This window comes from Caballeronia sp. EK, assembly GCF_014384845.1.
Taxonomy (GTDB): domain Bacteria; phylum Pseudomonadota; class Gammaproteobacteria; order Burkholderiales; family Burkholderiaceae; genus Caballeronia; species Caballeronia jiangsuensis.
This window is the reverse complement of sequence record NZ_JACSUE010000005.1, coordinates 57,018-109,898: the sequence shown is the minus strand read 5'-3', so window position 1 is coordinate 109,898 and position 52,881 is coordinate 57,018. Positions and strand designations below refer to the sequence as shown.

Below are 52,881 nucleotides of genomic sequence, written 5' to 3'. Positions count from 1 at the left end.
TCAATCTCATCAATCTTCCTCGTAACGTCCGCCGGGCCTTCAGCGCGGCGGTAGATAGCGCGCGGGGTCCGTCGAGCGGCCCATGTAGCGCACTTCGAAATGCAGCATCGTGCGATCGCTGTCGGTATCGCCCATTTCGGCGATTTGCTGGCCCTGCTGCACTGTCTGGCCTTCCTTCACCAGCAGCACCCGATTGTGGGCGTAGGCGGTCAGATATTCATCGTCGTGCTTGATGATCAGCATGTTGCCGTAGCCGCGCAGCCCATTGCCCGCGTAGACGACATTGCCGGTCGCGGCGGCGATGACGGGCGTGCCCGCCGCATTGGCGATATCGATGCCCTTCGAGTTCTTGCCGTCGAAGCCGCGAATGATGTTGCCCTGCGCCGGCCACACGAGCGTCACGCCCGGTCCCGCCTTTGCCTGCGACGACGCTTGCGCGCTGCCGGCGGTTGCCGCAGCCGATGGCTCCGGCGCCGATGCGCTGCCCGCCGGCGGCGCGATGCGCAGCACCTGTCCGACCTCGATGGCGTCGGGATTCGTGAGCCCGTTCCAGCGCTTGAGGTTCGCCACCGACGTGCGATTCTCACGCGCGATCTTGGACACCGTGTCGCCGCGCTCGACGCGATAAAAGCCCGGCGCCACCGGTCCCGTTCCGCAAGCGGCCAACACTGCGATGAGCGATGCGCAGACGAGCCGTCGAATTCTTTTTTGCAAACCTGACCTCGTAAAGCACCGCCGCGAGAAGTGCGTGGCACTGTCGCGCGGCGAACCGAAAGGCAGGATTTTACCGTCTCGGGTTTCCCCGGACAGAAAGACGCCTCATGCCGGCGTTTTTCGTCTCACTCGTCGCGCGTGACGACGAGCCTGAGCGATGCCGTTTCGGTCTTGCCCGGCGCGAGCCAGCGCAAGCCGCGGCCGTTGTGAATGGCGTCCGGCAAGCCGATCCACGGCTCGACGCAATAGAAGTCCGACGTGTCCGATTCGGTCCAGGTCGTCACCGCGTACCACGGCACCGAGTCCGGCTGCTGCAGTTCGAAGCCGATCGTGCGCTTCAATCCCGGCAGCTTGACCAGCATCGGTTCGTCGGATTGGCGCGTGAGGCAGTGAAACGTATCGACGATGCCCGGATCGGCGAGCGAATAGCGCGGCAGGCCCGGCTCGGCCTCGCTGATCGAGCCGTCCGCGAGTTGCCGGCGCCGCTCGGTGTGCGGCAGCTCGACGCTGCTTTCGGCGCGCTGGCCGTGCGGCAGATGAAAGTAGAAGTGATGCCCGGCGTAGTAAGGCAGCGCGACCTCGCCCGGATTCGACGTCGTGAGCTCGACCTCGAGCGTATTGCCGTCGACGATGCGATACGCCGCCTCGAAGCGAAACGCGAACGGATAGCCGTCGCGGGTCGCGTCGCTGTCGACGAGCGTCATGCGCAGACCGTGGCCGTCGGCGTCGCGCGTGCAGGAGAAGGGCAGGTTGCGCGCGAAGCCGTGAGTCGGCAGCGCATGCACGACGCCTTCCGGATCGCGCCATTTGCCGATTTCGCCATCGACGAAATGACGCCCGAGAAACGGAAAGAGCAGCGGATTGCCGCCGCGGATCTTGGCCGGATTCGACCAGTCGGGTGCGTCGGGCCAGTGTACGACCGGCTCGCCGCCGACGCGCCAGGTCATGAGCCGTCCGCCCGCGTGCGGCGCGAGCAGGATGGCGGCGCCGTCGCGCTCGATTTCGATGACGTCAGTTTCCGGTGACATGATGGCAGGCGCTCCGTTGGATGGCGAGGCGCCGCGCACGGCGATCGGCGCGGCTCGACCCCAAAGATTCTGCCTCGGAATTCCGTCCGGAAAAACCCTTTGCGGGAAATTGCGACTGACCAAGCCTCATTCGATATGTTGTTATATGCTCCGTGTGTTGGGAATCAGACGGACAAGGAGCAGTCATGGATCTGGCGATGGCAATGGGCGTCGCGATGTTCGCCCTCTTCGGCGCGAGCACGGCAATCTTCCTCTACAAGCTGACGATCTGACGGCGGAATCGCGGCTTCGCCACGCCGCGCGCTTTCTTTCGTATTGCCTGTATTCTGTTTGCGATTGTTCTTCGTTTCCCCAACGATTGACTGTCGACGCATTTTGTGTGCGGTTTGCGCTTGGCGCGGGTTTTCACCAGCGGCATAATCGGTCCCGTTTGCGCGCCGTATCGACTTTTCCTTCCTGTTCCAATTTCCCTTTCGCCTCGTTCGGCTTCGCGTGATGCGAGGGATGGAACTGCACGGCGCGTCCTTCTTCCTCCTCAAAAAAGGACCGACGCGTGACTCTGTGGTTTCTCGTATTCCTGAGCGTGCTCCAGGGCGTGACCGAACTCTTTCCGGTCAGCAGTCTGGGCCACACCTTGCTCGTTCCCGGCCTGATCGGCATGCATATCGACAAGCATGCGCCGCAATTGCTGCCGTTTCTCGTCGCGTTGCACCTGGGCACGGCCGTCGCGCTGCTCTGGTATTTCCGCGTGCGCTGGATCGCGCTGATTCGCGGCTTCTTCGCGTCGCTCGGCGGCCGCAAGAACGACGACGGCCACATGATGTGGGCGCTCATCATCGGCACGATTCCGACGGGTATCGTCGGGCTGGTGCTCGAAAAACGGCTCGAAGTCATTTTTCACGACTTGCGGATCGTCGCGGCGGCGCTGATCGTCAATGGCGTGCTCCTGTGGCTGGGCGACCGTCTGCAGAAAAGCCGCGCGATGCGGGCGCCCGAGAAGCTCACATTCAGGCAGGCGTTTCTGGTCGGCCTGGCGCAGATCGGCGCGCTGATTCCGGGTTTTTCGCGCAGCGGTCTGACGATGATCGCGGGCGTGGGCGCGGGACTCACGGCCGAGGCGGCGGCGGAATTCTCGTTCCTGCTCGGCACGCCGATCATCTTCGCGGCGGGCGTGCTCGAATTGCCGAAGCTCTTCCACGCGCCGGGGCAACTTGCCGACTCGCTGCTGGGCGGCGTGCTGACGGGCATTGCGGCGTATCTCAGCGTGCGCTTCCTGATGCGCTACTTCGAAGGCCACGGCAAGCTCGCGTCGTTCGGCGTGTATTGCGTGATCGCGGGGATCTTCTTCTTCGGCTGGTTCATGATGCATCCGCAGCCGGTGTGATGAACTCGGGCCAAGCGGGGCGGCGAATGAGGTAAAATCGCAATCTCTTCTGATTCGCGCGGCGGCTTTCTGCCCTTGCCGCGCGCTCCGGTTCTCCGCCCTTAGCTCAGCTGGATAGAGCAACGGCCTTCTAAGCCGTAGGTCACACGTTCGAGTCGTGTAGGGCGGGCCAAATGGCCTGCGTCGAGCCCAGTCTTTGCGACTGGGCTTTTTGCTTTTATGGCGCCCGTGCAGGCCCCCACAACGTCAGCATGCCTAATCGAATCGACGCATACCGCATTCCTGGCCCGCTTCCTGCCCATTCCTGAGTTGCGTGCGCGCGTCCGATCCCCGCGATCCCGCGCCCCGCAACGCATCGGAAAAATTAACCATCTCGTACAAGCGAGTGTTCCGCCCATCCACGGTGCGCCGATGCGTCATCGTGGCGCGCGATGCGCCATAACGGTGACAGCGACAGGCCTGATCGACGCCAGAGGAATGACTTGAACAAACGAGCATACGAATCCAGCCTCGCGCAATGCTCGCTATGGAACCGCAAGCAGTCGCGCCTGCAACCGGAGTCGCGGCGCGTGCTGCTCGCGCTGCCGGAGCGCGTGCTCGGCGCATCGCTCGCGTCCTTGTTCGAACTGAAGGGCTTTCCCGCGCAACTCGCGGTGGACGCGTCCTCGCTCAGGCAGATCGCCGGGGAATGGCGTCCGCATGTGCTTTTTCTCGATACGCGCGTCGGTGGCTGCGGCAATTACGCGCTGGTCCGCGCGCTACGCGAACTCGACGACGACGCGAATCGCCTCATCATCGCGATGAGCGGCTTTCTGCCGGAAGAGCCGATCGCGCATCTCAGGGAAGCGGGCTACGACGGGCATTGCCGCCGCCCGTGTCCCGTGTGGCAGATGACCGATCTGCTCGACGAGTTCTTCGCATGTCACGCGGTGCGTTGAGCGCGCCGTCCTGCTGGCGCATCGCGCGAGCATAGCTGCGCGGGCCGAACACGACATTCAGCGCGATCATCGCGACGAGGCTCGCGGCCAGCATCATCCACGACATCGAGAAGCCGCCGCTCACATCGCGCACGACACCCGCGACGACCGGCGCGATCGCCGCGATGACGAAGCCCACGCCCTGCACGAACGTGACGAGCCGCGCGGCCAGTGCGGGGTCGTCGGCGTGATCGAGCGTCAGCACCAGCGACAGCGCGAACACGCCGCCGAGCCCGCCGCCGAGCAACGCCACGACCGCGAGCGGCGCTGAAAGCGGGGCAACGAGCAGCAGAGCGAAGCCCGCCAGTTGCGCGACGAGACCGAGCGCGATCCACGGACGACGATCCCGGCCGCGCCCGAAGCGAGCGGCCGCCATCGGCAGCAGCAACGCCGACGATGCCTGGAATACCGTGAGCATCGCGAGCAGCGCGCCGCTCTCGGTCACGCCGCGGCCGAGTTGCTGATAGTACGCGGGCATCCACGCGACGAGGCTCGTATAGCCGCCATTGACGAGCCCGAAGAAGATCCCGAGCGTCCACGCCCGGCGATTGAGAAAGAGCGACGGCGCGGGCTTCGCGGAACCTGCCGATGAAGCGCGAGGCAACGCGTCCGCGCGCATGAGGAGCATCCACACCGCCAGCGCGATCAGCGCGGGCAGCGCCCAGAACGCGAGCCCCGCCTGCCACGACACGCGCGATGCGACCGCCGGCGTGATGCTCGCGCCGAGTCCGCCGCCCGCCATGATCGATGCGGAGTAGAGGCCCATCGCGAACGGCAGGCGCGCGGCGAAGCGTGTCTTCATGACGCCGGGCAGGAGCGCCTGAATGACCGCGACGCCCGTGCCCGCGATCGCCGCGCTCGCGATGAGCGCAGCCGCGTTCCCGGCGAAGAAACGTCCCGCGCAGGCGGCGACGATCGCGATAAGCCCGATCGCCACGCCGCGCGCCTGGCCGACGGAACGCGCAAGCGCGCTCGCGCCGAACGCGCACACGCCCATCGCGACGACAGGCAGGCCGGTCAGCATCGACGCGCCGCGAAACGACAATCCCGTCGCGTGCAGAATCACGCCCATCAGCGGGCTGATCGAAGTGAGCAGCGGCCGAAGGTTCAGGCCGATCGCGACGATCACCGCGAGCCACGCGAGGTTCGATGCGCGCGGGTTCATCGCGCGAGCCCGAACGATCGTGCGCCGACGATCCAGGTCGATGGTTTCATGTGATGGAATCCTCCGGTGATTCATGCGATTTGGTTGACCATTTTACCAGTCTTTGGTCAACCAAAAATACGCTGAACCTGATAGACCGAATTCACGCCAGAGCGTGTGCACTCGATACAATGCGATTCAACGCAAGCACGACCAGGCATCATGGCATCACGCAAGGACACATCATCCAACGAAGCCGCGGCCGCGACGCCGCCCGACGCACGCGTGTACGCGGCGATCACCTCCGCGCTTTTGCACGGCAAGCTCGCGCCCGGCGCGCAGCTCGTCGAGCGCGAGCTCGCCGCCGCGTTCGACTGCACGCGCGGCACGATCCGAAAGGTGCTGGCGCGGCTCGGCGCCGAAGGCAAGCTCACGCTGGAAGCGAATCGCGGCGCGTTCGTGCCGTCGCCGACGCCCGCCGATATCCGCGAGGTGTATCGCGCTCGGCAGGTCGTGGAGGCGGGCATCGTCGCGGTACTGTGCGGCACGCTGGGCACGCCGGCGAAACGCGCGCTGCGCGCCCACGTCAAGGCCGAGCAGCGCGCGGTGAAGGGGGGAAGCGTGGAGGAATGCGTGCGGCTCGCGGGCCACTTCCATCTGCTGCTCGCGGAGCTGGCGGGCGCGCCGGACGTGCAGGCGTTTCTCGCGAAGCTGGTCGCGAAGACCGAACTCTACAAGGCGCTGTTTGATCCGTCGAAATTGTCGAACTGTTCGTCGGACGAACACGGAAGGCTCGTCGATGCCCTGGAGGACGGCGATCTCGCTGCCGCGCTCACCGCGATGCGCACGCATATCGACGAACTGGAAGCGCGCGTGCTGGCGCAGGCGAGCGGCGCGCGCACCAACGATCTGGCGTCGCTCTTCGCGGGCGCGTGAGCATCGGCGCAAAAAAACGGGCCGCGGCGTAAAAGCCGCGGCCCGTCTCGTTACAGCGTCGACAGATATCGCTTATTGCGAGAAGTCGAGCGCGTTGGTCAGATCGCCCATCGCCTTGCCGCCGTTCGCGACGAGTGCGTCGTCGCGCGATTTCAGGCCCGGCAGTTCCGGCAGGCTGTAGCGCTTGGTGATGAAGCGCAGGATCGACGTCGTGTCGTATTGCGTGTGATCGACGAAGCCCTTCTTCGCGTACGGCGAGATGATGAGCGCCGGAATACGCGTGCCCGGACCCCAGCGGTCGCCCTTCGGCGGCGCGACGTGATCCCAGAAGCCGCCGTTTTCGTCGTAGGTCACGACGACGACCATGTTCTTCCACTGCGGACTCTTCTGCAGATGGGAGATCAGATCGGCGATGTGCTGGTCGCCCTGCGCGACGTCCGTATAACCGGCGTGCTCGTTCAGGTTGCCCTGCGGCTTGTAGAACGCGACTTGCGGCAGCGTGCCCGCGTCGATCGCCTTGATGAACTCCGAACCGTTCGTGCCGCCGTCGAGCAGATGCTGCGCGCGCGCCGCCGTGCCCGGTGCGAGATCGGCGAAGTAGTTGAACGGCTGATGGTGCGTCTGGAAATCAGGCACCACGTTGACCGCGCCGTTGATGACCGAACGGTCCGCCAGCGCCGCCGCCCACGAGCCGCCGTACCATGCCCAGCTCACGCCGGCCGTGTTCAGCAGATCGCCGATGTGCTGCTGCGTTTGCGGCGGCAGCGTCGTCGGCTGGGTCGGGTCCGCGAGGTTCGCATCGCCGCCGGTGACCGGCTTGTTGCCGCTCGGCTGATACGGCGGCTGCATCGTGTTGACGGCGTAGAAGTCGGGCGTGAGCGTGCCCGAGTTCACGAACTGCGCGTCGGCCGAGCCGGTCATCGCGGAGGGCGGAGGATTCGTCTTCGTCTTGAGCGACACGCCATCCGGATTCACCGCGGAAATCGATCCCTTCGCGACGCTCGTGTCCGCGTTCGGATAGACCGGCGTACATGCGCAGATGAGCCACTGGTGGTTCAGGAACGAACCGCCGAACGCGCTCATGAAGAAGTTGTCCGCGAGCGTGTATTGCTGCGCGATCTTGTAGAGCGGCAGCTTGTCCGGCGGCGTGTCGTAGTGACCCATTACGAGGCCGCCCGAGTCGCCCCAGGCGGCGAACTTGTCGTTCTTGCCGCCGTCGATCTGCATCTGGTTCTCGTAGAAGCGGTGATACAGATCGCGCGTCGTGACGTTGAGCTGCGTGTTGAAGCCGTTGGGATCGTCGATCGCGAACGGCGTGTTCGGCAGGTTCGCCGTCATCGCTTCGGAAATCGCGGGCGTCACGCCCTTCGCCGTCAGGCCGGTCCAGATCTTCGGCAACGTCGCGAGCACGGTGCCGTCGCGATCGAGCTGCTGCGAGTTCGCCGCAGTCACGTTCTGCAGACCGTTCGCGCCGGGGAAGTGCCCGTACAGATTGTCGAAGCTGCGGTTTTCCGCGTAAATCACGACGACGTTCTTCACCGAAGAAATATCGCTGGTCTGATGATCGTCGCCGCCGCATGCGTAGAGGCCGAATGCGAGCGCCGCCGCGAGCGGCACCGCGCAAACGAGTTTCTTGTTCATTGAGATTCTCTCTTGTGTTGGGGACCGGCGCGTGGCGCGGGCGTCGTCGTCGGAAAGCCTTTACCCGCCGGCGAGCGCAGTGTCGCAATGCAAATTGACGCCGCCATGTAATAAGGCTTTCGTTTGCGTAATGTTCGCTTAATAAATTTCGCCCGGCGGCCCTGGAATGACAGCGTCGCGGCTTGTCACATGAAAGACACGCGCACGACATACGCTTCGGCATCTTTCAATTCCGATCCTCACGTCCATGTCTTCGATGCGTTTGCCGTCCGTCTTTGTTGGTCTCGCGTTCGTCGCGTTATCGGTGGCGATGAGCGGCTGCGATTCCCATGCGGCGGACCAGGGCGCGAGCGGGCAGAAGCATGCTTCGACGAGCATCGCGGCCAACCCGGCGCCGCATGGCCAGTCGCGCGCGGAAGTGTTCGCGCATGTGAAGCAGATGACGTCGCTCGGCGAAAAGCTGTTCTTCGATCCGTCGCTGTCCGGGTCGGGCAAGCTCGCATGCGCGTCGTGCCATAGCCCGAGCCATGCGTTCGGGCCGCCGAACGCGCTATCCGTGCAACTGGGCGGCAACGACATGCATCGGCCGGGATTCCGCGCGGTGCCGTCGCTCAAGTATCTGCAGTCGGTGCCGGCGTTCACGCGCCATTTCCACGATTCCGACGACGAAGGCGACGAGAGCGTCGATGCCGGCCCGACCGGCGGCCTCACATGGGACGGCCGCGTCGATCATGGCTCGGACCAGGCGCGTATTCCGCTCTTGTCGTCGTTCGAAATGGGCAGCACGCCCGCCAGGGTGACGGCCGCGGTGAAGGCATCGCCCTATGCCGACGACTTCCGCAAGGCGTTCGGCGCCGATGTGTTCGACAGCGACGACAAGGTGTTCGCCGCGGTGCTGCAATCGCTCGAAGCGTTCGAGCAGACGCCCGAGAAGTTCTATCCGTACACAAGCAAGTACGATGCGTTCCTCGCGGGCCGCGCGAAGCTCAACGACGCCGAGATGCACGGCCTCCAGCTCTTCAACGACGAGAACAAGGGCAACTGCGCGTCGTGCCACATCAGCCAGCGCGCGAAGGACGGTTCGCCGCCGCAGTTCAGCGACTTCGGGCTGATCGCGATCGGCGTGCCGCGCAATCGTGCGCTGCCGGTCAACAAGAACCCGAATTTCCACGATCTCGGCGCGTGCGGTCCCGAGCGCCGCGATCTGACGGGTCAGGACGAGTATTGCGGCATCTTCCGCACGCCCACGCTGCGCAATGTCGCGCTGCGCAAGACGTTCTTCCACAACGGCATCTATCACAACCTCGAAGACGTGGTGCGCTTCTACGTCGAGCGCGATACGAACCCGGAGAAGTTCTATCCGGTGTCGAAGAAGGGCGTCGTCCAGAAGTTCGACGATCTGCCGAAGCGCTATTGGGAGAACGTCAACACCGAGGCGCCGTTCGATCGCAAGAAGGGCGACAAGCCCGCGCTCGACGAAGCCGAGATCAGGGACGTCGTCGCGTTCCTCGACACGCTCACCGACGGCTACGATCCGGCGAAGGACAAGAACTCGCAGAAGGGCATTGGCATCAACGAAATGAAGTCCGCTTCCAACTAGCGCACGCCCATGCGGCGCGGGCGCCGAGCGCGCCGCGTCATGCTATTCTCCTTGCGACTGCCCACACGGGCCGAGTTGATGAATCGCCGTTGCCGCTCTGGTCGCATTTGCAGACGGCATGCTCATCCGCAACGAGGACACTTCAATGCCGATCACACATCGAACGCTCGCTCGCGCTTCTTTCCTGACACTTGCGGCAGGCGCGCTCGTTGCCGCGAGCACGGCCGCGTCGGCCGCGAATCTCGGATTCCTGAACAACACGCCGATCACCTACATGAAGCAGCGCGACCTGCAGGCGCTCAACGACGCCGCGCAGATCGCGCTCAATACCAAGAAGGACGGTGAATCGCTCGACTGGGACAACAAGGGCACGGGCAATACGGTTCCGATCAACGGCACCGTGACGCCGCAGGAAACCTTCGATTCCGGCGGGCTCAAGTGCCGCAAGGTCACGCTCGTCGCGCAAGCGAAAGGGCAGACGCAGACGTGGATGCCGGTCGCCTGCAAGGGAAGCGACGGCAAGTGGAAACTCAAGAAGCAGTGATGAACGGGGAACGGTGTCGATGAGCGCCCGCACCGTATCGTGCGGCGTCGTCATCCTGAACGGGCAGGGCGACGTGCTGCTGTGCCACGCGACCGAAACCACGCATTGGGACGTGCCCAAGGGCGCCGCCGATCCCGGCGAGAGCCCGCGCGAGGCGGCGTTGCGCGAGCTCGTCGAGGAGACGGGCATTGTGTTGCCCGCCGGGCGGTTGAAGGATCTCGGGCGCTTTGTTTATCGTCGTGACAAGGATCTGCATCTTTTCGCCGTGCGCGTGGGCGAGGATGAAGTGCAGATCGAGAATTGCGTGTGTGAATCGTACTTTCCGCGCTATAGCGATGGGACGATGATTCCTGAGATGGATGCCTACCGATGGGTCAGTCCGGCCGACGTCGATACGTTTGCGAGCCGCAGCCTCGCGAGGTTGTTTCAGACGACGTTATCGCTTGTTGAGTTGCATGAGATGCTTTAGGGTTTTTTGTGGAATCCTGATTTCGTGTTGGTCTATTGGCTCTGCCCCTGTGCGGGGCGGCAGTCACTTTCTTTGCAGCAGCAAAGCTAGTTTTCAACCTGTCTAGTTTAGAGTAGATTCGTTTAGGTCGGCTCACTCCCATTAGAGCCTTACTGGATAAGGGTTTGGTAGAATTTAGGAAGCTGAACAAGACAGTTCAGCCCCAAACAAACCTAAACTGATCTAAACCGAAGTGTTGGATGGAGTGTTGGGTTGAAATCCACGCTAGGCAGGCCTCTATCATGCGCGAAATCAACAAACTGACCCCGGCTGAGGTCAAGGCCCGCACTCAAAGCGGCAACCTGAGCGACGGCGGCGGGCTGCTGCTGCAAGTCACCAAGACCGGCGGCAAAAGCTGGACCTATCGCTACCAACTGAACAAGGTTCGCCGCGACAAGGGCATCGGCCCTTATCCGACCTTCAGCCTCGCGCAGGCCCGTGAGCGCCGTGACGAACTGGCCCGCCTCGTGAAGCGCGGCATCGACCCAATTGAATACCACCGCGACGCGCTCGTGCAGGCAGCAGCGGCGACGGCGAAGCGTGTCACCTTCGCGACAGCCTGTGAAGCCTTCATGGCCGTGCGCAGCAAGACGCTGAAAACCGAAAAGCAGGTCAAAAGCTGGGACCGCACATTCGCACTAGCAGGCAAGGTGCTGAAGGGCTTCTATATGCATGAGGTCAGCCGCCAGCATATCGTCGCCTGCCTTGAGCCGGACTGGATCGAAAAGAACCCGACCGCGGTCGAGAACATGCTGCGCCTGCATGCGCTGTTCAAGTGGTCGATCGTGCGCTTTGAACTCGGCGGCGCAAACCCGGCCTCCATCCCCGAACTCGAACAACTGCTGCCGAAGGTCACGAAAGACACCGACGAGGACGAGGGCGACACTGACGATGGTCGTGCTTCCCTGCCGTGGCTCGAACTGCCTGCCTGTGTGACGAAGGTGCGGGCCGACAGGACGATGGAAGCGCAGGCGATGGAGTTCATCATCCTGACGGGCGCGCGGCTCGAAGAGGCCCTGCAACTGACTTGGCAGGAACTCGACCTGACGGCCAAAAAGTGGACTGTCCATAAAAGCCGCATGAAGGCAGGCAAGACGCAGACTATACCGCTGGCGGCTCAGGCCGTTGACCTGCTCAAGGCCCTGCCGAGCTATAACGGCGGCGAGCCGAACCCCGAAGGTCTTGTGTTCACGGCCCTGCGCGGTGGCAAGGTGTACGGCGCCGCACTGCTCAAACTGCTGCGCCGCATCGGTTACACCGTCGAGCAGGTCACGACGCACGGCATGCGCAAGTCGCTACGCACCTATCTCGGCGAGGTCCTGAAGGTCAGAGAGGAAGTCGCCGAGGCCGTGATTGCGCATGACACGCGCAGCCGCATCCGCAAGACCTACGAGCGGACCCGTTTTTATGACGAGCGCATCGAACTCATGACGAAGTGGGCGAACTACACCGACGAGCGCATCGCGAAGGTTGCGAAGTTGCCAAAGCACGCGGCATAGCGACAGAGCGACCCGCATATCGATCGCGACGGTAGGCTCGCGCAGTCAAGCTTGCCGAAATTCGATCCGATGGATCTTCAGGCAAACATCGCCCGAACGTATGCGAAATTCCCACACTCCTAATTCCGCTACCTTGAACGACACCGCGCATCGAGCAGCCCGTCTAGGCGTGAGGTCCTGATTCGAATTGCCTTGAATGTCGATCGTCTGAATTCCTACGATCTCACCCATAGGTGTCACAACGTCAAGGTTAAGGCGGATCAATGCATCCTCTTCTATCCCGAGCGTCTCGACGACAATCACAAAATTGACTGTTAGATCAGCAGGCAAGCCTGCGACTCGACAATGGCCCCATCCGGCACCGAGAACATTGAACAATCCCTCGCCTGACGTCGCCTCCGCTGCGAAGACGCTCGAGACTTCGAATCCGGCGTGGATTTCTCGGGCATCTACTGCTCGGCCAACGAAGACAATCGCGCCTGCACCACCGCCGCCGCCGCCGGGCAGCACTCCGTCGCGACCGTTCGCATTTACTTCTGCTCCAGCAGGCAAACGATGGCTTCCAACTATCGTTAGCACGCCTCCCGCGCCGCCGCCTCCGCCCCATTGACCGCCTTCTCCACCTACGCGAAAAACGGCTTGGCGGAAGTCCATATGAACTGCGTTCTCTTCATAAACTGCGCTCTGTTGGATCAACACCGTCGCCTGCTCATCGGAGAGTCCGGTTTCGGTTGCGCTACCACTCTGCTCGGCCGCTACCTTAAGACTCTTGAGATACACGGCGGAGTAGGTCGCCTCATTCCCTTTCTCGTCGACCAACTTGTGATGCGTGCCGCACATGAGAATGAGATTTTCGAAGTCGTGTATCTGCTCCGGTGACAGCCCTTCGTTGAACCGAGGGCCTCCCTCGCTCTGCGCGTGGATATGGCAAATCTCACCAAGGACGGTTTGCGTAGCTGGGTCGATCACAGGTGTCGAACAACCTGGGAAAGCGCAACGGTTCATGGATACGGCGAACAGACGCTTGACCGTTGAAAGGCGCGGTGCAGAAAGCGGGCGCGGAGAGTCACTGTGGGAATTCGATGTCATGTCGGAGAACGGGCAAGACGGTCCGACATAGTAGCAATCTCGGTAACCGGATAGTAGGACAGTGCGTCATCGTACAGGCTGCCGCATGACCTAACACGGTAATAGAAAGACCGTGCGCCCGTCCGGAGTTAATCGGGAGGCTCCTTGAACTCCCCTGTCGGTCTCCGGATTGAACTAGCGGAAATTCGGCTTTCATATGCGTCGTTTCAACAATTCTTGAAATGTTGCGGCGAATGGGCTATCGTTCGGGGCATGAACTCAGACATCGTTGTTCGCGCCCTAAGCGCCTTAGCTCACGAATCCCGCCTTGCAATTTTTCGCTTGCTCGTCGTAGCTGGGCCAGACGGCATGGCTGCGGGCGAAATCGCGCAGCAGCTTGAGCTATCGCCTTCCAAACTGTCGTTTCACCTCAAAGATTTGTCACACGCGGAATTGGTGAAGTCACGACAGGAAGGGCGTTTCGTCATCTACACGGCGAACTTTGATGCCATGACAGGCCTGATCGGTTTTCTCACGGAGAACTGCTGCGCTGGTGCGCCCTGTGCCGCGAGCAGTTTGCCTAACTGTTGCGGAGATGAATGATGAAGCGCATGCACATTCACGTCGCAGTCGATGATCTTCCGGCGAGCATCGCGTTTTACAGCGCCATGTTCGGAAACGCCAAGCCAACAGTGCTCAAGGACGACTACTGCAAGTGGGAACTTGACGATCCGCTCGTGAACTTTGCGATCTCGAAGCGCCGTGCGAAACCTGGGGTTGATCACATTGGCATTCAGGTTGAAACCGACGACGAACTGGCCGAAATGAACGCGCGTTTCGCAGCAGCTCGTCTGCCCGTAGAGAAGCAGACGGCTACGACCTGCTGTTACGCGAAGTCCGACAAGGCGTGGACGGTCGATCCGCAGGGGGTTGCATGGGAAACGTTCCGCACGCTGGACTCGGCACCCGTCTACGGCGAATCGCGCACCAACCTTACCCCGGCTAGAGAACCAGCGGACGCATGCTGCGTCCCGACGCCATCCACCATCTCATTCAGGAGCCGCGCGTGAGCGAGCAACCGTATTCTGTCCTCATCCTCTGCACCGGCAACAGCGCACGCAGCATCATGGCCGAAGCACTCTTCAATGTGCTCGGCAAGGCAAAGTTCCACGCATACAGTGCAGGCAGTCATCCGTCCGGAACCGTCAATCCGTTTGCCGTCGAGCAGTGCAAGTCGCTCGGCTATGACACTTCGCAGATGCGCAGCAAAAGCTGGGATGAGTTCGCGACCCCTGACGCGCCGCAGATGGACTTTGTCATCACGGTGTGCGATCAGGCAGCGGGCGAAGCCTGTCCGCTCTGGCCGGGCAAGCCGATGACCGCTCATTGGGGTTTCCAAGACCCCGCCGCGTTCGATGGGTCGGATGAACAAAAACGCGCGTTCTTCAACAAGATTTATCGGCAGATCATGAATCGCGTCGGCCAGTTCGTGAACCTGCCGCTACACGTACTGGACCGAAACGCAATCCAGCACGAGATGCGCGCAATTGGTGACCGGCCAGCAGAGGCGACCGATGAGCAGCACTAGCCCGCAAGCTGGCGCGACCCGTCCTGCCATTGGTTTCTTCGAGCGCTATCTGACTGTTTGGGTTGCGCTATGCATCGTGGCAGGCGTGCTGCTCGGCCAGCTTTTACCAGCCGTCTTTCAGGCCATCGGCAGCATGGAAGTCGCTCACGTGAATCTGCCAGTCGGGATTCTGATATGGGTCATGATTATTCCCATGCTCGTCAAGATCGACTTTGCCGCGATGACTCAGGTAAAGAGCCAGTGGCGAGGTATCGGTGTGACGCTGTTCGTCAACTGGTTCGTCAAGCCGTTTTCGATGGCACTGCTTGGCTGGATTTTCGTTCGGCATGTGTTTGCCGCATGGTTGCCTTCCGACCAACTGGACAGCTATATCGCCGGTCTGATTCTGCTTGCTGCCGCGCCGTGTACCGCGATGGTGTTCGTGTGGTCACAGCTTTGCAAGGGCGACCCTTACTTCACTCTTTCGCAGGTTGCGCTTAACGACTCCATTATGATCGTTGCGTTCGCGCCGCTGGTGGCGTTGCTGCTTGGCCTGTCCGCGATCACCGTGCCGTGGGACACGCTGATAACGTCGGTCTGCCTGTACATAATCATCCCGGTCGTACTCGCACAACTGCTGCGCCGACATCTTCTCTCACGCGGCGAGGAACATTTCCGTAAGGTCGCCGCAGCGCTCGGGCCGTACTCCGTCTGTGCGCTGCTGGCGACGCTCGTTCTTCTGTTCGCGTTTCAGGGCGAGGCAATCGTTCAGCAGCCGCTGGTCATAGCAATGCTGGCGGTGCCTATCCTCATTCAGGTATTTCTCAATTCGGGGCTGGCCTATGTCCTGAACCGGCGACTCGGCGTCGCGCATTGTGTTGCGGGGCCATCTAGTCTGATCGGCGCGAGCAATTTCTTCGAACTGGCTGTCGCAACGGCAATCAGCCTGTTCGGCTTTCATTCAGGCGCTGCACTGGCAACGGTAGTCGGCGTACTGATTGAGGTGCCCGTGATGCTGCTGGTCGTCGGCGTGGTGAACCGTTCGCAGCACTGGTATGAAGCCCGCAGGTCTTGAGGAAAAGCGATGAGCGTCACCATTTACCACAACCCCGATTGTGGAACGTCACGCAATGCACTTGCATTGCTGAGAGACGCCGGGGAAAGTCCGCGAGTTATCGAATATCTGAAAACGCCGCCAGATCGCGAAACGCTCGAACGATTGATTGCCGCCAGCGGCCTGACGTTCCGCGAGGCAATACGGGTCAAGGGGACGCCATATCATGAACTGCGACTCGACAATCCCGAACTGAATGACGACCAGTTGATTGAGGCAATGTTGCTGCACCCGATACTGATTAATCGGCCGTTCGTGACAACCGCACGCGGCACGGCTCTCTGCCGGCCGTCCGATATCGTGCTGGACCTGCTGGACAAGGTTCCTGATCGTGAAATCCTGAAGGAAGAAGCAGTACCTTTCATCGTCTGTGAGCCGGTCTCCGGTAGTCAACAGGCGCTGGCGGACGCACTGCGCGAGGCATCGCTACCCACCGATGACCTGGGCGATCACGGCTGTGCGTTTTACGCGTTCCGCTCGCTCTCGGGACTTCATCTTGGTTTCGGCGGACTCGAAATGTACGGCAAGGATGTACTTATCCGTTCGCTGGTCGTGCCCGAAGCGCATCGCGGCGATGGGATCGGACGCAACGTGCTCGCTGTGCTACTTCGCGAAGCATTCGATGCTGGCGCACGTACCGCGTGGCTATTCACTACGACCGCCGCGGCATTTTTCGAACAGGCAGGCTTCAAACTTGCCAGCCGCGAAGCCGCGCCGCCTGCCATTCTCGCGACCAGACAGGCATCGAGCCTATGCCCGTCTAGCGCTGCGCTGCTGTCGCGCGCCATCTCTCTCTAGTAGTCGGTGCTTTCCATGTCCCATGATCTTCCAAACGTCAGCATTCCACACTTGCAGATACCGGATCTGACGAAGCTTGAGCCACTTTCGACCTCGCAACACGGGCCGCGCATCCTGCTGCTGTATGGCTCACTCAGGCAGACGTCCTACAGCCGACTACTGACGCTGGAGGCAGAACGCATCCTGCGGCACTTCGGAGCCGAAACTCGGGTATTTGATCCTCACGACCTGCCAATAGTCGATAGCGTCGGCCCGGACCATCCGAAGGTCTTAGAGCTTCGCAAGCTGTCGGAATGGTCCGAGGGTCAGGTCTGGTGTAGTCCCGAGAGGCACGGAACGCTCACAGCCGTGTTCAAGAACCAGATCGACTGGTTGCCGCTCGAAAGCGGCGGCGTTCGCCCGACTCAGGGACGTACGCTCGCCGTCATGCAGGTTAGTGGTGGTTCGCAGTCTTTTAACGCAGTGAATGCACTGCGCGTACTTGGCCGCTGGATGCGCATGGTGACCATTCCCAATCAGTCGTCAGTCGCGAAGGCATGGCAGGAATTCAATCCGGATGGCCGGATGAAGCCATCCCCTTACTACGATCGCGTAGTCGATGTGATGGAAGAACTCTACAAGTTCACGTTGATGGTGCGAGACCGCTCGGACTACCTGACAGATCGCTACAGCGAACGAAAAGAAGCGCACCCGGAACTTGCGGAGCAGTTGGCCGCGACAGCTATGGACCATGAAACTGACGCCGCAAATGCAGACACCGACGACGCTGAAGCCGAGTAGCGGTATCGTCGCGACCGGCGCACTTGCTGCGGCACAACTCGTTTCGTGGGGCGCGATCTACTATGCGTTCTCGCTCTTCGTCATGCCGATGGAGAGTGCGATGGATTGGAGCCGAACGGCGATTAATGCGGCGCTATCGGCCGGTCTGCTTGTCTCCGGGCTGGTAGCTTACCCGGTGGGCACGTGGATCGATCACGGTCATGGTCGACGGATTATGGTCGGCGGCTCGCTGCTCGCTACGGCTATGCTGGTGCTCTGGTCGCAGGCCGAAAGCATCGTCACCCTGTTCGTCGTCTGGATAGGACTTGGGGTTGCGATGGCTGCGACGCTTTACGATCCCGTCTTCGCGATAGTGACACGTGACTATCCTGACAGCTACCGGTCAAAGATCACGCTCATAACCTTGGTGGCGGGATTCGCCAGCACTGTCTTTATCCCACTGACGCAAGGCCTCATTGGCTGGTTTGGTTGGCGAGAGGCGTTGCAGGTGTTAGCCGCATTGAATCTCGCAATCTGTCTACCGCTTCACTTTTTTGCTATTGGACAGGATGCGCCCCGTCGAGACGATACTCTCTACAGGGTCGAATTGAAGGCGATCAATCAGGCGGCAACAAGGCGCGCACTTCAGACGCCAACATTCTGGGCGCTTGCCGTGTGCTTCACGGCCTACTACGCAACATTCGCGGCATTAACGTTTCATCTGGTCCCGCTCATGATGGAGAGACAGGTATCGCCAGCGGCGATCCTTGTAACGATGGCTGTCATTGGCCCAGCGCAGGTGTTTGCGCGTGTAGTGTGGTTCGCGTTTGGTCGCAATGTTCATCCGTCAATTGTCGGCATCGTCATCACGACCGCGTTTCCTGCCTCGGTCGTTGTTCTTATGTGCGCCGGTACGTCGCTGGAAATGCTGATCCTGTTCGCGATCGTGTACGGCGGTGCGAACGGCATGATGACCATATTGCGCGGAACAATTGTTCAGAACGTCATGTGGACGGAGGGTTACGGCGCCGTAAGTGGGTTACTTTCGATGCCTTCAAACATTGCCAAGGGCGTCGCGCCAATCTCTGCTGCTGCTGTTTGGGCGGCTGGAGGAAGCTATGTACCCGTGGAATGGACAGTGCTGCTAGTGTCTCTGGTTTCTGCGGGGGCGTTCATTCTCGCGATGCGTTTCTCATCGGGAAATCGCGCCTCGGAGCGTCAGGTCAATCTAGAGTGAACGGACGACTTGCAAAAGACCGGCGCGAATCGAGGCGTGTAATTGGTAACACGATCGCAAAGCCGTACATGAACTGCAAGGTGGAGCAATCGGATGGGTAACAAGGGTAGCGTCACGCTCGGGAAAGTAGCAGCACGCGTGACTCATATCGAGGTTGTGTGTACCCGTTGCGAGCGGCGCGGACGCTATCGCCTGTCGCGGCTAGTCGCGACGCACGGCGATGATTTCAGCATGACCGACCTCGGGGCGGTGCTTGCCGACTGTCCGAAACGCAACGAGTCGGTCGGCAAGCGATGCGACGTGTATTTTCCCGACCTTATAAAGGTCATGGGCGGCGACGATCCGCACGCAGAAACATCCACGCCGCGCAGCGGCACGGATGATGACGATTGACAGTCATGTCTTCGACCCGGCCTGCATTTTCTGCTGCTTCAATGCCTTCGCCTGAGCCGCTTTCTTGAGCACGTAAGCTCGCAGGTCGTTTGTCAAAAAATAGAAATTGTTCTTGCCGAGCGTGAAAGGCGCGGGGAAGTCCGGGTCATTAGACTCAAGCCATGCAATCGTCATCAGTGACTTGCCGAGCAACTTCGCCGCGCCCTTGCGATCGACCATTTCGATATCGGTGTCGGTCAGCGGCGCAGGAGCGTGTACGTCCTCCGGCGGCGGCGCAACGACCGGCGGGCTCGCTGCCGCAGGCTCCTGCACGGAGACCGGCCCGTCGGGCACGATCGAATTTTTGCGGGGCCGACCCGGCCCACGCTTCGGTGCTGCGTTGATCGTTAAATCATTCATCGTCGTGCCTCACTCAGGGCGCGGTGTGAATCAGGTACAAGATCGCCCAGGATGCCGCCACGATCGCGAGCACTATCAGCACGATGACCAGTAGCGTCAGTATCGCGCTGACGAACTGCGCTACCAGCGGGAGCTTGCGCCGAGCCGGATGAATGACAGGCGGCGGCAGGTCATTCATCATCGGCGACCTCGTCCTCGTCGCTGGCCCCGCTCGTGTCAAGCGTACCTTTCACCGCATGCTTTAACACGGTCATAATCTTGGCCGCTTCGTCCTCGTTCGGGTGGACCTGCAAGCGGCACACGACGCCGCAGGTTCCGCCCTCGCGCGGGCTAAGCCGCAGCTTGTTCAACTTGCCATCGGTCAGCAGCAGTTCGTTTTTCTTCGTACCGAGGTGCAGCACGAGCGAGACCGGGCTGACGCTGCCGTTCCACGACAGCGGGCCGAGCGACGGGAACTTCAGGTGCGGCAAGTGCCCGCCATCCTTGCCGAGCAGGTCAGGGTCTTCATCGCCTTGAAACAGTGCAAGCCGCAGGCTGCCGTCGAGCTTGTCGAGGCTCGTGTTCGGCAGATCGGTTTCGATCTTTAGATCCATCGCCAGTATTTCATCGTCGCCGTGCAGTTCGCTCCTGACGTTGACGTGCGTAATGCGTAGCTCGTGCTGCTGGAAGTCAATCATGGCTGCTCGGCTCCTGTGACATTCGGCTGATGACGACCTGCGCCTTGGCGAACGATATCGCCTCGCGATGCAGGCATTCGAGAGCGACGCAGGCAAGTTCTTCGGGCAGGTCGGCGATCGCCTGCTCGATGTTGAGCATGACGAGCATGCCGCCGAAGAACGCCCGCTGCATGTCAGCAAGCTGTCCGTCATCGGCATCAGGCGGAACGTTCGCGCGGGCGAAGCGGCGGAACTCAGTCACGAGCACGTCCGACGAGTAATAGATGCTCATGACGCCGCCCCGGCTTCGCCCTTGTCATCGACCCGATGCATCGCCGCATCGAACAGGCCGCTGAGTTCTTTGCGCTGGGCTTCGTCCGCGACCTGTCCGATCAGGTCCGCAGCCGCGGCGAGTGCATCACGATCGCCGCGACGCTCTGCAGCATCCATTGCGCTGGCGACTTCGGCATAGCTCACGCTCGGCGGCTCGCCCATCGTGCCTTCCTTCTCCTCTTTGCCCTTGCTTTTGGCCGCGCTGAGCTTCGCCTGATAGTGCGAACGCGCACGGCCTTTCTCGTCCTCGTCCGTGAGCTTCGATGCAAGCTCGCCGGCCGCTTTCAGGGCCTCGGCGTTCGTGGCATCGTCGATCGCCTTGATGACCTGAGCGAGCGTGACGCGGCGCAGCTTGCCCTTGATCGACTCGCCGCGTGAGGTCGTCGGCGCGCTCGTGCCGTTCGCACTGTGCGACTTGCTGCCGATCACTTCGCCGGTCACCGGATCAACCTGCTCGACCTGTCCCATGTCGATCGCCTCGCGCACGAGTTCAGCGATCGGCAGGCCGCGCAGCACGTCCGGGAATTGATCGCGCAGCGCGAAGCCGCGCGCCCGCATCTGCAACATGCGCGGCGGGTACTTCTGCCAAACATCCTTGCCGATCAGTCCGGCTGTCTGTGCATCGCTCAGGCTGAAGCGCTGGGTTTTGTCGGCCTTGCCGTGACGCTGTGCAATGCAGACTGCCGTCAGGTCCGCTGTCCCTTCATGCTCGAAGTACTCGATGACGTCTTTGCATGCGGGGCTCGCTGTCACGAGCGCGAGCACTGCATCACCCCACAACGAAGGCCGGTTGCCGATCACGGCAATGTTCTGCAGCGACTGCATCGGCTTCAGGCCGAGTTCGTTGCCCCATTGCATCGCGACCGCGCACGCTTCGGGCTTGCCGTTGTAATCCTTCGGGGCGAGGCCGCTTGACGCGACCATGCGTGCAAACTCCATCAGTTCGTCGTAGGTGCGCGGCGCGAGGTTGCCGCCTTCCTCGACGCTGCTCGGAATTACGTCATTCGTCATTGCTGGCCCCCTTCGCTTTGGAGAATCTGAAATCGACGTACTGTGTCGCCTCGACCGAGTACGCCTTGCGCTCGATGGCCTTGCGGCGGTACTCGCCGCCGATGTTCAGCTTGCCGATTGCGGCATCAGCCATCAGTTCGAGCAGATGCGCCTTGCAGCCGTCAACGATCGCCTCGTAGCTGTCCTGCTTTTTCTTCGCAGCCTGCATCGTGTAGTGCCAATGCACGGCTTCTTCGGGCAGGGCAACGATGCCGCCGCCTGTGCCGGGATAAAGCTTTTTGAGCAGCGGCAGCGTGCTCGCGTTGTCGTAGTCGAACTCGGGCGGGTTCTCCTGCTCGACGTGCTGCCAGAAGTCGTGTTCGTGCTCGACGATCAGTTCGATAATTTCCGGGTCGCGCTCGATGTGATAGCGGCGTAGCTCGTTGCCGCCGATACAGGCGATCAGGTCCCACTCGGGGTAACCGATGACGGCCATGTAGTGATGGCATTGCAGAAAGAATCGTTCGGGCACGAGGTCCGAACCGTCCTCGCCCCACTCACCGGACATGCGCACGATCAGGCGATCAACGTTCTTAATCTCGACGCCGCGCTTGATGCCGCGCACGAGCCGATCGACGTTGGCCCGCATGAACGGGTACTTCGGATGCACGAGCGACTGATGCCGCTGGTAAAGCTGCAAGCCGTATTTCTCGCTCGCCCAGGTGGCGATCGCCGGTTCAATGTGACGACCTGCGGCCATGCGCTCGTTGTCCGCTATCTCGGGCAGGTTGCCGAGCTTGCGTTCCCATAGCTCGCGGCTGGTCAGGTGCGGATCGACACCGAGCGCGGCGGCGCACTCCGACCCGCCGATGCCGAGGTTGCGCTCAGCAAGCCACGCTGTTCTGTCGATGTGGTTCATCGCGTGATACCTCTGGAAGAGCAAGCCCATAAACGGCGAGTGCCGTTTGCAGGCTTTGCACCGAGCGAGCACCGAGACCGGGAATGTGCGCTAGGGTTGGTGCTGGCATTTGAATAAGAGCGTCGATCGACCGGATACCCGCGTGGTGCAGGGCAGTCGTAACCCGCTTTGGCAGGCCGAGCGACGTGATCGAGCGCGGGCGTGCACTCGGACGCCCTGCGATCGTCGTCGACGACGACGAAGCAGGCTGCGGATGGCGCATGGCCTGTTCTAGGAAGGAGTCGATGAGCGTCCGCGCGCGGACAAGTTTGTCCAGCGCGCTTTGCGGATCGACTACGTCGATACGTTCAATCATCTCAGCGGCATTCAATTTAGAACCGTTATTCCGTCGGCCCTACATCGTCCTAACTCTTGACGGCTCAAGGTGATTCAGCACGTGGAAGTGCGAACCTGTTATTGGACGACAGGGTTTGTACGGTAGACCTGTAAGGATGCAATTGCAAGGCAGGCATTACGCTCGGATGGACCAAATTACGTCATCGCCTGATTTAAAAAAGTGGCGAAAAATGCTGAAGTGAAATCTTGCTTTTGTTTGCTGCGCTCGACAGATCGACCTTCTATCGAAAGCGACAGGAACCGCAAATGAATCTTATCTGATCAACGCGCGTTGACTATCAGCGCCCGTTGATAAGGATATACACCGATAGGACCCTTGCCGGCGCCGTTCAGGCATGACAAAGATCGTGCCAGCATGGCCGTATCAGTTTAGTCTAGAAAATATTTATTTGCCGTTATTCAATCTGGTTTTTATCAGTTTAGCTTTCGACCAATATAGAAATGCCGATATTTCAATTAAAAGTTTTCTGCTTGCCTTTCTGCCTAGCGCACATCTAATCTTTGCTTACTCGCTCACGACTTGAAATCGTGCCGGACATAATCGGCAGGCATGGTGACGCCGATTATTGTAGGTTGATCAAACTTGCAAAGGATATGCGTAATGAACGCTCAATTCGGGACGCCGCCTGGCAGCCGACGCTAACGAGAGTGGATGGGTGCGCGAGAGCAAGCCGAACAACACGTCGCCGATCTCTCTGGCTGATGGTGCGCGATGCGTTAAAAAACCCAGACGCAAGCTTCAGCGAGGAGAGCCTCGCAGTTCAACTTCGCAGCTTCAACGCCGTGTAGGCCGCGCCCTTGCCGATGACGGACTATGAAGGCTGAACACACCATCATGGCTCATGCACGGATCCTCAAGCCGACTTTCTTTCGCAATGACGTGCTCGGGCACTTGCCACCCTATGCACGCTTGCTATTCGCTGGCCTGTGGACCCTTGCTGATCGCGACGGTCGTCTAGAGGATCGCCCAGGGCGAATCAAGGTTGACCTTTTCCCGTATGACATCGACCTGAGCGATGACGCGATCGACGCGCACCTCGAACTGCTCAATCAGGCTGACTTGATCGAGCGCTACTGCATCGGAAGCGAACGACTGATCGCAATAACGAAGTGGAAAAAACACCAGCGCCCGCATCCTCGTGAAGCCCCGAGCGAGCTTTCAGCACCGCTCGCAAACGCCCGCCAATCAAGGATGGCGTACCTAGGCAGTTGCAGGGAAAGCCCAAGGCAAACCTTAGGCGAGCCATTACAGGCGGTGTCCTCGGTGTCCTCGGTGTCCTCGGAGAAAAACCTTAAACCCGAGGGTACTAACGACGACAACAGCAAACCTCGCGTGCGCGCACGAGGCAGCGGCCCTGTGTCGTCGTCTCCCGCCTTGACGGTCGTTGCCGATGAAGCCGACACCATCGCCCGAGCAGCGGTGAGCGTGCAGCGGGCACGGCAGGCGATCGCCGATGCGGTCATTGCCGACCTGCGGGATCACGGCGTGCAGCGGGTCGCAGCTGCGCGTGAGCCGATCGCCTACGCCGTGAACGCCGGGGCGACGCTCGACCTGTTCGCCGAAGCTCGCAAGGTCGGCGCACGGAGCAAGGGCGAAGTGCCCGTGACGGCGAACTTCGTGCTCGGCATCGTGCGCAACTGGCTCGCCGAAGGCCATACGCCGAAGGCCGCGAACGGCCATGCACCGCAGGGCGAGTTCTACCGCGACAAGCTCGCCCGCAAGGCTCACGGTCTCACGACCGTCAGCGGCGACGAGCCTTCGCTCGTCATCGAAAGCACGGAGGCCGGTCATGTCCGCAAGCCTTCCTGAGTCGATCGTCACGCGGCTGTTCGTCCGCATGCTGTCGCTGTGGGGTACGCGCTTCACGGCGCTATGGGCCGACTCGGACGAAGCCGAAGTCAAGCGCGTTTGGGCGAAGGGCCTCGCGCACACGAAGCCCGACGACTTCACGCGCGGACTTGGGGCCTTGTTCCACGAACCGAAGCCGCCCGACCTGCCGCGCTTTCTCGAACTCTGCCGCCCTGTGCCGCAGCAGTTTGCCACGCATGCGCTACTGCTGCGTGACGACCGCGCTTCGATGACGCCCGAAGGCTTCGCGCAACTGCAACGCATCAAGGGGCTTTTGATGGCGAATCCTGCATACCTGCCCAACAGCCCGAGGGCTGACGGCATCCAGTGGGCGTACAAGCTGCTCGACAACGCGGCGAAAGGGCACGCGGTCAACGCAATGCAGGTCGCCTTCGCCGAGGATGCGATACGGCGCTGGCATGCGACGCATCACGTCGCCGAGCGTGAGGCCGACGATGAACCGATCGACCTGCCTCAACGCATCCCGTCGCCGCACATTTACGGCGATCGCGAACCGGGCAGCGATGACGAAAAGGCCGCAGCATGAGCACGTTCGCGACGATCAGCGCACGCCGCATGCGCGACATGGCGCATCCGCTGACCGAGCATGAGCGCCTGTCGATCGCGACGCTAATCGACGTGCTGAACCATGACGTGGGCCGCTGCCATGACTGCCTATATCGCATCGCCGAACTGCTCGGCGATATCGAACCCGGCACGGACCTGACCGTAGCGCTGCCGGTGCATATCCTCGCGCGGATCAACGGAGAAAAGTCATGAAGTTCGAACACGACCGGCGCACGCGGGCCGAGCAGAACGTGCTCTCGGCACTGCTACGCAAGTCCGAAAACATCCGGCATTGCATGCAGCTTCGCAGCAGCGACTTTTCGCATGATCAGCACGGCATGATCTTCGCCTCGATCCGCTCACTGATCGCAAGCGGCGAACCGGTCAGCGTCGAAACCGTACATGCGCACCTGCAATCGTGGCATCGGGTCAACGTCTCGACCTATGCCTACCTGCTGACGCTTTGCGAACTTCGCGTCGCGACCTGCAACACCGGCGTCTATGCCGCCGCCATGCTCGAACGGAGCAAGTCATGAAGCTGACGCTTGACCTCGGCGGCGAACGTCCGCTTGTGACACCCGAAGGCGAAGCCGTTGCAGGTGTCGTGCGTGCCGATGTTGAGGTCACGCCCGACGCATTGCCGACTCTTGTGCTGCGTATCGTGGCCTTCCGCTTGGTGGGCGGTGACCTGCCGAAGGTTCCGAACTTCGGCGGCATGGTGCGTGTTCATCGCGATGACGAACCACGGAGCGAATCATGAGCAAGCGGGCCAAGGCGAACAGCAAAGCGATCGGCGATGAACTCGTCGAACAGCCGGTCGATGCGTGGGTGCCCGATTACGACCATACCTGTGAGAACTGCGGTGAAACGCCAGTCGTGACCGGCGTGCATCGCGGCGTCGTGGTGGTCGCGACCGGCATGTGCGGTATCTGCACATGGGGCGAAGCGGCCTGTCTCGATCCTGCCGAGTGGTAAGCCGGTCATGGCTCGCGAGACCTTGCCTGTGCCGAAGCCGCCCGCCGACATGCTGCCGTTGTCGCAGCCGGTCACGCTGACGCTGCCGTACCCCGTATCGAGCAATCGCTACTGGCGTACGTATGTCGTCGCAGGTCATGCACAGACAGTCGTCAGTGCCGAAGCGAAGGCCTATCGGCGTGAGGTCGCATGGCTGCTCAAGGTTGCGAAGATTCGCGAGCCGGTGTTCGGTCGTGTTGCGCTCACGGTCGTGCTGCATCCGAAGATGCCGCAGGACGCGGTACAGCGCATGCGCAAGTTCGGTGACCGTTGGGAGGATGACGTGTCGTGCATCGACCTCGATAACGCACTCAAGATTTTGATTGACTCGCTCAAGGGCCGCGTCTTTCTCGATGACCGGTTCGTCTGGAAGATCGACGCCCAACGCGGCGAGCCGAAGGCCGAAGCGCATGTCGTCGTGACGATCGCCCGCGTGCCGTATCACGAACCGCAGCAGGCGCTTTTTGAAACGATGCCGCAGCAGGTCAGCGGCTTGATTGATGACCCATTCGAATCATGATGAATACCGGAGTCGTAATGATCGTGAGAAGTGAAGCGATGCGGCATCACCTTGCCGCCGACAATCAACGCCTGCGCGAAGCACTAACCCTGATCGCTGATATCGCCGAAGGCAGCACGACCGCAAACAGCCTGCCGAACATTGCCCGACTCGCGCGCAATGCTCTGCTGAGCGCAGCGCATGAGAACGAAGCCTTGCGCCATCCGGCGCATAAACCGAGGGAGACGACGACATGAGTTCCAACCATGAACGCAGCAACGCACCGGCAGCGCCTGCCGATCCGCAATCACCGACAGCCCCTGTCGCCCCGGTTGCGCCTGTCGAACCTGTCGCGCCTGTCGCTCCTGCTGCACCGGCTCAGCCTGCTGCGCCTGCGCAGCCAGCGCAACCGGCTCAGCCTGCGGATGCGCCGAACGCGCCGTCGCAGGAGCGGTCACAGGATCAGGGCCAGCAGCGTGACAGTGACAACGGCGACGAGGACTGAGCCGTGACCCGACTGCCGATCAAGCACGAATGCATGTGGCCGTCCTGCCATGCGCTCGTCGCCCTCGATCGCTGGGGATGTCGCGAGCACTGGTATCGGCTCCCGAGTAACCTGCGGTCGTGGATCGGTCGGGCTTATCGCAGCGGTTTGCGTGCAGGCAACCACCCGAACCGCAGCTATGCGCAGGCCCATCATGCCGCGCTCGCGTGGATCGCTGCATTCGAGCAGGGGCGACCGCTGCCGCACTTCGGCCCGACCCTGTACCGCGCTGAAGCGCTGACGATGGACGAGAACGAGCACGACGACGAGGAACGCAATGCACGGTGAGACTTTCCGGGACGTGAACGTGGCGCTCTCGACGAGCTTCCGCATGGCCGAAGTGCCTGCCATCGATGCAGGTGCGACCCGCCGCGCGCTCGTCACCATCGCCGCCGTGCGTCCCGCGCGCAGTCGCATACAGGCCGATTGGGTGCGCGACCTGATCGGCCACCCTTCGCGCGTCGTGGACCTCTCGGGCCTGACGCGCCTAGAAGCCCGCGCGCAATGTGCGCTCGTTCGCAAGGCCGTGCTGTGCCGCCTGTCGGACGCCGAAGCGTATGCGATCCTCGCGCGGTATTCCCAAACCCCCAGCGAGAAGCAAATGAGCGTGTCCGGGCTGGTCGCGCATGTCTCGGCGATCAGTCCGGCTTCCCATCACGCCGACATTTTCGCGGACCCGCTCGCCAGTCCTGTATGGGACCTGCTCTGGCGGCGCTATCTACCGCCGCGCTACGGTGACGGCTTGTCGCTGCGTGAGATCGCCCGTCGAACGCACACAAGCAAGTCGAGCCTCGCGCGCCTTGCATTGCAGTTCGATCACGACCTCGACAAGCTTGAGCAGCAGGCGCTTAGCTCGCTCGAACAGACGTTCGTTTCGAATGGTCTGTGCGAGACGCTGACTTATGGGTCGACGAAAATCCTTGCTGGACCATGATCGGAACGGCCTGGCGGTTTAACCCGACAATTCGTCCAACAAAGATCGTGGTTTGTGCATTGGGAACCGGAAGATGGGTTTATCGCCGCGCGCGTACACATCTTTTTCGTTAGTTCGCAAATTACCAACGTTCCAAACCGAGTTCGAGAGTCCCCTTATTGTCGAGGCCCGGAAAGCTGCTATCTTTAGCGAACTTGCTTTTCCTTGCTGCTTGGCACGACAAATGCATGGACACGTCTATCGGAAGTCAAAGTGAATGAGCGTTCGTCGGAAGCGTCTGCCTTCGTACTGATGAAAAGTGCGTCGTATGAGAATCTGGCGATATACTCGTAGGCCGTTGGCGCGGCCAAAGCGTCCAACGTCGGCAGGGGGATTTATACGACAATTTGGGCGACTTTTTGTAAGCTGCACAATGCCGGGGTGCGCATGTGTGAAGAGTTCGAGTGCTTTGCCAATCCTGAAATGCTGAACGAGGTTCATCATTCGAACCCAGGTTTCGCAAAATTCGACTTTCGATGTCCTAGTGGAGAAGTTCGGGTCCTTTCCGCCACGGGAATGAGTTTGAACGACTTCAAAGCGCTCAAGCGTAAGGCTGCAGGATGCCAAGGTGAAGTCTGCACTAGGGGACAGGCGATATGGACTCCGACGAATTAGAATATTTAGACGCGATACGGCGAGGCCGTGAAGACATGCGGCTGTATGCTCGACGGGTGTCGTTCGTGGGTAGGACGATCTGCCTCGACCTTAAGTTCGACGAAAAAAAATTCTGCGTGGATGCCGATGATGTACCTGCGCTGCGGGGCGTTCCCATCGAGAACCTCAGCACCGCAACGCTCGTTCTGAATGGTGCTGGACTAAGGTTTCCGTCTGTCGGCAATCTAACGTACTACATACCTGCGCTGACTCGCGGAGTGTATGGAGAGAGCGAAATCGGCGTGCGAGCTCCGCGATCTGGTAAATAGTCTCCTGAAGTCGCACGTCTTTGCAAACGTGATGCATCCGACACCAAAGAGCGTTCGTTCCGTTTCGTCTTCCGTCGCTTATGTCATTTGCACTTACATGACCGAGGTTCGAACGAAAGCCAAGCAACGCATTCACATAAGCCGAGGTTACATGCTTGTGAGTATATGTTGGGCTTTGGCAGTTGCGATTTGGGCGGTGTACATAGCTATCCTTTTAGCTGACCCGCAGAGTAATTGGACCGCGATAGGAGGTGCCGCAACCTCAATCGGCGCGATCGCGACTGCGGCCAGCGCAGCCGGAGCTTTCTTCGCCGCCCATGTTGCGCTAGACATCGGACAGCGACAGGAAAAAATCAGAATAAGTACGGGGGAGCTGTTGGCGACGCTGGCGGCCGTAGAACTGCTACCCGTAATAAAGCAAATGAAAGTTGACATACGGACGCTTCAAGGCGAGCTTCTCCGCGCTAGAAAAAAGCTGTCAATGCACGATCGCTTCAGACCGGATCCTATCTACGAAAGGCACCTTCGCTCGCTTTCGTTTTCCCTTGCTGACCAGATATCTTTGGAGCACGTCACCCTTATAGCGTCTAGCGCGCCAGAGGCGGCTAAATCGCTTGCAGCAGCAAGAAGCTTAATTCGTATTCTTCATCAAGAAATAGTCCAGCGCGGAATCGACTGGACGGAAATTCGCCGCCTCCAGAATGAATATTATGAGCCTGATCAGGACGAGTGGCGCAAGCTCGCAGCCCGTGCCGAATCAGAACTCACGTTGGCAGAGCACGGATGCGAAAAATTGGCGACTCGGCCGTGCGGTTCTTCGTTGTGACGATCATGCTGGCAACTTCGAGAAGTACGAGGCGCAGTCGGTGTTCTCAGGTCTTTGTCTTTGTTTTGGGGCGCAGCGAGCACTTGCACGCGTGGGACAAATTGCCTAATCTTTGCGGAGAGTAGGCGTCGTGTGGCCACAGCCTGCGAAGTCCGCTTCTTTCGGAAGGAAGCGGACTTTTTTTTGGAGTGCTTGATGACGAGATTCGGACGCTGGCTGGCTGACCTGATCGGCGCGCCGCTCGTCACGTCGATCGAAACCGCGTCGCTCAATCCCGGCGACCTGCTGATTTTTCATCTGCCCGACAGCCTCTCGCCGGATCAGGTCACTGCACTACGCGAGCAGCTTGCGACGCGACTGCCGACGACGATCAATAGCTGCCTGATGGTCGGCGACGATATCCGCGTCGATATCGTCCGCGTCGTTGATCCTGCCAGCCGCCCGATGCAGCGGCCTATCGGCGGATAGCTCTAGGAGGTCTCATGCTCACGATGCAACAGGCCCGCGAGATGCGGCAGGGCACTACTTTGTCTGGCGACCGGAATCAGTGCAGCGATTGCAGTCTGCTGTTCAATTCGTCCGCTGCATTCGATAAGCACCGGACAAGCCGCATTGGTGTCTACGAAGGCGAGCAGGCCCGCAGGTGCATGACCCGTTCAGAGATGGAACTTAGTGGTATGGCACTCAATCAGGCAGGGTTCTGGGTAAATCACCGTCAACCTGCAGCCTATGTCGCTGAGTTAATCCGGGAACAAGCTGCCGTAGGAGTCCTAGAAGCCTGTGGCAACCCTGCTCAGGTAGTAGGGCAGCCGTAAGGCCTGCCATAGGCTCCTAGCAAACTGCTGAATCCCTGCTATGTCTACTGACCAGCCCCGCGTACAGGCCCGTACTCGGGGCCGTATCTGGCTCAGGATCAGGGCAAGGCAACTGCGTGACCATCCGCTGTGCGCTGCCTGCATGAGCAAGGGCTTTATCACTGCTGCTCAGGAAGTCGATCACGTCTTGCCCTTGTTCAAGGGCGGCACTGATGCACCGCCCAACCTTCAGTCGCTCTGCGTCCCCTGTCATGAACTCAAGACACGCGCCGACCTCGGCCTGCGTGCTGGCGGCTGTGACCTGTTCGGCTCGCCGCTCTCTCCATCGTTGCCGCGTTCGTCATGACCTCATGCCGCGCCGTCGCGACTCGCGGGACGGTCGTGGGGGGGCCATTTGTAAATTTTTCGGCGGCGGCAGGACACCAGCCCGCTGCTTCTTTTTCCGAAATCCGTTCTATCGCCGGGTCTGCCCGATTAGGAGTTTCAATGGACCAGCCTGCTAAAGATGCCCCGGCCCGCGCTCAGTGGCCTGCGGCGAAGGTGCAGCTATGGGACATCGAGAAACTGATTCCGTATGCGCGCAACGCCAAGCAGCACTCAGCGACGCAGATTGCGCAGCTCGCGGCGAGCATGCGCGAATGGGGCTTCACCATGCCGGTTCTCGCCGCCGAGGATGGCACGATCATCGCCGGTCACGGTCGGGTCATGGCCGCGAGACTGCTCGAATGGGAGCGCTTGCCGGTCATGATCGCGAAGGGTTGGAGCGACGCGCAGCGCCGTGCGTATGTGCTCGCCGATAACCGGCTCGCCGAGTCACCGTGGGACGATGAACTGCTCGCCGTCGAACTCGATGCCCTTGCCGCCGACAAGTTCGACATGTCGCTGCTCGGCTTCACGAACGACGAGATGGACGCCCTTGCGAAGGCCGGCGAATTTGGCCCCGGCGCAGCAAGCGATCAGGGCGACCTGTCGCGTTTGCAGCCGATCATCTGCCCGCACTGCGGCGGTGAGGTCCCGCGACCATGAGCATGCCCGCCCGCCAGTCTGAAGCCCTCGGAGCGAAACCCGCTCTGCGCATTGATTGGGCGACAGGCGAGGCCGTTGCCTATGCCTGCGGTCACTGGCATTACTCGCGCTCGGTCCCGGTCAGCACGAACGTCAAGATCGGCGCTTGGGAGGATGACCGCTTTATCGGCATCGTCCTGTTCTCACGCGGTGCGAACCGCCATATCGGCAACCCCTACGGCCTCACGCAGACCGAGTGCTGCGAGCTATCGCGCGTCGCGCTCCGCGATCACTGCGCGCCGGTCTCGCGCATCGTCATGCTCGCCGTCAAGTTCCTGCGCCGTGCTTCGCCTGGACTACGGCTGATCGTCAGCTACGCCGACACCGTGCAGGGCCATGTCGGCGGCATCTATCAGGCGATGGGCTGGATCTATACCGGCGTCGGCAAGACCAGCCGCGTCGTCGTGCATGGCGAGGTCCTGCACGGCAAGACCGCATCGAGCCGCTACGGCAAGCAGGGTTTCAACCTGAAGTGGCTCGTCGCGAATGTGGACCCGAAGGCGACCCGCATCGACGGCGGCGACAAGCACCGCTATCTGCTGCCGCTCGATAACGCGATGCGTGCTCAGGTCGCGCCGCTTGCCAAGCCTTACCCGAAGTTATCAACCCCGCGCGAGAAGCAGGCGATGACCGGTCCCACCGGTACAGCGGCGGCGCAGCACCGACCCTCGCGCTCCATCCTTCAGACGGTGACCCATGCCCGGCATGCGAAAAGGTCGCGGAACCGTACCTAAGAAGCCGACGCATCTGCGCGTCATCGAAGGCACGACGCACAAGAACCGCAACCCGTATGAACCCAAGCCCGAACTCGCCATCCCCGACCCGCCGACGCATCTGTCACGGTCGGCGCGTGCCGAGTGGGACCGGTTGAGTGCGCACCTGTTCATGCTCGGCCTGCTCACGCACCTCGATCGCGGGGCGCTCGCTGCCGTGTGCGCGGCCTACGGTCGCTGGGTCGATGCCGAGGAAGCGCTCGAGAAAATGGGCCGACCGCTGCTCTACAAGACGACCAACGGCAACTGGATACAGCATCCGCTGATCGGCACCGCGAACCGGGCCGCATATCAGTACGTGCATCTGGCCGCCGAGTTCGGTCTCTCACCTTCGGCACGCGCGAACATTCGCGTGAATCCCGATGACCACAAAGACCCGGCCAAAGCGTACTTCTGAACCGGCGTTCGATCCGGTCACGCAATACGCACGGGACGTCAGCGAGGGGGCGATTGTCGCGGGGCCTGACGTGCGCGCAGCCTGCCGCCGTCATCTGCACGACCTGCGGCACGGTAAGGCGCGCGGCCTGCGGTGGGACCTCGAAGCCGCCATGCGCATCATCAATTTCTATCCCGATGTGCTGCGGCTGAACGGTGGCGAGTTTGAGGGAGTGCCCTTCGGCCTGCTGCCGTGGGAAGCGTTCGTCGTTGGCTCGCTGTTCGGCTGGAAGCGCGCAGACGACTCGCGACGCTTCCGCGAAGCCTATGTCGAGTCGGCGAAGGGTTCCGGCAAGTCACCGCTTGCCGCAGGTGTCGGCCTGTACATGCTCGTCGCCGATGGCGAGGAACGTGCCGAGGTGTACGCAGCTGCGACGAAGAAAGAGCAGGCGCAGATTCTGTTCCGTGATGCCGTCGCGATGGTCGATCTATCTCCGGCGCTGACCGCACGCATTACGAAGTCGGGCCGTGCCGAGCGCACGTTCAATCTCGCATACCTGCACAAGGCCTCGTTCTTTCGCACGATCGCGAGTGACAGCACGGGCCAGTCAGGGCCGCGCCCGCACTGCGCACTGATCGACGAGATTCGGGAGCACAAGGATCGCACTGTCATCGACATGATGCAGGCGGGCAAGAAAGGCCGACGCCAGCCGCTCATTTTTATGATTACGAACTCGGGCTTTGATCGCACGTCGCTCTGCTACGAGAAACACGAGTACGGGCAAAAGGTCGCCGCGCAGCAGTTAGAGGATGACGCATTCTTCGCGTTCATCTGCTCGCTGGACGAAGGTGAGGACCCGTTCGAGGACGAGGCCTGTTGGGTCAAGGCGAATCCCTCACTCGGGCAGACCATTCAACGGTCCTATCTCGATGAACAGGTGCGGCAGGCGCGCGGCATGCCGTCGCTCGAATCCACGGTGCGGCGCCTGAACTTCTGCCAGTGGGTCGATGCCGCCGATCCGTGGATCAGTCTTGACCTGTGGACACCGTGCGAGGTCGGCGCACCGACGCTCGCGCAGCAGCTTGCCGAGCAGGAGGCAGGCGCGGCGCTCTGGACGAAGGTAGTCGAGCAGGCCATGACCGAACGCGATGCGCTGCTCGATCGCATGAAGGGCCGCGACGTGCTCGGCGGTCTCGACCTGTCCGGTACGCGCGATCTCACCGCGCTCGCTGCTGCATGCGTGCAGGACGATGGCAGCGTCGATGCACTCGTTGAGTTCTGGACGCCTGATGCGACGATCGACGAACGCTCACGCCGTGACCATGTGCCGTATCCCGTTTGGGTCAAGGCCGGTTTCCTGCACGCATCGAAGGGCCGCGCGATCGACTACGCCGATGTAGTCAAGCGGCTCGCCGAACTTGATGCCTTCCTCACGATCGCCGGTATCGCGTTCGACCCGTACCGGATCAAGTACTTCGAGCAGGACCTCGACGATGCCGCGCTCGCGCTCAAGCTCGTGCCGCACGGTCAGGGCTTCCACCGCGCCGCGGAGTCGGGCCTGTGGATGCCGCGTTCGATCGAACTGATGGAGCAGCTTGTGTTCGACCGCAAGCTGCGCGTCGCCTTCAATCCCTGCCTGCGCTGGAACGTCACGAGCGCGGTCACCGACACCGACCCGAAGAACAACCGCATTTTCAACAAGCGCAAGGCGACCGGCCGCATTGACGGCCTCGTTGCCTTGACGATGGCCGTCGCGCTGGCGCTCGCAGGTGAGACCGAGCGCCAGCCCGAGTACCAGATGTTTTTCCTGTGAGGTCAGCCATGAAACTTGAACGGGCTTACACGCTGCTCGACGTGCGCAGCAGTGACGAGGAACAGCGCACCATCGAAGGCATCGCCAGCACGCCGACACCTGACCGCTACGAGGATGTGGTCGAACCCCTCGGCGCGAAGTATGCACTTCCGATGCCGCTGCTGTGGCAGCACCGCAGCGATGCGCCCGTCGGTCATGTCGAGTTCGCCAAGGCTCAGGCCGATGGCATCCCGTTCAAGGCCCGCATCCTCAAGACCGACGAACCCGGCAACCTGCGCGACCGGCTCGAAGAGGCTTGGCAGTCCGTCAAGCTCGGCCTCATTCGTGCCGTGTCGATCGGCTTCCGCCCGCTGGAGTACTCGATGATGGACAGCGGCGGCTTGCGCTTCCTGTCGTGGGAGTGGCTAGAGCTTTCGCTCGTCACCATCCCCGCGAACGGTGAGGCAACCATCAATGTAGTCCGCAGCATTGACGCCTCGGAACGGGCCGCGTCCGGCCAGAGTTCGAGCCGTATCGAAACACCTGCATCGCATGTCGTGCGGCTGCACGACGACCCACGCTCGCGCGCTCGCGAACCCTTCGTGATTCAAACCATCCATCGGAGCGTGAAATGAAGTTCACCATTCAGGAACAGATCGCAGCGTTCGAAGCTCGCCGCGCGAGTGCGAGCGCCCGCATGATCGAAATTATGGAAGCCGCTGCCGAGGCAGGCGCGACCCTCGATCAGGCCCAGCAGGAAGAGTTCGACACGCTCGATCAGGATATCAAGTCGATCGACGCGCATATCGGTCGGCTCAAGTCCATCGAAGCCCAGGTCGTGCGTACCGCCTCGCCGATCATCGTCACTGATCCGACCAGCGCCAGCAATGCCCGCGCAGGTGTGGTAACGACTGGCGCGGCCTCACGCAGCCCGGTTATCACGGTGCATCAGAACGTCGCTAAAGGTACGGCCTTCACGCGGTACGCGATCGCACTCGCCCGCTCGCACGGCAACCTGATGCAGGCTGTCGAAATCGCTCGCGGCTGGCATGACAGCACGCCGCAGGTTGAAACCGTCCTGCGTGCTGCTGTGGCCGCAGGCACGACAACTGATCCGGCATGGGCCGCACCGCTGGTCGATTATCAGAACATGACCGGCGAGTTCATCGAACTGCTGCGGCCTGAAACGATCATGGGCCAGATCACCGGCTTTCGCCGTGTGCCGTTCAATACGAAGATGCCCGCGCAGACCTCGGGCAGCAGCGCGCAGTGGGTCGGTGAAGGTCAGCCGAAGCCCGTCAGCAAACTCGGCTTTGCGACCGTCTCGCTCGGCTTCAGCAAGGCCGCAGGCATCGTCGTGCTAACGGACGAGCTTGTACGGTTCTCGAACCCGAGCGCCGAGGCGATCGTACAGCGTGACCTCGTAGAGACCATCGCGCAGTTCCTCGACATTCAGTTCATCGACCCGAGCATCGCCGCAGTGGCGAACGTGCATCCGGCCTCAATCACGAACAGCGCACCGAACATTCCCGCGAGCGGGCCGACCGCTGATGACCTGCGGCTGGACGTAGGCACGCTGTTCGCGATGTTCGTGCAGGCCAACATGTCGATCCGTGGTGCGTACTGGATCATGGACCCGGTAATGGCACTCTCCATCGGCATGCTGTCGAATGCCCTCGGACAGGCCGAGTTCCCCGGCATCAACATGAACGGTGGCGTGTTCTTCGGCCTGCCGGTCGTCGTCTCGGCGAACGTCCCGCACCATGCGAGCACTGGCGCAAGCGACCCGGCGACGACCATGCTCGTGCTCGTGCTGCCGTCTGAAATCCTGATGGCCGACGATGGCGGTGTGACGCTCGATGCATCGCGTGAAGCGTCGTTGCAGATGGACGATGCACCTGCCACCCCAGCGACGCAGCTTGTCAGCATGTGGCAGAACAACTTGGTGGCGCTGCGTGCCGAGCGGTTCATCAACTGGCAGCGTCGGCGTGCGCAGGCGGTCGCCTATATCAGCGGCGCACGCTACGGCGGCAATTTCATCATTCCGACGCCGCCTGTGACCGAGGGCGAGAACGGCGAGCAGCAACGAACCGACGAAGGCCTTGTAACGACGACACGTAGCTAAATTAGCAACGAGGCACACGAGGGCACGACCGGCGACGGCGTGCCCTTTCTTTTTATCGAGGTGGCAACCATGAAAGTGTTCGCGAACCGGTCGTTCTCCTACGCCCGCACGCAGTACGAAAAAGGCGACCCGATCGAGATGCCCGAGCGCGACGCGAAGCTGCTCGAAGCGACCGGGCGTGTGGTGCGTGACAGGCCGCAGGAGCAGGCAGCAGCAGGCACCAGCAAGCCTGAGGAAAAGCGCAGCAGGCAACCCAAGCCCGAGCGCCAGCATGCCCCTGAGCAGCCGCCTATGCAGGCTGACGATGACGACACCAAGGGTCGCAAGCGAAAGAGCGGCTACAAGCGCCGCGACATGACTGCCGAGGATCGCAGCGAAAACAAGGACGACTGACATGCGCCTTTTCGGCTTTGACATTGCCGTGTCGCGTGCAGGCCCGCGCGGTGTCACGGCTCCTGTGCCGATGAACGCACAGACGGTCGGCAGCGGCCTGCTCGGGCCATTCGGTAGTGGCGGTTGGTGGCCGCTGATCGTGCGTGAGGCGTTCACCGGTGCATGGCAGCGCAATGTCGAACTGCGGCCCGAGACCATCCTCGCGTATCACGCCGTCTATGCATGCATCACGCTAATCAGTGCCGATATCGGCAAGCTCGCGGTGCGACTCATGAAGGCCGATGGCGAAGTCTGGATTCAGGGCACGTCGCCTGCATTCTCGCCTGTGCTGCGCAAGCCGAACCGCTACCAGAACCATATCCAGTTCGTCGAAAACTGGATCATGTCAAAGCTGACGCGCGGTAACACGTATGTCCTGAAGGAACGCGATGCGCGCGGCGTCGTGGTCGCCCTCTATGTGCTCGACCCGAACCGCTGCCGTCCGCTCGTCACCGAGGATGGCTCGGTGTATTACCAGCTTGATATCGACTACCTCGCGGGCGTGACCCCGCCCGATGATGGTCAGCAGTTCATCGTCCCGGCGAGCGAGATCATTCACGACCGCATGAACTGCCTCTTTCATCCGCTCGTCGGCACGTCGCCGCTGTTCGCCTGTGCGCTCGCTGCCCGTCAGGGCCTCGCGATCCTGAACAACAGCGCCGATTTCTTCGAGAACGGTGCGGAACCGGGCGGCATCCTCGTCGCGCCGGGTGCGATCAGTGACGAGACTGCGAAGCGGCTCAAGGAACGTTGGGAGGCGAACTACGGCGGCGTCAATCGCGGTCGCATTGCCGTGCTCGGCGATAACCTCAAGTACGAACCGCTGATGATGAAAGCCGTCGATGCGCAGCTGATCGACCAACTCAAGATGACCAGCGAAATCGTGTGCTCGGTGTTTCACGTACCGGGCTATATGGTCGGCGTCGGCACCGCACCGACCTACAACAATATCGAAGCCCTGAGTCAGAACTATTACTCGCAGTGCCTGCAATCGCTGATCGAGTCGTTCGAGCTTTGCATGGACGAAGGCCTTGCGCTGCCGCCTGACTTCCGCACCGAGCTTGACCTCGACGGCCTGCTGCGCATGGACACCGCGACCATGATTAAGACGCTCACCGATGGCGTCGGCGGCGGCATCGTCGCACCGAACGAAGCTCGGCAGCGGCTGAACATGCGGCCCGTCAAGGGTGGCGCAACGCCGTACCTGCAACAGCAGAACTATTCGTTGGCCGCACTCGACGAACGCGATCGCAACGGCCCGTTCGAGAAACCTGCCGCCCCTGCGCCGGTCGGCGGTCAGCCAGCGAGCACTAGCGGCAACCACGAGGACCCGAGCGAGGACGACAGCACGAAAGAGACCGAGCAGGCCCGCACGGCTCGCTGGTTTGCCCGGATCGTCAATGGCCTGACCGAGGGAGCGGACGACCATGCGTGACGTAACCACGATTCCCGATGCCTTACTTGACGTCATCGCCCGCGCGATCAGGCAGCACGTTCAAAGCTATTTCACTGCGCTCGCCGCTCGCCTCGATGCGCTCGAAAAATCAGCGGCGCGCGAGCCGGTCGTGAACGTCACGAGCTTCCCGGTGAAGGATCACAGCGAGGCCATCGAAAGTCTTCGGCGAGGGCATGAAGAGCACGGCCGTCAGATTGCTGAAGATCGGCGGGAGTTCGATCGACTGAGTCTCTCTGTGCAGGCAAGCTGTGCGACGTTGGCGGAACGGCTAGATGCGCTGGGCAGCGCAGTAGCACGCGACGCCGTTGCAACCATGCCACTCCCCCACGTAACGGATCATAGCGACGCAATCGAAATCCTGCGGCATGCACAGGACGAACATGCGCGGCAGATCAACGACGAACGCCGTGACCTCGACCGTCTGCAACACGGTATCGAGTCAATTCGCGAGCAGATCAAGACGTTAGAAGGTCGCGAGACCCCGGTGCCGAAAGATGGTGAGCCTGGGCGTGACGCCTTCGAACTCGACGTGCTGCCGGTCATCGACTTCGGCCGCGACTATCCGCGCGGCACGCTCGCCCAGCATCAAGGCGGTTTGTGGCGCGCACACGCAAATACGCACGGCGCGCACGGCTGGGCCTGTGTGGTCGATGGCATCGCATCCACGAAGGTGACGATGGACAGCGAACGCAGCTTCACGATGCATATCGAGCGCTCGGGCGGTGCGCATGAGACCGCGACCTTCGCGCTGCCGGTCATGATCTATCGCGGCGTGTTTGTGGCGGGAGAAACATACAAGGCCGGTGACGTAGTGACATGGGCCGGGTCGCTGTGGCACTGCAATGCGACGACCGACACGAAGCCCGACGCGGGCGGCGATGCATGGACGCTTGCCGCGAAGCGCGGTCGTGACGGCAAGGATGCGCGCATGTCGATCGTAGGGGCGGCAGCATGAACGGCGACCTCGTAACCGTCGATCAGGCCCGCGCGGCCCTGCGGCTCGACGATGACTTCCCCGACCTCACGATTCAGATGGCCGTGACCAATGCGAGCGATTCGGTCATCGCCTATCTGAAGCGCGAGCCGTACACCGACGACGATCCACCGCCGCCGAACGTGCAGCAGGCGACCTTGCTGCTCGCGGGCATTTTTCTGCGTGACCCGGACGGCACCGAGGCGCAGACATGGGAGCAAGGCTATCTGCCGTGGGCTGTCTGCAATCTGCTGCATCAGCGGCGTGACCCGGCGATGGAGTAGCGATGGCGAACAAGACAACCGGCCTCGCCGCAGGCCCGCTGCGTCATCAGGTGCAGCTACAGAGTCCGGTCGTGCAGATCGACGACGTGAGCGGCGAGCCGGTCATCACCGATTGGCAGGACGAAGGCAAGCCGGTATGGGCCGCGATCGAAAGCCTGAGCGGTCGCGAGTGGCTGCTCTCGGCTGAGTTCCGCGCAGGCGTGACCACACGCATCCGCATGCGCTGGCGTGAGGACGTATCCGCGCAGTGGCGTGTCATCCATACACGCAAGACCGGCGCGACGATTTACAACATCGACGCGGTGCTGCCGCGCTTCGAAGGCATGTCGGAGATGCATCTGATGTGCAGCAGCGGCGTCGTCACTCAGGGCGGACAGCCATGATTAAGATCGACTCGCATGTCGAAGGCCTCGCCGAGCTTGACCGCTTCCTTGCGACCCTGCCCGAGGAAGTGCAACGCAAGATGCTAAGCGGCAGCTTGCGCGACGCGGCCAAGCCGATCATGGATCAGGCCGCGCTCAATGTGCTGACGCTGTTCGGCGGCTCACCGCGTTCGAGCGGTGTGCTGTTCTCCCATATCACCCGCAGCAAGACGAAACGTACCGGCCTCGCGGCCCGCGTGAACGTCACTCTGAAGCGCCCGCGTGGCGCAGCGGCGAAGCAGGGCCGCCGCATCAATGGCGTCTATAAGCCCTTCGGCGATGACCCGTTCTATGGCCGCTTCCTTGAGTTCGGCACCTCGAAGATGCCTGCCCGTTCGTGGCTGCGCACAGCAGGCATTGCGAAGCAGGACGAGGCTGGCACGACGATGAACCGCGCCCTGCAAAAGCGCATGGCCGCATGGTGCAAGCGCAATGGCGTGCGCTTCATGCCGGGAGTGTGAGCGATGACCGAGGAACAGCTATTCGACCTGCTCGATAGCGTCATGCCGGGCAAGGTATTCACGCCGATCGCAAAGACCGGCACGCCTGAGCCGTATCTGATCTATCAGGACATCACGAGCCTGCCGCAGAACTCGATGTGCGGTTACGCGAACCTCGATCACGTCATCTGGCAGGTCGATAGCTATGCGAGCACACGCAAGGAAGCCAAGGCAAACATGGCCGCTGTTCTGCGTGCCTTGCGGGCCTACGACCCGCAGCCAACCATCGAGAACATGCAATCGCTGTACGAGGTAGAGACGCGGCTTAATCGCCGCATGGTGCAGGTCAATACGTGGGAGTCAACTGGAGAGACAGCATGAAAAAAGCCATCAGCGCGCAAAACACCAAGATGTATTTGGAGAACCCGAACGCCGCGCCGGTGGCAACGGGCAAGGTGTCGAGCGCAAGCAAGTCGCAGCCGTGCTACCTGACGTTCGATGATGCATCGAAGCTGAAGAACGGTGCGCCGCTCTATCTCACCGGTACAGGCTGGGCTTCGATCGACAATCAGGAATGGGTGCTGCAAGACTTGGACCCCGATGCCAAGACCGGCGCGCTTTATAACAGCGACACGTCGAAAGAGACCACCGACTTCAGCACGCTCGCGATGTACACCGTCAATGCCTTCGCCGATGTGTGCGCGCAGTCGTACTCAATCAATCAGAACCCGGCGACCTCGATCGACACGACGACCCTGTGCGATGACGAAAAAACCTCGCTCGTCGGCTTCCGCGATCCGGGGACGCTGACCTTCGATTTTTTCATCGACCCGACCGATCCCGACTATCTCGCCTTGCTCGATGCCTATGACGATGGCGAGGAACGCATGTTCGAAATCATCTATCGCAACGGCGCGGTTCGGACCTTGCCCGTCATCGTGCAGTCGATCAACGAGACAGGCGGCGTCGATCAGGCCGTGCATGGTGCGGCGACGCTCAAGATCACAGGCACGCCGGTTCTGACGCAACCCAAGGCAGAACCCACCGCAGCTTATGGCCTGTCGGTCGGCGTGACACCCGCAAGCGGCGACTCACCGCTGCACGTCACGATGAACCTCACCGAGCAGAACGGCGCGGCGGCGAAGTTCGCGATCACATGGGGCGACGGCTCAGCGGTCGAAACCCTGATCGCGACCAAGACGACAATCCATGTCTATGACACGGCGGGCACCTATACGTCGAGCGTGGTTGCGACGGTCGGCACCAAGGCGCAACCTGCCGCCGAGGGCAATCCGGTGTCGGTTAATAACCCGAGCGGAGGCTAGGCCATGAACGACATGAAGCTGCCGCCGCCCGCGCCGAAGGGTAAGAGCCAGCCGCCGAGCTTCGACCTCACGAAGCGGCAGGAGATCGTCGAGACGCGGGCCTTCGGCAAGGTCACTGTTAACGATGTAGGTGCGGATGCATTCGAGCGCATCGCCGTCGATGCAAAGAACGATAGCGACCTCATGCTGCGCATGCTGCTCGTCGCTGCTGCGGTCGGCCCAAACGGTGAGCGCTTCACGGTCGAGAGCCTGTCGGCCTTTCCCGCGCGCTGCTTCGGCGATCGCGCGAAGCTGCTGCACGCCGCTGCGCGTGTCAATGGCCTGTCAGGTGACGAGGTGGAAAAAGCCTGACCGCTCCCGCGACGCGCCTCGTCTTTGCAGTCGCAGCGCACCTGCATATGACGGCGGGCGCGGTCAGAGCAACGATGGACGCGCACGAACTCATGTGCTGGGCTTACCTGCTCAATGAAGCAGCGAAGCCACCGCCCGCACCTGAGCCTGAGAAGCCCCTCGAACTGAGCGTCGAGGACGAGATAGCGGCATGGAGGTGACACGATGGCCTCGGCAGGTTCCTTGATATTCGAACTCGCCGCTGATGTGTCGCGCCTGCGCGCGGACATGGCGAAGTCGCAAAGCATCATCCAGTCGTCACTCGACAGCATCGCGAAGTCATCCGCCGCGAGCGCAGCAATGGCGGGCGCTCAATGGGCGATGGCGTTTGCCAAGGGCTTCGCCGACAAGATCAAGTCCGCGATCGACCAAGCCGATGCCCTCGGCAAGCTGTCGCAGCGCCTCGGCACGACGACGCAGGAACTGTCGGCCTTGTCGTACGCAGGCAGCTTCGCGGGCGTTTCGATGGATGACCTGACCGCAGGCCTTAAAGGTCTGAACAAGTCACTGCTCGAAGCACGCGACCCGCTATCAGACTCCGCTGCCGCATTCAAGGCGCTCGGCCTGAACGTGAAAGAGCTTCAGGCGATGGACCCCGGCAAGGCTTTCGAAGCGATCGCGACGCAGTTCACGAAATATGCGGACGGCGCACAGAAAGCGGCGGTCGCCAATCAGGTGTTCGGCAAGCAGGCACAGGTGTTAATCCCGTTGCTCGATGGTGGCGCGGAAGGTATCGCGAAGGCACGCGCCGAAGCTGAAAAGCTCGGGCTGATCGTCAGCGGCTCGACCGCGCAGGCCATGAGCGACCTGAACGACGACCTGACGCGCATCGGCAACCTGACCAAAGGCGCGGCGGCAGTGATGGCGACCGAGCTTCAGCCTGCCATTACTGAAGTCGCACGCGTCCTCGCCGAGGCCGCGACCGAAGGCACGGTCTGGAATCAGGTGCTAACCAGCATCACATGGTCATGCAAACAGGCCATGTCGGTCATCATCGGCCTGACCGGAACTATCTCTGCATTCTCCCGCGTCACGACTGCACTCGGGCAGGCCCTGAACCAGCCGGCCAGCCTTGAGGGCATGAAGAACGCCGCGAGCCTTGTCTCGAATGCATGGAATCAGGCACGCGATGACCTCTCCAAGGTTCACGATGCGCAGCTGCGCGTCACGGCATCCGCGAGTCAGTCACAGAAGGCGATCGCCGCCGAGGCCGAGGCCGGAAAAAAGATCGACGGTCGTCCGGTGTTGCAGTTCACGCAGAACCTTGACGCGAATGCCGCCGCCGCGAAGAAAGCAAAAAAGGAAGTGGACGAGTACGCGAAGATGCTCGAAAGCCTTCAGGATCAGTATCGCAAACTCGCCGCCGAAGGCGACCCTATGAAGGAGCTAACGACCGATCCGAAGTATCAGGCGATGGCGAAGTGGCAGCAGGACAACCTGCGGGCACAGGTGCAGGCCAATGAGGATTTGAAGCGTGCGATCGACGCCCGCACGCAGGCTCAGGAGAACGCGAACAACGAGGACGCGCGGCAGTTTCAGGATGCTGCCGCGAAGATGAAAGCCGAGCAGGATCATATCGACGCGATATGGGCGTTCGCCGATGCACAGTCCCGCGCGGTCGATCCGACGATCGCCTATAAGGAAACCATCGACCAGTTGAACGAGGCCCTGGCCGATGGCGCGATCCTGCCGGATAACTATTCGAAGGCAGTGACGAAAGCCGCCGATGACCTGAAGAAAGCACAGAACAAGATCGACCCGATGGAGGCCTCGCTCAAGTCATTGCAGCAGGCCATCGAGGGCTTCGGCAAGCAGTCGTCCGATGCGATGGTTGACTTCGTATTCGCGACCAAGGATGTATCGGTGTCGTTCGGCCAGATGATTAGCTCCATCCTGAAAGACCTCGCCAAGATGCTGGTCTATCAGAACGTCATGAAGCCGCTGTTCGGCATGATTAGCGGCGGCGTCACTGGCGGCGGCTGGACATGGGGCGGCACTGGCAACCTCATGAGCGCGACGCCCCGCATGAGCGGCGGGCCTGTCTTTCCGGGCCAACTCTATGAGGTCAACGAGTTACCCGGACGCCGTGAGTACTTCATTCCCAACGTCCCCGGCAAGATCGCCACCGACGCAGGCGCGTCGGGCATGCCGAGCGTGACCGTCAACGTCCATATGCATAAGGACGATAGCGCGACACAGGACACCAAGGCGACCAACGAGCAGGCCGCCGAACTCGGCAACCGCATCGCCGCTGTATGCCGACAGGTGCTCGTCAGTGAGAAGCGCTCGGGCGGCATCCTCGCACCTGCGGCGGCACGCTAGGAGCCGATCATGACTGCGTTCGCAACGAAGCTGGCAGCGCTGCTGCCGACTTCGATCATTGACGGTGCTCGCCTGTTCGCCGACACCGAGCCGATACTCGTGCCGCAGGCCTCGGGCCTCATATTCGATTGGTGCGTCACGACCGCGAGCTATGACCTTGAGCCGCGCATCATCAAGGCGCAGTTCGGCGACGGCTATGCACAGCGCCGACCCGCAGGCATCAATACGCTGGCCTGCATGTGGTCTATCACGATCCGCAACGCTACCGAGAAAATTGCAGGTGAGGTTGTGCAGTTCCTGTCGGCCCGCAACGGTGTCGATGTTTTCAACTGGACGCCGCCACGGCAGACGGTCACGCAGGACGTTATCTGTCCATCGTGGAATCTCACGTATGGCGACATGCTTCAGAACGGCGACCTGCTCTATAACCTGTCGTTCAAGTTCGAGCAGGTGTTTCTATGAGCGTCAAGGGCGACATTCAAGGCCTCTCGCCGAGCGCCGAAATCGAACTCTTCACGCTCGACCTCGTACGCTATAACGAACCCGCGCTGCACTTCCATGCGGGCACGAACAAGCTCGAAAGCGATGTCGTGTGGCAGGGAGTGACCTATCAGCGCTATCCGGTGCAGGTCTCGGGCTTCGAGTGGAAAGGTCAAGGCACGCTGCCGCGCCCGCACTTCGCAGCGTCGAATGTGACCGGCATTATCTCGGCACTGTGCCGCCTGTACTCGGACCTCGTAGGCTGTCCGGTCATCCGCAAGCGCACACTGATGCGCTACCTCGATGAGGTCAACTTCCCGAACGGCAACCCGTTCGCGAACCCCAATGATGGCTTCCCCGATGACGTGTTCTACGTCAATCAGAAGCTGCGCGAATCGCTCGACACGATCGAGTTCGAACTCGCGACCGCGTTCGATACCGAAGGCAAGCTGCTGCCCGGTCGGCAGGTTATCTGCAACTCCTGCCCGTGGGCCTATCGCGGTGACGGATGCGGCTATGCAGGCCCGCCGGTCGCCGATATCAACGACAACTCGACAGCCGACCCGACGCAGGATAAGTGCGGCAAGCGCCTGAAATCCTGCAAGCTGCGGTTCGGTGCCGGCTGGATGACTTTCGGCGGCTTTCCCGGCGCTGGTCAGTACAGGTGAGCGAGCATGAACGATCCGCTGCTGTATGTCATTCCGCACGTCATCATTCATGCACAGTCGGAAATGCCACGCGAGTGCTGCGGCGTGGTCGTCGTGTTGCCCAGGACGAACAACGTGCATTACGTCGCCTGCAATAACATCAGGCAGGAGACCGAGCACTTCATCATCGACCCGAAAGACTATGTCCGCGCCGAGGATACCGGGCGCGTGGTGGCGATCGCGCATTCGCATGTCTATGAACCACCTGTGCCATCCCTCGCTGACCTCGCTGGCATCGAGCGCACCGGCCTGCCGTGGCTGATCGTCAATGTACCGATCGGCTCGCATACGATCACGCAGCCCTCAGGGTTCAAGGCTCCGCTGCTCGGTCGTCCCTTCGTGCATGGCGTGCATGACTGCTATGCCCTCGTGCGCGACGCCTATGCCGAGCAGGGCATCGCCCTGAATGACTACGCCCGCCGCTACGGCTGGTGGAATGACGAGGACGGCTCGAACCTCTATCGCGAAAACTTCGCCGCCGAGGGCTTCGTCCCGGTCATCGTGCATTCGCCAACAAGTGACGACCTCAAGCTGCTGCGGCCATTCGACCTGATCCTGATGAACATTCGCGCCCGCCGTGAGAACCACATGGCGATCTACCTCGGCGGCGGCGTCATCCTCCATCACCTCATCGGCACGGCGTCGCGCCGCGAGGCCTATCAGGAGTTTTACCAGCGCCGCACGACTGCCGTGCTGCGGCACCGCGACCTGATGCCTGCATCGGAGACCGACCATGCTGACAGTACGCCTGTACGGTGATTTGCGGCCCCGCTACGGGGCTGAGTTCCGGCTGGCCGTGCATTCCCCTGCTGAGGCGGTGCATGCCCTGTGTGTGCAGCTTCCCGGCCTGCGGAAATATTTCATCGACCACGGTGCGCAGCAGTTCCTCGTTCGCGGCATGTTCGGCGATGACCATGCGGACTATGACGAGTCGGATATGCATTACCCGCAGTCCGAGGGCGTGCTCAAGATCGTGCCGCTCGTGCAGGGGTCAGGAGCCGCCGCCAAGATCATCGCGGGCGCCGCGCTCGCTGTTATCGGGCTGGTTGCGTCACCCTACACAGGCGGGCTGTCGATGGCCCTTGTCTCGATGGGTGCGGCCCTCGCGATGGGCGGTATCGCTCAGCTACTCGCACCGCGCCAGAAAGGCACAGCGACCCCGGAGAAAGCAGACAACCAGCCTTCGCTGGCCTTCGATGGTGCAGTCAACACGATGGGCCAAGGCGGCCCTGTGCCGCTCGGCTATGGCCGCATGATCGTCGGCTCGCAGATTATCAGCGTCGGATTTTCGACCAATAACGAGATCGTCGTGTGATGGCCCATATCACGGAACTGACGCTGCCGCCGATCGCGGGCGCTGGCGGCGGTGGCGGCAAGGGCGGCGGCTCAGGCGGCTCGCGTGCTCCGGTTGAGGCTCCCGATTCGCTGCGCTCGATCCAGTACGCCCGCGTCATCAACCTGATTGGCGAAGGCGAGTTCGAGGAACTCGGCGACCCGACGAAGGTGTTCGTCGATGACACGCCGCTCGTCAACGCGGACGGGACATGGAACTTTAGCGGCGCAGGCATCGAGTACCGCAGCGGCACGGCCTCGCAGGCTCCGATATCAGGCTTCAGTGCGACCGAGGCCGAATCGACGGTCGGCGTCATCGTGACCGCTGCCGCGCCGGTCGTGCGCTCGGTGACCAATCCGAATATCACTTCGTTCCGGGTGACGATCGGCTTCCCGCAGATGACCAGCAGCGACCCGACGACTGGCGACCTCAACGGCGCGACAGTGCAGCTTGCGCTCGAACTGCAACGCAACGGCGGCGGCTTCAATCGGATCTATACCGACACCATCAGCGGCAAGACGACGAGCCGCTATCAGCGGTCCTACCGCATCGAACTGGCGAACCGCTTCAATCAGGCAGGCGGCACGTTTGACGTGCGCGTGGTGCGGCTCACGCCCGACCAAACCTCGTCGAACGTGCAGGACAAATTCCAGTGGGAGACCTACACCGAAATCGTCGACTCGCAGCTGACCTATCCGTACTCCGCGCTGTGCGGCGTGCAGATCGACGCATCGACATTCAAGCAGATTCCAAAGCTGTCGTTCGATTGCAAGATGCGCCGCGTTCAGGTGCCGAGCAACTACGATCCGACGACGCGGGCTTACACCGGCACATGGGACGGCACATTCAAGATCGCATGGAGCGATAACCCCGCGTGGATCATGTATGACCTTGCGACGACTGCACGCTTCGGCCTCGGCGGCTATATCAGCCCGAACTTGATCGACAAATGGACGCTGTACGTCATCGGCCAATACTGCGATGCGCTCGTGCCCGATGGCTTCGGCGGCATGGAGCCGCGCTATACCTGCAACGTGTATATCCAGCAACGGGCCGAAGCGATCGTGCTGCTTCAGCAGTTCGCCAGCATCTTTAACGGTGTGCTGTTCTGGTCGGGTAACACCCTGTCATTCGCCGCTGATATGCCCGCTGATATCAGCGTGGTCTATTCCCCGGCGAATGTCATCGACGGCGGGTTTACCTATGTCGGCACGCCGCTGAACCAGCGGCACACGACCGCGCTCATAACGTGGAATGATCCGGCGAACAAGTATCAGCAGGCGATCGAGTATGTTGAGGATGCGGACGCGATCGCGCAGTGGGGCGTGCGCAGCCTAGAGATACAGGCCTTCGGCTGCACGTCGCGCGGACAGGCGCACCGCATCGGTCGATGGGCCTTGCTCACTGAGCAGCTACTCGGCGAGACGGTCAGCCTGAAAACCGGCCTGAACGGTTCCTATAGCCGCCCCGGTGATATCTTCGCGACGACCGACCCGACTCGTGCAGGCCTGCGCATGGGCGGTCGCACGCTGCGCGGCAGCACAAGCACGCATGTCGTGCTCGATGCACCGGTCACGCTGACGAGCAATGTCGGCACGACGCTTTCGCTGTTCCTGCCGAACGGTCAGTTCGAGACACGCGCGCTCAACTCGATCGGCACGAACATGAGCGAGCTTGACGTGACCGCTGCATTCTCGATGCCGCCGACGCTCGGAACCGTGTGGTCGATCAGTGCCGCGAACCTCGTCAATGAGCAGTGGCGCTGCGTCGGCGTGACCGAGGACAGCGACCACAATATCGAGGTCTCGGGCGTCGCGTACCGGCCCGACAAGTTCGCCGCGATCGAGCAGGGTTTGCAGCTTCAGCCCTTGCCGACTTCCGTCATCGACCCGTTCAATGTCGGGCCATGCACCGAACTGAAGGTAACCGAAAGCAAGTACGCCATCAGCCCGGTCGTCGTCGGGGCCAGGGCGACGTTCTCATGGCTGCCGCCGCTCGGCGCGGTGCGCTTCACGGTCATCTATCAGAAGCAGGGCGACGCCGCAGTGACGATCGACACCGGCATGCCCTCGGTTGATATCCAGCCGACCGAGGAAGGCCTCTGGACCTTTACCGTCATCGCGATCAACTCGATCGGCGTGCGCTCACCCGCCGCGACGCTTCAGGTGCAACTGCGAGCCTTGAATCAGCCGCCGCAGGACATGCAAGGCTTCCAGCTTGATATCTATAACGACAGTGCGCAGCTTGCGTGGTTGCCCGCAACCGACCTCGATGTGATAGTCGGCGGGCAGGTGCATATCCGGTACTCGGGTCGCATGACGACTTCAGTCACATGGGAAGAGACGAACCCGATCGCGCAGTTCGCAGGCTCGCAAAGCAATGGCTTCGTGCCGCTGATGAAAGGCACGTACCTCGGCAAGTTCGTCAACTCGTCGGGAGCCTTCAGCACGAACGCGGCCTATATCATCAGCACGACCGGCCCGCTGCGGGACTACAACCTGATTTATGACGTTGCGCAGGACCCGACCTTCGCCGGCACGAAGAACGGCATGGTGGTCCGCACAGGCGTGCTGTATATCGCACAGAACGCGGACGGCACCGCTGTCACGACGAGGCCGACCTACACCTTCAGTCCTACATATATCGACCTCGGCAAGGTGTACACGATTCGCTGCTCGGCCTATATGGACGGCGCGATGTATAGCCTGCTCGATGACGTGGACAAGTGGCCCGACTTCGATGCACGGCCTGACGTGGACGGCTCGAAGATCGACGAAGGCGGCGCGGTCGTCATGGTCTCGATGACCAACGTCGATCCGAGCAAGGCCGTCGCGACTGACTGGAGCGCATACAAGCGGCTCGTCGTGGCCGACCTCACATTCCGCGCGGTGCGCTTCATGTTGCAGGAGGTCGTGCCCGACAACACGACCGGCATCGGCATCATTGATTTGGGCGTCAAGGTCGATGTTCCCGACCGCATCGAGTCGCGCAATAACGTGCCCGTCGCTGCCGCAGGCACGACGATCAAGTTCACGGTCCCGTTCAAGGATGCGCCCGCAATCAGCATCATCGCGCAGGGCCTCGCGAGCGGTGACAAGTGGGCCATCACCGGACAGACCGCGATCCAGTTCACGATCCAGTTCCAGAACTCAAGCGGCACCGGCATCGCCAAGACATGCGACTGGATCGCACGCGGCTACGGCTACGAGCATACCGACCTGCTCGGCATCGGCGCTGCTGACCTTGAGCGCGGCGACCTCGATGTGCTGATCGCGCAGCGCGCGGCAATCGGCCCTGTGATGCAACGCTCGAACGAACTCGGAGAACTGCTATGACGCAAGTAACCAGCTATCAAGTCCCGGCCCATCCGTCAGGGCTGGACATGCGCACGCAACTGAACGCGATCGTGCTCGCGCTCGTCGGTGACAACGCAGGCCCGACCGCACCATTGCCGACCTATCCCGGCATGATGTGGGGCGACACGACCGCGAACCGGTTGAAGCGACGCACGAACGCCAACGATGCTTGGATCGACCTCGGGCCGATCGACAACTTCCTGAGCGAGGTCAAGGCGAGCGTCGCGAACTGCGTGTTGCGCACAGGTGACACGATGACCGGGTCGCTGACCCTCGCCGCGACCGGCGTCATCTCGCAACCGCTCATGATGAAGGCAGGCAGCTATAGCCCGCACATTCGCAGCAACAATTCGATGTACGGCTTCGAATGGGTCAATGGCGCGAACAATGCCGTGCCGATGTGGCTCACCGATGCGGGCACGCTTCAGGTCGCGCAGGGCTTCACGACCGGCGCGCAGGGCGAAGTCCGATACCAACATTCGAAGGGCACTATCCGCGTGCGCGGCGATGGCGGCATCGGCTATAACGGCGGCTTCGGCTTCGTCAATAGCGCAGGCACCGCATGGCGTTTTCAGATGTCCGACGAAGGCTATTGGAGTCTGCCGAACTACGGACAAGGCCCGCTCAACATCAGCAACAGCGTCGCCGCGCCCGACACGAACGGCTATCAAGGCACGCTCGGCGCAGGCTTCATCAAGCTGAACGAATACAACTACGGGGCCTATCTCGACTTCGCGCGTGCGCGCTCGCAAGACTTTGTGTGGCGTCAGCATTACAACTTTAACAATGGCTATCTTGAGTTCATCTGCAACGGCGGCGGCTCAATGTATATGACGTCCGATGGCAATTTCTATGCATCGGCGGTCGGCTGGCTGAGCAACATCAACGGGGCCATCGCAGGCAAGGCGAACGCAGGTGCGCGCGCGCAATGGGATTCAGGCGTCAATGAGTGGGGGCCGATCAATGGGCCGACGACGCTCGACATGGGTGCGCCGTGGGTGATGGAAGGCTGGCGCACGAACTCGAACGGCAATTGGGTCAGCGGCGCACAGTGGATTCGCGGGGTCGTGCTGAGGAACCAATGATGACGAACGAAGAGCTTTTCTATCTGCTGCAAAAGTTCTATCCGGGCACGATCAACGGCACGCACTATCTCACCGGGCATCGGCTCGACACAGAGGGCAAGCAGTTCGGCGAGGCCTTCCTGCAATTCTGGAATTTGCCTGACCCGCAACCGAGTAAGGGCCAGTTACTCGGCTGGTGGGACGAGCACAAGGCAGAGATTCAGGACACCGTGGCGGGCGTGCATCATCGCTGGGAGCGGGCCGAGCGGCTGCTCAGGGCCGATGCGCTCGTGTACCGTGCAGAGGATGCGGGCGACGAACCGAGAGCAGCAGCGGCGCGGGCGTACCGGCAGGCCCTTCGTGACGTGCCGCAGCAGGCCGGGTTCCCGCATGCCTTCGCATGGCCTGTGCCGCCCGAGGATGACGAAGTGCAGAACGTCGCGCGTCGTGACGCCGTGCTCGCCGAAGTCGAAAAGGCCGCGGCGAATCCGCGTGCGGTCCAGTGCATGCCTGACGACCTGCTGCCGTCTGCTGAGCATGTCATCGTCCCGGACTTGCTACCGGACCCACCGCCACCGATGCAGCAGTATGGCAACCTTGAGGCGCACTATGCCGCGCAAGGCATTGCACCTGCGGCCCCGCCAGCAGTCCCATCGGCACCGGGCGATGCAGAGATAGCGGACCAAGGCCCGCAGCCCATTGTGCCGGTTCTAGGTCAGCCAGCCGACACCGACGACCTGCCGCATCCGCCTGACCAACTTCCGCCGCTGCCCGATGTGCCGGTCGAGCCTACGCCGGAACCTGAGCCTGTGTCGTTCACGCCGAGTCCTGAGCCGCCTATCGACAGCGGCGGCAATGCGGCCGTTCTGAATGAACTCGCGATGATGACGGACCCGGTTGCGAAGCTGCACGCCTTCCTGTCGGCGAACCCGGACGTGGCAAACCTGATCGAAAGCTACGTGCCGCCTGCGCCTGAGCCGCCACCCGATGACGGCGGTACGACATGAACGCGCGGCAATGGAAGGTCGCGACGCGCTTCGTGCTGCTCGCCTGTATCGCCGCGCTCGGCATCGTCACGATCGCAGCAGTCCTCACGTCTTGCACGCTCGTCTATGTGCGCGGCAATGACATATCCCTAGAGCAGATCGGCGG

At 61.6% G+C, this 52,881-nt stretch carries 67 protein-coding genes and 1 tRNA gene (2 of these 68 running past the window's edge); 55 read left to right on the top strand and 13 right to left on the bottom strand.

Going from position 1 to position 52,881, the window contains the following annotated elements; translation table 11 throughout:
* The 3 genes from IAG25_RS15990 to IAG25_RS15980 all read right to left on the bottom strand — a co-directional run.
* On the bottom strand, window positions 1-10 hold the start of the coding sequence (locus IAG25_RS15990) for a hypothetical protein (RefSeq protein WP_035510821.1). Its footprint begins 311 nt before the window's first position; 10 of the gene's 321 nt are visible here — the first part of the coding sequence; its start codon is at window positions 8-10; its stop codon lies beyond the left edge, outside the window.
* A 29-nt stretch (window positions 11-39) separates the two neighbouring features.
* Window positions 40-714, bottom strand: a complete 675-nt coding sequence (locus IAG25_RS15985; protein ID WP_187605751.1) for a peptidoglycan DD-metalloendopeptidase family protein — start codon at window positions 712-714, stop codon at window positions 40-42.
* Between the two features lie 125 nt (window positions 715-839).
* Window positions 840-1,742, bottom strand: a complete 903-nt coding sequence (locus IAG25_RS15980; protein ID WP_187605750.1) for an aldose epimerase family protein — start codon at window positions 1,740-1,742, stop codon at window positions 840-842.
* Window positions 1,743-2,295: 553 nt separating this feature from the next.
* Between IAG25_RS15980 and IAG25_RS15975 the strand changes: the two genes are divergently transcribed.
* The 3 genes from IAG25_RS15975 to IAG25_RS15965 all read left to right on the top strand — a co-directional run bounded on the left by IAG25_RS15975 (window position 2,296) and on the right by IAG25_RS15965 (window position 4,064).
* Window positions 2,296-3,126, top strand: a complete 831-nt coding sequence (locus IAG25_RS15975) for an undecaprenyl-diphosphate phosphatase (RefSeq protein WP_187605749.1) — start codon at window positions 2,296-2,298, stop codon at window positions 3,124-3,126.
* 95 nt (window positions 3,127-3,221) lie between these two features.
* Window positions 3,222-3,298 (top strand) — tRNA-Arg (locus tag IAG25_RS15970).
* A 310-nt stretch (window positions 3,299-3,608) separates the two neighbouring features.
* Entirely contained in the window at window positions 3,609-4,064 is a 456-nt protein-coding gene (locus IAG25_RS15965; RefSeq protein WP_187605748.1) for a response regulator, read from the top strand.
* On the opposite strand, the gene IAG25_RS15960 is transcribed toward IAG25_RS15965, so the two are convergent.
* A complete protein-coding gene (locus IAG25_RS15960) occupies window positions 3,964-5,268 on the bottom strand; it encodes a cyanate transporter (RefSeq protein ID WP_187605747.1) in 1,305 nt (434 codons plus the stop codon). The genes IAG25_RS15965 and IAG25_RS15960 overlap by 101 nt on opposite strands.
* A gap of 201 nt (window positions 5,269-5,469) precedes the next feature.
* On the opposite strand from IAG25_RS15960, the gene IAG25_RS15955 reads away from it, so the two are divergent.
* Window positions 5,470-6,183: a GntR family transcriptional regulator gene (locus IAG25_RS15955; protein ID WP_187605746.1), complete on the top strand. Its 714-nt coding sequence runs from the start codon at window positions 5,470-5,472 to the stop codon at window positions 6,181-6,183.
* Between the two features lie 72 nt (window positions 6,184-6,255).
* Here the strand turns inward: IAG25_RS15955 and IAG25_RS15950 are convergent, their stop codons facing one another.
* Window positions 6,256-7,824, bottom strand: coding sequence for an acid phosphatase (locus tag IAG25_RS15950; protein ID WP_187605745.1), 1,569 nt, complete (start codon window positions 7,822-7,824; stop codon window positions 6,256-6,258).
* Window positions 7,825-8,071: 247 nt separating this feature from the next.
* Here IAG25_RS15950 and IAG25_RS15945 point away from each other — a divergent pair, with 247 nt between their 5' ends.
* The 4 genes from IAG25_RS15945 (at window position 8,072) to IAG25_RS15930 (ending at window position 11,975) form a co-directional block, all read left to right on the top strand.
* Window positions 8,072-9,424: a cytochrome-c peroxidase gene (locus IAG25_RS15945; protein WP_187605744.1), complete on the top strand. Its 1,353-nt coding sequence runs from the start codon at window positions 8,072-8,074 to the stop codon at window positions 9,422-9,424.
* A gap of 145 nt (window positions 9,425-9,569) precedes the next feature.
* Window positions 9,570-9,968, top strand: a complete 399-nt coding sequence (locus tag IAG25_RS15940; RefSeq protein WP_187605743.1) for an RT0821/Lpp0805 family surface protein — start codon at window positions 9,570-9,572, stop codon at window positions 9,966-9,968.
* 19 nt (window positions 9,969-9,987) lie between these two features.
* Complete coding sequence (locus tag IAG25_RS15935) at window positions 9,988-10,437, top strand: NUDIX hydrolase (RefSeq protein WP_187605742.1); 450 nt, start codon at window positions 9,988-9,990, stop codon at window positions 10,435-10,437.
* Between the two features lie 281 nt (window positions 10,438-10,718).
* Window positions 10,719-11,975, top strand: coding sequence for a tyrosine-type recombinase/integrase (locus IAG25_RS15930; RefSeq protein ID WP_187605741.1), 1,257 nt, complete (start codon window positions 10,719-10,721; stop codon window positions 11,973-11,975).
* 45 nt (window positions 11,976-12,020) lie between these two features.
* Here IAG25_RS15930 and IAG25_RS15925 read toward each other — a convergent pair whose 3' ends face one another.
* Window positions 12,021-13,064 (bottom strand): HNH endonuclease signature motif containing protein, encoded by a 1,044-nt coding sequence (locus tag IAG25_RS15925; protein WP_187605740.1) that lies wholly within the window; start codon window positions 13,062-13,064, stop codon window positions 12,021-12,023.
* A 252-nt stretch (window positions 13,065-13,316) separates the two neighbouring features.
* Here IAG25_RS15925 and IAG25_RS15920 point away from each other — a divergent pair, with 252 nt between their 5' ends.
* From IAG25_RS15920 to IAG25_RS15885, 8 genes are all read left to right on the top strand, one after another.
* Window positions 13,317-13,646: an ArsR/SmtB family transcription factor gene (locus IAG25_RS15920; protein ID WP_187605739.1), complete on the top strand. Its 330-nt coding sequence runs from the start codon at window positions 13,317-13,319 to the stop codon at window positions 13,644-13,646.
* The gene (locus IAG25_RS15915; RefSeq protein ID WP_187606120.1) at window positions 13,646-14,113 is read left to right on the top strand and encodes an ArsI/CadI family heavy metal resistance metalloenzyme; all 468 of its coding nucleotides are present in this window, start codon (window positions 13,646-13,648) and stop codon (window positions 14,111-14,113) included. Before IAG25_RS15920 ends, IAG25_RS15915 begins: the two co-directional genes overlap by 1 nt.
* Window positions 14,110-14,631 (top strand): arsenate reductase ArsC, encoded by a 522-nt coding sequence (locus IAG25_RS15910; protein ID WP_187606119.1) that lies wholly within the window; start codon window positions 14,110-14,112, stop codon window positions 14,629-14,631. Before IAG25_RS15915 ends, IAG25_RS15910 begins: the two co-directional genes overlap by 4 nt.
* A complete protein-coding gene (arsB, locus tag IAG25_RS15905) occupies window positions 14,618-15,685 on the top strand; it encodes an ACR3 family arsenite efflux transporter (protein WP_187605738.1) in 1,068 nt (355 codons plus the stop codon). Before IAG25_RS15910 ends, arsB begins: the two co-directional genes overlap by 14 nt.
* A gap of 9 nt (window positions 15,686-15,694) precedes the next feature.
* Window positions 15,695-16,522, top strand: coding sequence for an arsenic resistance N-acetyltransferase ArsN2 (arsN2, locus tag IAG25_RS15900; protein WP_187605737.1), 828 nt, complete (start codon window positions 15,695-15,697; stop codon window positions 16,520-16,522).
* Window positions 16,523-16,537: 15 nt separating this feature from the next.
* A complete protein-coding gene (gene arsH, locus IAG25_RS15895; protein ID WP_187605736.1) occupies window positions 16,538-17,302 on the top strand; it encodes an arsenical resistance protein ArsH in 765 nt (254 codons plus the stop codon).
* On the top strand, window positions 17,271-18,518 hold the full coding sequence (locus IAG25_RS15890) for an MFS transporter (RefSeq protein ID WP_187606118.1): 1,248 nt from the start codon (window positions 17,271-17,273) through the stop codon (window positions 18,516-18,518). The genes arsH and IAG25_RS15890 overlap by 32 nt, the downstream gene beginning before the upstream one ends.
* A gap of 93 nt (window positions 18,519-18,611) precedes the next feature.
* Window positions 18,612-18,911 carry a hypothetical protein gene (locus IAG25_RS15885; protein WP_187605735.1) on the top strand — a complete coding sequence of 100 codons (300 nt, stop codon included), beginning with the start codon at window positions 18,612-18,614 and terminating at the stop codon, window positions 18,909-18,911.
* A 3-nt stretch (window positions 18,912-18,914) separates the two neighbouring features.
* Here IAG25_RS15885 and IAG25_RS15880 read toward each other — a convergent pair whose 3' ends face one another.
* The 7 genes from IAG25_RS15880 to IAG25_RS15850 form a co-directional block, all read right to left on the bottom strand.
* Window positions 18,915-19,130 (bottom strand): helix-turn-helix transcriptional regulator, encoded by a 216-nt coding sequence (locus IAG25_RS15880; protein ID WP_187605734.1) that lies wholly within the window; start codon window positions 19,128-19,130, stop codon window positions 18,915-18,917.
* A 193-nt stretch (window positions 19,131-19,323) separates the two neighbouring features.
* Complete coding sequence (locus IAG25_RS15875; protein ID WP_187605733.1) at window positions 19,324-19,491, bottom strand: hypothetical protein; 168 nt, start codon at window positions 19,489-19,491, stop codon at window positions 19,324-19,326.
* On the bottom strand, window positions 19,481-19,987 hold the full coding sequence (locus IAG25_RS15870) for a hypothetical protein (RefSeq protein WP_187605732.1): 507 nt from the start codon (window positions 19,985-19,987) through the stop codon (window positions 19,481-19,483). Before IAG25_RS15870 ends, IAG25_RS15875 begins: the two co-directional genes overlap by 11 nt.
* Window positions 19,980-20,258: a hypothetical protein gene (locus IAG25_RS15865; RefSeq protein ID WP_187605731.1), complete on the bottom strand. Its 279-nt coding sequence runs from the start codon at window positions 20,256-20,258 to the stop codon at window positions 19,980-19,982. Before IAG25_RS15865 ends, IAG25_RS15870 begins: the two co-directional genes overlap by 8 nt.
* Window positions 20,255-21,310 (bottom strand): hypothetical protein, encoded by a 1,056-nt coding sequence (locus IAG25_RS15860; protein WP_187605730.1) that lies wholly within the window; start codon window positions 21,308-21,310, stop codon window positions 20,255-20,257. The genes IAG25_RS15865 and IAG25_RS15860 overlap by 4 nt, the downstream gene beginning before the upstream one ends.
* Window positions 21,300-22,208, bottom strand: a complete 909-nt coding sequence (locus IAG25_RS15855) for a YqaJ viral recombinase family nuclease (RefSeq protein ID WP_187605729.1) — start codon at window positions 22,206-22,208, stop codon at window positions 21,300-21,302. Before IAG25_RS15855 ends, IAG25_RS15860 begins: the two co-directional genes overlap by 11 nt.
* A complete protein-coding gene (locus IAG25_RS15850) occupies window positions 22,174-22,563 on the bottom strand; it encodes a helix-hairpin-helix domain-containing protein (protein WP_187605728.1) in 390 nt (129 codons plus the stop codon). Before IAG25_RS15850 ends, IAG25_RS15855 begins: the two co-directional genes overlap by 35 nt.
* Window positions 22,564-23,418: 855 nt before the next feature.
* Between IAG25_RS15850 and IAG25_RS15845 the strand changes: the two genes are divergently transcribed.
* The 39 genes from IAG25_RS15845 to IAG25_RS15660 form a co-directional block, all read left to right on the top strand.
* Window positions 23,419-24,414, top strand: a complete 996-nt coding sequence (locus IAG25_RS15845) for a hypothetical protein (protein ID WP_187605727.1) — start codon at window positions 23,419-23,421, stop codon at window positions 24,412-24,414.
* A complete protein-coding gene (locus IAG25_RS15840) occupies window positions 24,395-25,000 on the top strand; it encodes a hypothetical protein (protein WP_187605726.1) in 606 nt (201 codons plus the stop codon). Before IAG25_RS15845 ends, IAG25_RS15840 begins: the two co-directional genes overlap by 20 nt.
* Window positions 24,997-25,233 (top strand): hypothetical protein, encoded by a 237-nt coding sequence (locus IAG25_RS15835; protein ID WP_187605725.1) that lies wholly within the window; start codon window positions 24,997-24,999, stop codon window positions 25,231-25,233. The genes IAG25_RS15840 and IAG25_RS15835 overlap by 4 nt, the downstream gene beginning before the upstream one ends.
* Window positions 25,230-25,556 (top strand): DnaB-like helicase N-terminal domain-containing protein, encoded by a 327-nt coding sequence (locus IAG25_RS15830; RefSeq protein ID WP_187605724.1) that lies wholly within the window; start codon window positions 25,230-25,232, stop codon window positions 25,554-25,556. Before IAG25_RS15835 ends, IAG25_RS15830 begins: the two co-directional genes overlap by 4 nt.
* Entirely contained in the window at window positions 25,553-25,780 is a 228-nt protein-coding gene (locus IAG25_RS15825) for a hypothetical protein (protein WP_187605723.1), read from the top strand. Before IAG25_RS15830 ends, IAG25_RS15825 begins: the two co-directional genes overlap by 4 nt.
* Window positions 25,777-25,995 (top strand): hypothetical protein, encoded by a 219-nt coding sequence (locus IAG25_RS15820; protein WP_187605722.1) that lies wholly within the window; start codon window positions 25,777-25,779, stop codon window positions 25,993-25,995. Before IAG25_RS15825 ends, IAG25_RS15820 begins: the two co-directional genes overlap by 4 nt.
* 7 nt (window positions 25,996-26,002) lie before the next feature.
* The gene (locus IAG25_RS15815; protein WP_255503742.1) at window positions 26,003-26,554 is read left to right on the top strand and encodes a RusA family crossover junction endodeoxyribonuclease; all 552 of its coding nucleotides are present in this window, start codon (window positions 26,003-26,005) and stop codon (window positions 26,552-26,554) included.
* Window positions 26,551-26,790 carry a hypothetical protein gene (locus tag IAG25_RS15810; protein WP_187605721.1) on the top strand — a complete coding sequence of 80 codons (240 nt, stop codon included), beginning with the start codon at window positions 26,551-26,553 and terminating at the stop codon, window positions 26,788-26,790. The genes IAG25_RS15815 and IAG25_RS15810 overlap by 4 nt, the downstream gene beginning before the upstream one ends.
* A gap of 9 nt (window positions 26,791-26,799) precedes the next feature.
* Window positions 26,800-27,045, top strand: coding sequence for a hypothetical protein (locus IAG25_RS15805; RefSeq protein ID WP_187605720.1), 246 nt, complete (start codon window positions 26,800-26,802; stop codon window positions 27,043-27,045).
* Window positions 27,042-27,365 carry a hypothetical protein gene (locus IAG25_RS15800; protein ID WP_187605719.1) on the top strand — a complete coding sequence of 108 codons (324 nt, stop codon included), beginning with the start codon at window positions 27,042-27,044 and terminating at the stop codon, window positions 27,363-27,365. The genes IAG25_RS15805 and IAG25_RS15800 overlap by 4 nt, the downstream gene beginning before the upstream one ends.
* Window positions 27,355-28,011: a hypothetical protein gene (locus IAG25_RS15795; protein ID WP_187605718.1), complete on the top strand. Its 657-nt coding sequence runs from the start codon at window positions 27,355-27,357 to the stop codon at window positions 28,009-28,011. Before IAG25_RS15800 ends, IAG25_RS15795 begins: the two co-directional genes overlap by 11 nt.
* A gap of 915 nt (window positions 28,012-28,926) precedes the next feature.
* The gene (locus tag IAG25_RS15790; RefSeq protein WP_187605717.1) at window positions 28,927-29,799 is read left to right on the top strand and encodes a hypothetical protein; all 873 of its coding nucleotides are present in this window, start codon (window positions 28,927-28,929) and stop codon (window positions 29,797-29,799) included.
* A 195-nt stretch (window positions 29,800-29,994) separates the two neighbouring features.
* Complete coding sequence (locus IAG25_RS15785; protein ID WP_187605716.1) at window positions 29,995-30,267, top strand: hypothetical protein; 273 nt, start codon at window positions 29,995-29,997, stop codon at window positions 30,265-30,267.
* Window positions 30,268-30,281: 14 nt separating this feature from the next.
* A complete protein-coding gene (locus IAG25_RS15780) occupies window positions 30,282-30,614 on the top strand; it encodes a hypothetical protein (RefSeq protein ID WP_187605715.1) in 333 nt (110 codons plus the stop codon).
* A gap of 142 nt (window positions 30,615-30,756) precedes the next feature.
* Window positions 30,757-30,960: an HNH endonuclease gene (locus tag IAG25_RS15775; RefSeq protein ID WP_187605714.1), complete on the top strand. Its 204-nt coding sequence runs from the start codon at window positions 30,757-30,759 to the stop codon at window positions 30,958-30,960.
* A 140-nt stretch (window positions 30,961-31,100) separates the two neighbouring features.
* Window positions 31,101-31,640 carry a ParB/Srx family N-terminal domain-containing protein gene (locus IAG25_RS15770; protein WP_187605713.1) on the top strand — a complete coding sequence of 180 codons (540 nt, stop codon included), beginning with the start codon at window positions 31,101-31,103 and terminating at the stop codon, window positions 31,638-31,640.
* Window positions 31,637-32,413 carry a Mom family adenine methylcarbamoylation protein gene (locus IAG25_RS15765; protein WP_222946531.1) on the top strand — a complete coding sequence of 259 codons (777 nt, stop codon included), beginning with the start codon at window positions 31,637-31,639 and terminating at the stop codon, window positions 32,411-32,413. The genes IAG25_RS15770 and IAG25_RS15765 overlap by 4 nt, the downstream gene beginning before the upstream one ends.
* Entirely contained in the window at window positions 32,385-32,849 is a 465-nt protein-coding gene (locus tag IAG25_RS15760; RefSeq protein ID WP_187605712.1) for a phage terminase small subunit P27 family, read from the top strand. The genes IAG25_RS15765 and IAG25_RS15760 overlap by 29 nt, the downstream gene beginning before the upstream one ends.
* On the top strand, window positions 32,815-34,641 hold the full coding sequence (locus IAG25_RS15755) for a terminase large subunit (RefSeq protein ID WP_187605711.1): 1,827 nt from the start codon (window positions 32,815-32,817) through the stop codon (window positions 34,639-34,641). Before IAG25_RS15760 ends, IAG25_RS15755 begins: the two co-directional genes overlap by 35 nt.
* A gap of 8 nt (window positions 34,642-34,649) precedes the next feature.
* Complete coding sequence (locus IAG25_RS41180) at window positions 34,650-35,255, top strand: HK97 family phage prohead protease (RefSeq protein ID WP_222946530.1); 606 nt, start codon at window positions 34,650-34,652, stop codon at window positions 35,253-35,255.
* Window positions 35,252-36,745 carry a phage major capsid protein gene (locus tag IAG25_RS15750; protein WP_222946529.1) on the top strand — a complete coding sequence of 498 codons (1,494 nt, stop codon included), beginning with the start codon at window positions 35,252-35,254 and terminating at the stop codon, window positions 36,743-36,745. The genes IAG25_RS41180 and IAG25_RS15750 overlap by 4 nt, the downstream gene beginning before the upstream one ends.
* A gap of 69 nt (window positions 36,746-36,814) precedes the next feature.
* On the top strand, window positions 36,815-37,138 hold the full coding sequence (locus tag IAG25_RS15745) for a hypothetical protein (protein WP_187605710.1): 324 nt from the start codon (window positions 36,815-36,817) through the stop codon (window positions 37,136-37,138).
* 70 nt (window positions 37,139-37,208) lie between these two features.
* Window positions 37,209-38,612, top strand: a complete 1,404-nt coding sequence (locus tag IAG25_RS15740) for a phage portal protein (RefSeq protein WP_255503740.1) — start codon at window positions 37,209-37,211, stop codon at window positions 38,610-38,612.
* Window positions 38,605-39,588: a hypothetical protein gene (locus IAG25_RS15735; RefSeq protein WP_187605708.1), complete on the top strand. Its 984-nt coding sequence runs from the start codon at window positions 38,605-38,607 to the stop codon at window positions 39,586-39,588. Before IAG25_RS15740 ends, IAG25_RS15735 begins: the two co-directional genes overlap by 8 nt.
* Entirely contained in the window at window positions 39,585-39,890 is a 306-nt protein-coding gene (locus tag IAG25_RS15730; protein WP_187605707.1) for a head-tail connector protein, read from the top strand. Before IAG25_RS15735 ends, IAG25_RS15730 begins: the two co-directional genes overlap by 4 nt.
* 2 nt (window positions 39,891-39,892) lie before the next feature.
* Entirely contained in the window at window positions 39,893-40,273 is a 381-nt protein-coding gene (locus IAG25_RS15725) for a phage head closure protein (RefSeq protein ID WP_187605706.1), read from the top strand.
* Window positions 40,234-40,773: an HK97-gp10 family putative phage morphogenesis protein gene (locus tag IAG25_RS15720; protein ID WP_222946528.1), complete on the top strand. Its 540-nt coding sequence runs from the start codon at window positions 40,234-40,236 to the stop codon at window positions 40,771-40,773. The genes IAG25_RS15725 and IAG25_RS15720 overlap by 40 nt, the downstream gene beginning before the upstream one ends.
* Before the next feature lie 3 nt (window positions 40,774-40,776).
* Window positions 40,777-41,133, top strand: a complete 357-nt coding sequence (locus IAG25_RS15715; protein ID WP_187605704.1) for a DUF3168 domain-containing protein — start codon at window positions 40,777-40,779, stop codon at window positions 41,131-41,133.
* On the top strand, window positions 41,130-42,077 hold the full coding sequence (locus tag IAG25_RS15710; RefSeq protein ID WP_187605703.1) for a phage tail tube protein: 948 nt from the start codon (window positions 41,130-41,132) through the stop codon (window positions 42,075-42,077). The genes IAG25_RS15715 and IAG25_RS15710 overlap by 4 nt, the downstream gene beginning before the upstream one ends.
* Window positions 42,078-42,080: 3 nt before the next feature.
* Window positions 42,081-42,428 carry a hypothetical protein gene (locus IAG25_RS15705; protein ID WP_187605702.1) on the top strand — a complete coding sequence of 116 codons (348 nt, stop codon included), beginning with the start codon at window positions 42,081-42,083 and terminating at the stop codon, window positions 42,426-42,428.
* Between the two features lie 504 nt (window positions 42,429-42,932).
* On the top strand, window positions 42,933-44,789 hold the full coding sequence (locus IAG25_RS15700) for a hypothetical protein (protein ID WP_187605701.1): 1,857 nt from the start codon (window positions 42,933-42,935) through the stop codon (window positions 44,787-44,789).
* Window positions 44,790-44,798: 9 nt separating this feature from the next.
* Complete coding sequence (locus IAG25_RS15695) at window positions 44,799-45,251, top strand: phage tail protein (protein WP_187605700.1); 453 nt, start codon at window positions 44,799-44,801, stop codon at window positions 45,249-45,251.
* Complete coding sequence (locus IAG25_RS15690; protein WP_187605699.1) at window positions 45,248-45,937, top strand: phage minor tail protein L; 690 nt, start codon at window positions 45,248-45,250, stop codon at window positions 45,935-45,937. The genes IAG25_RS15695 and IAG25_RS15690 overlap by 4 nt, the downstream gene beginning before the upstream one ends.
* Before the next feature lie 6 nt (window positions 45,938-45,943).
* Window positions 45,944-46,735 (top strand): C40 family peptidase, encoded by a 792-nt coding sequence (locus IAG25_RS15685; protein WP_187605698.1) that lies wholly within the window; start codon window positions 45,944-45,946, stop codon window positions 46,733-46,735.
* A complete protein-coding gene (locus tag IAG25_RS15680) occupies window positions 46,710-47,291 on the top strand; it encodes a tail assembly protein (protein ID WP_187605697.1) in 582 nt (193 codons plus the stop codon). Before IAG25_RS15685 ends, IAG25_RS15680 begins: the two co-directional genes overlap by 26 nt.
* Complete coding sequence (locus IAG25_RS15675; RefSeq protein WP_187605696.1) at window positions 47,291-50,644, top strand: host specificity protein J; 3,354 nt, start codon at window positions 47,291-47,293, stop codon at window positions 50,642-50,644. The genes IAG25_RS15680 and IAG25_RS15675 overlap by 1 nt, the downstream gene beginning before the upstream one ends.
* The gene (locus IAG25_RS15670; protein WP_187605695.1) at window positions 50,641-51,750 is read left to right on the top strand and encodes a hypothetical protein; all 1,110 of its coding nucleotides are present in this window, start codon (window positions 50,641-50,643) and stop codon (window positions 51,748-51,750) included. The genes IAG25_RS15675 and IAG25_RS15670 overlap by 4 nt, the downstream gene beginning before the upstream one ends.
* Window positions 51,747-52,736 (top strand): XkdW family protein, encoded by a 990-nt coding sequence (locus IAG25_RS42045; protein ID WP_187605694.1) that lies wholly within the window; start codon window positions 51,747-51,749, stop codon window positions 52,734-52,736. The genes IAG25_RS15670 and IAG25_RS42045 overlap by 4 nt, the downstream gene beginning before the upstream one ends.
* Window positions 52,733-52,881 carry the 5' portion of a hypothetical protein gene (locus IAG25_RS15660; protein ID WP_187605693.1) on the top strand. Its footprint extends 136 nt past the window's final position, so the window shows 149 of its 285 coding nt (coding positions 1-149); it begins with the start codon at window positions 52,733-52,735; its stop codon lies off the right edge, out of view. The genes IAG25_RS42045 and IAG25_RS15660 overlap by 4 nt, the downstream gene beginning before the upstream one ends.

Excerpts from the sequence above, each read along its gene's own strand:
- IAG25_RS15950 (WP_187605745.1), bottom strand. The coding sequence starts at position 7,824 with ATGAACAAGAAACTCGTTTGCGCGGTGCCGCTCGCGGCGGCGCTCGCA.
- IAG25_RS15770 (WP_187605713.1), top strand. The coding sequence starts at position 31,101 with ATGGACCAGCCTGCTAAAGATGCCCCGGCCCGCGCTCAGTGGCCTGCG.
- IAG25_RS15960 (WP_187605747.1), bottom strand. The coding sequence starts at position 5,268 with ATGAACCCGCGCGCATCGAACCTCGCGTGGCTCGCGGTGATCGTCGCG.
- IAG25_RS15925 (WP_187605740.1), bottom strand. The coding sequence starts at position 13,064 with ATGACATCGAATTCCCACAGTGACTCTCCGCGCCCGCTTTCTGCACCG.
- IAG25_RS15840 (WP_187605726.1), top strand. The coding sequence starts at position 24,395 with ATGTCCGCAAGCCTTCCTGAGTCGATCGTCACGCGGCTGTTCGTCCGC.
- IAG25_RS15980 (WP_187605750.1), bottom strand. The coding sequence starts at position 1,742 with ATGTCACCGGAAACTGACGTCATCGAAATCGAGCGCGACGGCGCCGCC.
- IAG25_RS15870 (WP_187605732.1), bottom strand. The coding sequence starts at position 19,987 with ATGATTGACTTCCAGCAGCACGAGCTACGCATTACGCACGTCAACGTC.
- arsH (WP_187605736.1), top strand. The coding sequence starts at position 16,538 with ATGTCCCATGATCTTCCAAACGTCAGCATTCCACACTTGCAGATACCG.
- IAG25_RS15670 (WP_187605695.1), top strand. The coding sequence starts at position 50,641 with ATGACGCAAGTAACCAGCTATCAAGTCCCGGCCCATCCGTCAGGGCTG.
- IAG25_RS15690 (WP_187605699.1), top strand. The coding sequence starts at position 45,248 with ATGAGCGTCAAGGGCGACATTCAAGGCCTCTCGCCGAGCGCCGAAATC.
- IAG25_RS15915 (WP_187606120.1), top strand. The coding sequence starts at position 13,646 with ATGAAGCGCATGCACATTCACGTCGCAGTCGATGATCTTCCGGCGAGC.
- IAG25_RS15850 (WP_187605728.1), bottom strand. The coding sequence starts at position 22,563 with ATGATTGAACGTATCGACGTAGTCGATCCGCAAAGCGCGCTGGACAAA.
- IAG25_RS15765 (WP_222946531.1), top strand. The coding sequence starts at position 31,637 with ATGAGCATGCCCGCCCGCCAGTCTGAAGCCCTCGGAGCGAAACCCGCT.
- IAG25_RS15940 (WP_187605743.1), top strand. The coding sequence starts at position 9,570 with ATGCCGATCACACATCGAACGCTCGCTCGCGCTTCTTTCCTGACACTT.
- arsB (WP_187605738.1), top strand. The coding sequence starts at position 14,618 with ATGAGCAGCACTAGCCCGCAAGCTGGCGCGACCCGTCCTGCCATTGGT.
- IAG25_RS15750 (WP_222946529.1), top strand. The coding sequence starts at position 35,252 with ATGAAGTTCACCATTCAGGAACAGATCGCAGCGTTCGAAGCTCGCCGC.
- IAG25_RS15680 (WP_187605697.1), top strand. The coding sequence starts at position 46,710 with ATGCTGACAGTACGCCTGTACGGTGATTTGCGGCCCCGCTACGGGGCT.
- IAG25_RS15730 (WP_187605707.1), top strand. The coding sequence starts at position 39,585 with ATGAACGGCGACCTCGTAACCGTCGATCAGGCCCGCGCGGCCCTGCGG.
- IAG25_RS15825 (WP_187605723.1), top strand. The coding sequence starts at position 25,553 with ATGAAGCTGACGCTTGACCTCGGCGGCGAACGTCCGCTTGTGACACCC.
- IAG25_RS15845 (WP_187605727.1), top strand. The coding sequence starts at position 23,419 with ATGAAGGCTGAACACACCATCATGGCTCATGCACGGATCCTCAAGCCG.
- arsN2 (WP_187605737.1), top strand. The coding sequence starts at position 15,695 with ATGAGCGTCACCATTTACCACAACCCCGATTGTGGAACGTCACGCAAT.
- IAG25_RS15935 (WP_187605742.1), top strand. The coding sequence starts at position 9,988 with ATGAGCGCCCGCACCGTATCGTGCGGCGTCGTCATCCTGAACGGGCAG.
- IAG25_RS15740 (WP_255503740.1), top strand. The coding sequence starts at position 37,209 with ATGAACGCACAGACGGTCGGCAGCGGCCTGCTCGGGCCATTCGGTAGT.
- IAG25_RS15860 (WP_187605730.1), bottom strand. The coding sequence starts at position 21,310 with ATGACGAATGACGTAATTCCGAGCAGCGTCGAGGAAGGCGGCAACCTC.
- IAG25_RS15945 (WP_187605744.1), top strand. The coding sequence starts at position 8,072 with ATGTCTTCGATGCGTTTGCCGTCCGTCTTTGTTGGTCTCGCGTTCGTC.
- IAG25_RS15955 (WP_187605746.1), top strand. The coding sequence starts at position 5,470 with ATGGCATCACGCAAGGACACATCATCCAACGAAGCCGCGGCCGCGACG.
- IAG25_RS15725 (WP_187605706.1), top strand. The coding sequence starts at position 39,893 with ATGGCGAACAAGACAACCGGCCTCGCCGCAGGCCCGCTGCGTCATCAG.
- IAG25_RS15675 (WP_187605696.1), top strand. The coding sequence starts at position 47,291 with ATGGCCCATATCACGGAACTGACGCTGCCGCCGATCGCGGGCGCTGGC.
- IAG25_RS42045 (WP_187605694.1), top strand. The coding sequence starts at position 51,747 with ATGATGACGAACGAAGAGCTTTTCTATCTGCTGCAAAAGTTCTATCCG.
- IAG25_RS15775 (WP_187605714.1), top strand. The coding sequence starts at position 30,757 with ATGAGCAAGGGCTTTATCACTGCTGCTCAGGAAGTCGATCACGTCTTG.
- IAG25_RS15705 (WP_187605702.1), top strand. The coding sequence starts at position 42,081 with ATGAACGACATGAAGCTGCCGCCGCCCGCGCCGAAGGGTAAGAGCCAG.
- IAG25_RS15745 (WP_187605710.1), top strand. The coding sequence starts at position 36,815 with ATGAAAGTGTTCGCGAACCGGTCGTTCTCCTACGCCCGCACGCAGTAC.
- IAG25_RS15695 (WP_187605700.1), top strand. The coding sequence starts at position 44,799 with ATGACTGCGTTCGCAACGAAGCTGGCAGCGCTGCTGCCGACTTCGATC.
- IAG25_RS15830 (WP_187605724.1), top strand. The coding sequence starts at position 25,230 with ATGAAGTTCGAACACGACCGGCGCACGCGGGCCGAGCAGAACGTGCTC.
- IAG25_RS15780 (WP_187605715.1), top strand. The coding sequence starts at position 30,282 with ATGCTCACGATGCAACAGGCCCGCGAGATGCGGCAGGGCACTACTTTG.
- IAG25_RS15930 (WP_187605741.1), top strand. The coding sequence starts at position 10,719 with ATGCGCGAAATCAACAAACTGACCCCGGCTGAGGTCAAGGCCCGCACT.
- IAG25_RS15755 (WP_187605711.1), top strand. The coding sequence starts at position 32,815 with ATGACCACAAAGACCCGGCCAAAGCGTACTTCTGAACCGGCGTTCGAT.
- IAG25_RS15685 (WP_187605698.1), top strand. The coding sequence starts at position 45,944 with ATGAACGATCCGCTGCTGTATGTCATTCCGCACGTCATCATTCATGCA.
- IAG25_RS15920 (WP_187605739.1), top strand. The coding sequence starts at position 13,317 with ATGAACTCAGACATCGTTGTTCGCGCCCTAAGCGCCTTAGCTCACGAA.
- IAG25_RS15855 (WP_187605729.1), bottom strand. The coding sequence starts at position 22,208 with ATGAACCACATCGACAGAACAGCGTGGCTTGCTGAGCGCAACCTCGGC.
- IAG25_RS15875 (WP_187605733.1), bottom strand. The coding sequence starts at position 19,491 with ATGATGAATGACCTGCCGCCGCCTGTCATTCATCCGGCTCGGCGCAAG.
- IAG25_RS41180 (WP_222946530.1), top strand. The coding sequence starts at position 34,650 with ATGAAACTTGAACGGGCTTACACGCTGCTCGACGTGCGCAGCAGTGAC.
- IAG25_RS15710 (WP_187605703.1), top strand. The coding sequence starts at position 41,130 with ATGAAAAAAGCCATCAGCGCGCAAAACACCAAGATGTATTTGGAGAAC.
- IAG25_RS15815 (WP_255503742.1), top strand. The coding sequence starts at position 26,003 with ATGGCTCGCGAGACCTTGCCTGTGCCGAAGCCGCCCGCCGACATGCTG.
- IAG25_RS15795 (WP_187605718.1), top strand. The coding sequence starts at position 27,355 with ATGCACGGTGAGACTTTCCGGGACGTGAACGTGGCGCTCTCGACGAGC.
- IAG25_RS15805 (WP_187605720.1), top strand. The coding sequence starts at position 26,800 with ATGAACGCAGCAACGCACCGGCAGCGCCTGCCGATCCGCAATCACCGA.
- IAG25_RS15835 (WP_187605725.1), top strand. The coding sequence starts at position 24,997 with ATGAGCACGTTCGCGACGATCAGCGCACGCCGCATGCGCGACATGGCG.
- IAG25_RS15810 (WP_187605721.1), top strand. The coding sequence starts at position 26,551 with ATGATGAATACCGGAGTCGTAATGATCGTGAGAAGTGAAGCGATGCGG.
- IAG25_RS15760 (WP_187605712.1), top strand. The coding sequence starts at position 32,385 with ATGCGAAAAGGTCGCGGAACCGTACCTAAGAAGCCGACGCATCTGCGC.
- IAG25_RS15790 (WP_187605717.1), top strand. The coding sequence starts at position 28,927 with ATGGAGAGAGCGAAATCGGCGTGCGAGCTCCGCGATCTGGTAAATAGT.
- IAG25_RS15820 (WP_187605722.1), top strand. The coding sequence starts at position 25,777 with ATGAGCAAGCGGGCCAAGGCGAACAGCAAAGCGATCGGCGATGAACTC.
- IAG25_RS15700 (WP_187605701.1), top strand. The coding sequence starts at position 42,933 with ATGGATGACCTGACCGCAGGCCTTAAAGGTCTGAACAAGTCACTGCTC.
- IAG25_RS15735 (WP_187605708.1), top strand. The coding sequence starts at position 38,605 with ATGCGTGACGTAACCACGATTCCCGATGCCTTACTTGACGTCATCGCC.
- IAG25_RS15880 (WP_187605734.1), bottom strand. The coding sequence starts at position 19,130 with ATGGTCGATCGCAAGGGCGCGGCGAAGTTGCTCGGCAAGTCACTGATG.
- IAG25_RS15785 (WP_187605716.1), top strand. The coding sequence starts at position 29,995 with ATGACGAGATTCGGACGCTGGCTGGCTGACCTGATCGGCGCGCCGCTC.
- IAG25_RS15865 (WP_187605731.1), bottom strand. The coding sequence starts at position 20,258 with ATGAGCATCTATTACTCGTCGGACGTGCTCGTGACTGAGTTCCGCCGC.
- IAG25_RS15715 (WP_187605704.1), top strand. The coding sequence starts at position 40,777 with ATGACCGAGGAACAGCTATTCGACCTGCTCGATAGCGTCATGCCGGGC.
- IAG25_RS15885 (WP_187605735.1), top strand. The coding sequence starts at position 18,612 with ATGGGTAACAAGGGTAGCGTCACGCTCGGGAAAGTAGCAGCACGCGTG.
- IAG25_RS15890 (WP_187606118.1), top strand. The coding sequence starts at position 17,271 with ATGCAGACACCGACGACGCTGAAGCCGAGTAGCGGTATCGTCGCGACC.